At 71.8% G+C, this 57,671-nt stretch carries 40 protein-coding genes; 21 read left to right on the forward strand and 19 right to left on the reverse strand.

Translation table 11 applies throughout. The annotated features are described in order from the left end of the window. The first annotated feature begins 162 nt into the window (after positions 1–162). From ABEA15_RS15280 to ABEA15_RS15290, 3 genes are all read left to right on the forward strand, one after another. Positions 163–10,011, forward strand: a complete 9,849-nt coding sequence (locus tag ABEA15_RS15280; protein WP_345557144.1) for a hypothetical protein — start codon at positions 163–165, stop codon at positions 10,009–10,011. Positions 10,012–10,061: 50 nt separating this feature from the next. Next, the gene (locus tag ABEA15_RS15285; protein ID WP_345557145.1) at positions 10,062–10,223 is read left to right on the forward strand and encodes a hypothetical protein; all 162 of its coding nucleotides are present in this window, start codon (positions 10,062–10,064) and stop codon (positions 10,221–10,223) included. Positions 10,224–10,336: 113 nt separating this feature from the next. Next, positions 10,337–11,662 (forward strand): S8 family serine peptidase, encoded by a 1,326-nt coding sequence (locus ABEA15_RS15290; RefSeq protein ID WP_345557146.1) that lies wholly within the window; start codon positions 10,337–10,339, stop codon positions 11,660–11,662. Here ABEA15_RS15290 and ABEA15_RS15295 read toward each other — a convergent pair. Both ABEA15_RS15295 and eccCa read right to left on the reverse strand, forming a co-directional pair. Then, entirely contained in the window at positions 11,659–11,949 is a 291-nt protein-coding gene (locus ABEA15_RS15295; protein ID WP_345557147.1) for an ATP-binding protein, read from the reverse strand. The genes ABEA15_RS15290 and ABEA15_RS15295 overlap by 4 nt on opposite strands. After that, positions 11,946–15,944 carry a type VII secretion protein EccCa gene (gene eccCa, locus ABEA15_RS15300; protein ID WP_345557148.1) on the reverse strand — a complete coding sequence of 1,333 codons (3,999 nt, stop codon included), beginning with the start codon at positions 15,942–15,944 and terminating at the stop codon, positions 11,946–11,948. Before eccCa ends, ABEA15_RS15295 begins: the two co-directional genes overlap by 4 nt. Before the next feature lie 414 nt (positions 15,945–16,358). Between eccCa and eccD the strand changes: the two genes are divergently transcribed. The 11 genes from eccD to ABEA15_RS15355 all read left to right on the forward strand — a co-directional run bounded on the left by eccD (position 16,359) and on the right by ABEA15_RS15355 (position 33,320). Further along, positions 16,359–17,759 (forward strand): type VII secretion integral membrane protein EccD, encoded by a 1,401-nt coding sequence (gene eccD, locus ABEA15_RS15305; protein WP_344146886.1) that lies wholly within the window; start codon positions 16,359–16,361, stop codon positions 17,757–17,759. Position 17,760: 1 nt separating this feature from the next. Further along, the gene (eccB, locus tag ABEA15_RS15310) at positions 17,761–19,212 is read left to right on the forward strand and encodes a type VII secretion protein EccB (RefSeq protein ID WP_345557149.1); all 1,452 of its coding nucleotides are present in this window, start codon (positions 17,761–17,763) and stop codon (positions 19,210–19,212) included. Positions 19,213–19,301: 89 nt separating this feature from the next. Next, positions 19,302–19,625, forward strand: a complete 324-nt coding sequence (locus tag ABEA15_RS15315; protein ID WP_344146879.1) for a WXG100 family type VII secretion target — start codon at positions 19,302–19,304, stop codon at positions 19,623–19,625. A 69-nt stretch (positions 19,626–19,694) separates the two neighbouring features. Next, positions 19,695–19,991 carry a WXG100 family type VII secretion target gene (locus ABEA15_RS15320; protein WP_344146875.1) on the forward strand — a complete coding sequence of 99 codons (297 nt, stop codon included), beginning with the start codon at positions 19,695–19,697 and terminating at the stop codon, positions 19,989–19,991. Between the two features lie 511 nt (positions 19,992–20,502). Further along, positions 20,503–23,268, forward strand: a complete 2,766-nt coding sequence (locus ABEA15_RS15325) for an ICP22 family protein (protein WP_345557150.1) — start codon at positions 20,503–20,505, stop codon at positions 23,266–23,268. A gap of 62 nt (positions 23,269–23,330) precedes the next feature. Continuing rightward, positions 23,331–26,138, forward strand: a complete 2,808-nt coding sequence (locus tag ABEA15_RS15330) for a hypothetical protein (protein ID WP_345557151.1) — start codon at positions 23,331–23,333, stop codon at positions 26,136–26,138. Then, positions 26,047–26,379 (forward strand): YbaB/EbfC family nucleoid-associated protein, encoded by a 333-nt coding sequence (locus tag ABEA15_RS15335; protein WP_345557152.1) that lies wholly within the window; start codon positions 26,047–26,049, stop codon positions 26,377–26,379. The genes ABEA15_RS15330 and ABEA15_RS15335 overlap by 92 nt, the downstream gene beginning before the upstream one ends. A gap of 75 nt (positions 26,380–26,454) precedes the next feature. Continuing rightward, on the forward strand, positions 26,455–26,853 hold the full coding sequence (locus ABEA15_RS15340) for a hypothetical protein (protein ID WP_345557153.1): 399 nt from the start codon (positions 26,455–26,457) through the stop codon (positions 26,851–26,853). A gap of 166 nt (positions 26,854–27,019) precedes the next feature. After that, positions 27,020–28,543, forward strand: coding sequence for a hypothetical protein (locus ABEA15_RS15345; protein WP_345557154.1), 1,524 nt, complete (start codon positions 27,020–27,022; stop codon positions 28,541–28,543). Between the two features lie 92 nt (positions 28,544–28,635). Continuing rightward, entirely contained in the window at positions 28,636–31,965 is a 3,330-nt protein-coding gene (locus ABEA15_RS15350; protein WP_345557155.1) for a right-handed parallel beta-helix repeat-containing protein, read from the forward strand. A gap of 413 nt (positions 31,966–32,378) precedes the next feature. Next, positions 32,379–33,320 (forward strand): 1-phosphofructokinase family hexose kinase, encoded by a 942-nt coding sequence (locus ABEA15_RS15355; RefSeq protein WP_345557156.1) that lies wholly within the window; start codon positions 32,379–32,381, stop codon positions 33,318–33,320. Between the two features lie 368 nt (positions 33,321–33,688). Here ABEA15_RS15355 and ABEA15_RS15360 read toward each other — a convergent pair whose 3' ends face one another. Continuing rightward, positions 33,689–34,345: a LysM peptidoglycan-binding domain-containing protein gene (locus ABEA15_RS15360; protein ID WP_345557157.1), complete on the reverse strand. Its 657-nt coding sequence runs from the start codon at positions 34,343–34,345 to the stop codon at positions 33,689–33,691. Positions 34,346–34,680: 335 nt separating this feature from the next. Between ABEA15_RS15360 and lexA the strand changes: the two genes are divergently transcribed. Together lexA and ABEA15_RS15370 are read left to right on the forward strand one after the other, a co-directional pair. Beyond that, complete coding sequence (gene lexA, locus ABEA15_RS15365; RefSeq protein WP_345557158.1) at positions 34,681–35,448, forward strand: transcriptional repressor LexA; 768 nt, start codon at positions 34,681–34,683, stop codon at positions 35,446–35,448. Positions 35,449–35,737: 289 nt separating this feature from the next. Further along, the gene (locus tag ABEA15_RS15370; protein ID WP_345557159.1) at positions 35,738–36,814 is read left to right on the forward strand and encodes an alpha/beta hydrolase family protein; all 1,077 of its coding nucleotides are present in this window, start codon (positions 35,738–35,740) and stop codon (positions 36,812–36,814) included. 95 nt (positions 36,815–36,909) lie between these two features. Here ABEA15_RS15370 and ABEA15_RS15375 read toward each other — a convergent pair whose 3' ends face one another. The 4 genes from ABEA15_RS15375 to ABEA15_RS15390 form a co-directional block, all read right to left on the reverse strand. After that, entirely contained in the window at positions 36,910–37,680 is a 771-nt protein-coding gene (locus ABEA15_RS15375) for a hypothetical protein (RefSeq protein ID WP_345557160.1), read from the reverse strand. A gap of 201 nt (positions 37,681–37,881) precedes the next feature. Beyond that, the gene (locus ABEA15_RS15380; RefSeq protein WP_345557161.1) at positions 37,882–38,535 is read right to left on the reverse strand and encodes a hypothetical protein; all 654 of its coding nucleotides are present in this window, start codon (positions 38,533–38,535) and stop codon (positions 37,882–37,884) included. 3 nt (positions 38,536–38,538) lie between these two features. Continuing rightward, complete coding sequence (gene leuS, locus ABEA15_RS15385; RefSeq protein ID WP_345557162.1) at positions 38,539–41,034, reverse strand: leucine--tRNA ligase; 2,496 nt, start codon at positions 41,032–41,034, stop codon at positions 38,539–38,541. A gap of 226 nt (positions 41,035–41,260) precedes the next feature. Continuing rightward, positions 41,261–41,842 (reverse strand): hypothetical protein, encoded by a 582-nt coding sequence (locus ABEA15_RS15390; RefSeq protein WP_345557163.1) that lies wholly within the window; start codon positions 41,840–41,842, stop codon positions 41,261–41,263. Between the two features lie 227 nt (positions 41,843–42,069). Between ABEA15_RS15390 and ABEA15_RS15395 the strand changes: the two genes are divergently transcribed. Together ABEA15_RS15395 and ABEA15_RS15400 are read left to right on the forward strand one after the other, a co-directional pair. Then, positions 42,070–42,492 (forward strand): DUF6406 domain-containing protein, encoded by a 423-nt coding sequence (locus ABEA15_RS15395; protein ID WP_344146832.1) that lies wholly within the window; start codon positions 42,070–42,072, stop codon positions 42,490–42,492. Between the two features lie 101 nt (positions 42,493–42,593). Continuing rightward, entirely contained in the window at positions 42,594–44,135 is a 1,542-nt protein-coding gene (locus ABEA15_RS15400) for a long-chain-fatty-acid--CoA ligase (RefSeq protein ID WP_344146829.1), read from the forward strand. Between the two features lie 90 nt (positions 44,136–44,225). On the opposite strand, the gene ABEA15_RS15405 is transcribed toward ABEA15_RS15400, so the two are convergent. The 8 genes from ABEA15_RS15405 to ABEA15_RS15440 all read right to left on the reverse strand — a co-directional run bounded on the left by ABEA15_RS15405 (position 44,226) and on the right by ABEA15_RS15440 (position 51,439). Continuing rightward, entirely contained in the window at positions 44,226–44,462 is a 237-nt protein-coding gene (locus ABEA15_RS15405) for a hypothetical protein (RefSeq protein ID WP_344146826.1), read from the reverse strand. 67 nt (positions 44,463–44,529) lie between these two features. After that, on the reverse strand, positions 44,530–45,603 hold the full coding sequence (locus tag ABEA15_RS15410) for a glycoside hydrolase family 3 N-terminal domain-containing protein (protein ID WP_345557164.1): 1,074 nt from the start codon (positions 45,601–45,603) through the stop codon (positions 44,530–44,532). Continuing rightward, positions 45,600–46,340 (reverse strand): carbohydrate ABC transporter permease, encoded by a 741-nt coding sequence (locus ABEA15_RS15415; RefSeq protein ID WP_386699716.1) that lies wholly within the window; start codon positions 46,338–46,340, stop codon positions 45,600–45,602. Before ABEA15_RS15415 ends, ABEA15_RS15410 begins: the two co-directional genes overlap by 4 nt. Positions 46,341–46,441: 101 nt before the next feature. Continuing rightward, positions 46,442–47,410: a carbohydrate ABC transporter permease gene (locus ABEA15_RS15420; protein WP_425579402.1), complete on the reverse strand. Its 969-nt coding sequence runs from the start codon at positions 47,408–47,410 to the stop codon at positions 46,442–46,444. 58 nt (positions 47,411–47,468) lie between these two features. Next, positions 47,469–48,749 carry a sugar ABC transporter substrate-binding protein gene (locus tag ABEA15_RS15425; RefSeq protein ID WP_345557166.1) on the reverse strand — a complete coding sequence of 427 codons (1,281 nt, stop codon included), beginning with the start codon at positions 48,747–48,749 and terminating at the stop codon, positions 47,469–47,471. 231 nt (positions 48,750–48,980) lie between these two features. After that, positions 48,981–50,246 (reverse strand): cytochrome P450, encoded by a 1,266-nt coding sequence (locus ABEA15_RS15430; RefSeq protein WP_345557167.1) that lies wholly within the window; start codon positions 50,244–50,246, stop codon positions 48,981–48,983. 201 nt (positions 50,247–50,447) lie between these two features. Next, positions 50,448–50,627, reverse strand: coding sequence for a DUF397 domain-containing protein (locus ABEA15_RS15435; protein ID WP_344146811.1), 180 nt, complete (start codon positions 50,625–50,627; stop codon positions 50,448–50,450). Further along, the gene (locus tag ABEA15_RS15440; RefSeq protein ID WP_345557168.1) at positions 50,624–51,439 is read right to left on the reverse strand and encodes a helix-turn-helix domain-containing protein; all 816 of its coding nucleotides are present in this window, start codon (positions 51,437–51,439) and stop codon (positions 50,624–50,626) included. The genes ABEA15_RS15435 and ABEA15_RS15440 overlap by 4 nt, the downstream gene beginning before the upstream one ends. Before the next feature lie 180 nt (positions 51,440–51,619). Here ABEA15_RS15440 and ABEA15_RS15445 point away from each other — a divergent pair, with 180 nt between their 5' ends. Genes ABEA15_RS15445 through ABEA15_RS15455 form a run of 3 tightly spaced genes read left to right on the forward strand, consistent with a single transcriptional unit; the run spans position 51,620 to position 52,361 of the window. Next, a complete protein-coding gene (locus tag ABEA15_RS15445) occupies positions 51,620–51,763 on the forward strand; it encodes a hypothetical protein (protein ID WP_345557169.1) in 144 nt (47 codons plus the stop codon). Continuing rightward, entirely contained in the window at positions 51,760–52,047 is a 288-nt protein-coding gene (locus tag ABEA15_RS15450; protein WP_345557170.1) for a hypothetical protein, read from the forward strand. The genes ABEA15_RS15445 and ABEA15_RS15450 overlap by 4 nt, the downstream gene beginning before the upstream one ends. Continuing rightward, positions 52,044–52,361, forward strand: coding sequence for a hypothetical protein (locus ABEA15_RS15455; RefSeq protein WP_345557171.1), 318 nt, complete (start codon positions 52,044–52,046; stop codon positions 52,359–52,361). Before ABEA15_RS15450 ends, ABEA15_RS15455 begins: the two co-directional genes overlap by 4 nt. 150 nt (positions 52,362–52,511) lie before the next feature. Here the strand turns inward: ABEA15_RS15455 and ABEA15_RS15460 are convergent, their stop codons facing one another. From ABEA15_RS15460 to ABEA15_RS15475, 4 genes are all read right to left on the reverse strand, one after another. Continuing rightward, positions 52,512–53,585: a methyltransferase domain-containing protein gene (locus ABEA15_RS15460; RefSeq protein WP_345557172.1), complete on the reverse strand. Its 1,074-nt coding sequence runs from the start codon at positions 53,583–53,585 to the stop codon at positions 52,512–52,514. A gap of 328 nt (positions 53,586–53,913) precedes the next feature. Then, positions 53,914–54,363, reverse strand: coding sequence for a hypothetical protein (locus ABEA15_RS15465; protein WP_344146808.1), 450 nt, complete (start codon positions 54,361–54,363; stop codon positions 53,914–53,916). Between the two features lie 117 nt (positions 54,364–54,480). Then, positions 54,481–55,740, reverse strand: coding sequence for a class I SAM-dependent methyltransferase (locus ABEA15_RS15470; RefSeq protein WP_344146805.1), 1,260 nt, complete (start codon positions 55,738–55,740; stop codon positions 54,481–54,483). A 52-nt stretch (positions 55,741–55,792) separates the two neighbouring features. Then, the gene (locus ABEA15_RS15475; protein WP_345557173.1) at positions 55,793–57,217 is read right to left on the reverse strand and encodes an FAD-binding oxidoreductase; all 1,425 of its coding nucleotides are present in this window, start codon (positions 57,215–57,217) and stop codon (positions 55,793–55,795) included. Positions 57,218–57,671: the final 454 nt, after the last annotated feature.

The raw sequence follows: 57,671 nt of genomic DNA on the forward strand, positions 1-57,671 counted from the left end.
GACACTTCAGACGGCGAGGAGTCCGAAACCCCCGCCGACCCCGCCCACGTCCCGCTACCCGCCTCCGACACCTCCTCCACGCACTCCGCACCACCCGCCGACCCGCCCACTCCGGACACGCCCGTCCGCGAGGCGGACCTCGGCTACCTGCTGACCTCGAACATGTTCCGCCCGAACCTCATCGAAACCGGCGATGTGGACCGGCAGCTGGTCCAGCGGCTGGCGCAAGGCAACATCGGCGACCACGGAATGCGCCGGGCGTTCGGCGACGCCGTTCGCCGCCAGGCCCAGGACGACGTGCGGCCGTTCTTCCGGCCCGGCGGGTTCTCCACCCGGGTGCAGGGTCCGGGCGGCACCTGGGGCGCCAAGGTGCGCGTCAACCCCAGCGGCACCTACCGGCTCGGCGACCATCCCGCGCCACCCCCCGCGTCCTCGGACTCCCGCGCGCCGCGGGCCGACCGCGCATCCCGCCCCCGGGTCACCTCTGCGGCGGGCGCGGCGGTCAGCCGGGGCGCGGGCGGCAGCCACGGCGGGAGCAAGAGCTTCTCCCTGGGCATCCTGATCACGCCCTTCTACATCGCGCCCGCCGAAGTGGGCAGCTTCGGTTGGCGCGGCACCTTCCGCGCCACGTTCTCCTACCGGGCCCGCTCGACGGGGCACTCCACGAGCACGTCCAGCGGCTCCAGCACCATCGTGGAGGTCAAGGGCGAACCGCACGTCTACGGCGCCGACCTGGACATGGACATCGAGCTGGTCCCACCCCGGCAGCCGGGCCACGATGCTCCCGACCCGATCACCGACCGCAGCAGGCTGCACGTGGACCTCAGTGTGCCCGGCGGCATCGCCCGCAACGAGCACGAGGCCCCGCAGGAGATCACCCTGCGCGACCCGCTGATGCGCAACCGGTTCGGCGGCCGGACCGGAGGCCGGTTCCCCGGTCCCGGCTCCCGCCGCATCGGGCAGAGCCACCCGATCGACGCGGGCGAGGTCGTCCGCGTCCCGCAGCCGGGCGAGCGCGACCAGGACGCGAAGGTGCGGCTCGCCGACTTCGTCTTCGACACGCTGATGGCCGAGGACTACCCGCGGCGCATCACCCGGTCCGTGCCGAAGCTCGACGAGCGGCTCACCCGGCTGCGGGAGGAGTACCGGCAGACCATCCGCACGATGTTCTCGCCGGAGAACCTGCCGGAGACCCTCAGCGCGATGACCAATGACGCGCTGCGTCCGGTGTTCAAGGACGCCAAGGGCAAGCCGCGGGCCGTGGAGATCCGGTCCTTCCCCACGCGCTACCGGCTCCTGCCCTCGCCCCCCAAGCTCAACGACATCAGCACGATGACCGGTTCGGCCAAGAGCGCCGCCACGACGAAGTCGCAGACCTCGACCGCCAAGGTGTCGGTCGGCTCCGGGCTGGACATCACGCCCAGCCTCACTGACATCGTCGCGGGCCGGATCGCGCCGCTCTACGCCGACGTGACCGGGGGCAGAAGCTGGACCGCGGGTGGCGGCAAGGCCACCACCGGCTCGGTCACCCCCATGTTCTGGGGCGCACCGGGCACCGGCGCCTACGACGTCGAGCGCAACTTCCACCTCCGCTTCTACGAGGACGGCGCCGACCACCTGTTCACCGGGAGCACCGTCGAACTCCTCACCTTCGAGGACGCCAAGCTGATCGCGCAGTCCTCGACGGACCAGCAGGGCCTGCGGACACGGCCCGGCGACGGGCGCGCCACCACCGTCGAGCCGGGCCGCCGCCCTCCGTTCGCCAACCTCGCGCTGGACCAGCCGACCAACCTGAGCTGGACCATGCCCGTCTCCTTCGCCTGGAGCGGCGGCGAGGTGTTCCACCCGACGCCGACCCCGCGGCCGGCGGGAACCGCGGCCCCGACCCCCGAAGAGCTGGAGATGCTGGGGCGGACGGTCACCGACTGGATCACCCAGAACCTGCTGAACGAGATCTCCCGGCACCGGCCCGGACTGGTGGTCACCGACCTGTCGAGGAGCCGCGGCGACTTCGCCGCCCGGCCGGGCAACCAGGACAAGGGCTACCGCGAACTCTCGCCGCGGGAGAAGCCGCCGCTGCGGCGCTCCTTCGACGTCGCCCTGGAGAACACGCTCAAGGTCGCTCGGGAGATCTCGGACGCGACGCTCAAGGGCGGGCACGTGGACCTGCCGCACGACGGACTGCCGGTCGTCCTGCGGGACACGGCGATCGAGCACCCGTCCACGGTCGCGGTGCGTCTGTTCGCCACCTTCGGGCCACTGCAGCACGCCGGTACCACCGAGCGCAGCACCGGGGTGGAGGTGTCGGGCGGCTCGCAGAGCAACACGAGCAAGGGCTCGTCGTGGAACTGGAGCCTGGGCGCCCGGATGTTCGGCAACGTCCGCGCGGGCGAACCCGACGCGCGGGGCACGCGGACGCCCGGAGGCGTCTTCCCGCAGATCAGAACCTCGTTGAGCCGGACCATCGGCGGTTCCCAGGGGCAAAGCGGGGACGCGACGTACACCGCGACGCTGATGTTCGACGGCGCATCGGACCTGTGGGAGTCCGACGCGATCTTCCGCGCGAACTTCTACGAGGACGACGACATCGGCCAGAGCCGCGACACGGCCCCGGTCGGATCGCGCGGAACGCCCTTCCGCCAGTTCGTACCCGCGCAGTTCGAACTGGCCACGCCCCGCCTGCCCACGGCGATCACGCTGGACGACACCGCCGGCACCGGCACCGGGCGCATCCAGGACCTCGGGCAGGACGAGGCCCGCAGCCTCGTCACCGGCCGGGCTCCGCGGACCGAGGGGGACGGCCGGAGGGGGCCCGGTCAGGGGACCGGCCGCGGTGGCAGGCGGCGTATCGATCCGCCCGCGGGCGAAGTGCCCGCTGCCGGCGGAGGGCGCCGCCGGCAGCCGCCCGCGATCGAACTGCCCAGCCGCGGCGGGCAGCGCGACCGGCCGCAGGCCACCGGCCAACCGGTGGACCGCGACGGCCGGCGCGACCGGCAGCCGAGCGTGCACGAACGCCTCCGGCGCGCCGGGGCCTTCGTGGTGGACGTCGAACTCGACTACACGCTCGGCACGGGCGACAACGCCCGCGACATCCACCTGATCGACGCCGCCGGCCGCCTGTTCTCCCGGGACGTCGCCGGCAGGCACTTCTTCGGCACCCACGAGGGCTACAGCCGCAAGATCGACCACCACAGCTCCGCGAGCGAGGGCGGCCGACTGTTCTACCCCGCCTCGTTGTCCAAGCAGAACCTCGCACCCAACATCCTCTTCGGCGTCACGACCGACGTGGACATGAGCGGCGGCTTCTGGTCACCGAACACGCTGCGGGTGGCGATGAACACGTCCGCGCACATCGACTCGGTGGCCTTCAAGCCGGTCAAGGCCTCGGTCATCATCGAAGGCGAGACCCCGGTCGGGCTGAACACCGGCACCGTCCGCACCTGGACCTTCTCAGTCGGGGGGTCGATGCTGCCGGCCCTGGTCACCACCGCCCCGGCGGAGTCGCCGAACACGCCGATGGACTCGACCTACAACCCGACCTTCTTCAGCGGCGCCACGGGCGACCGCACCTGGACCTTGTCGTCGCGGACCGCCGGAGCCGCCGGCTCGTTCTCGGTCAAGCGGTCGTACCTGATCAAGTCCGGCTACTCCTACCTCTTCGCCGGCTCCGGCCGGATCCAGCAGGCTGTGGAGTTCCGGCCGGACTGGAGCATCGGCCCGACGAAGTCGCGCACCCCCCTGTACCACGGCTGGGAGGCCGACAAGCGCAACCTGCTCTCCGGCTTCATGCACGGTCGCGACGCCATGGCCAGCGGGCTGCTGCCGGATCTGGACGTGGTGTCCGACGGGCGGACCCGGCGCCTGTCGGAACTGGAGCGGCAGCCGCACCCGCCGGTGCGGATCCGGCCCGGCTTCCACGGTTCGGGCACCGCCTACCGAGCCCCCGACCCGACGGCGGCACTGGACTCCCTCTCCGCCGGGCTGCGCGGCAACGGCTTCGAAATGACGGCCAACAGCCGCGACGACCTGCGCAACGCGCTCCAGTCCAACCTCGGCCGGCGGGCCGCCGCCCCGGCCCCCGTCCCTGTGAAGATCCGCCGCGCCGACCACTCGCTGCTGGTGGCCGACCTTCCCGCCATCGACGCCGTGGTCGACATCTCCCGCACATGGTCGGACAGGCCGCAGGCGGAGTACACCGGTGGCGAGGCGGAGTTCCGCGAGAAGTTCACCTGGTCCGTCACGCGGTCGGCCTCCGCCTCCAGCGGGCGGCAGGACACCGCGGGGGTCGGCGGCTTCGGTTTCATGCCGTCCCTGCCGCGCAGCGGGGACGACGTACCGGCCGGTGAGGCGCCGGCGGGCGTGACGCCCACGACCCTCGCCCCTGCGCACTCCCACTCGGGGTCCAGCGGACGCAGCCACACCTCCGACACCGCCGAGTCGCAGTCCCACACGGTCGTCCTGGCGATGCCCGCGCCCTACACGAAGCTGACCGGCGAGACGGACCTGCACCTGGACCTGCACATCGAGACCAAGGCCGCACATACCGACACCCTCCAGGTCCCCGCCGGGCTGCGGCGCGACGGGATAAGGGTGACGGCGCCCGGCGGGACGGTGCAGGAGCTGTTCCCCGCCCCCTACCTGGCGTTCGGCGACCAGACGGCCGGGCCGGGCGTGGAGCCCGTTCGCAACGTGCCCGAGAACGTGGCGGCGCTGGACAGGAACTCCCCGCGCGAAGCGCTGCGGAGCTGGAACGGCCACCACCCGGTGCCGCCCGAGGGGCGGGGAGCGCTGATCCTGCCCACGGCCATCGAGAACGACGGCAAGGACATCCGCGACCTCGCGCACGTGGTCTTCGCCCACTCACTGGGCTGGACGCCGGAACCGCGCCACTTCGACGCGGACGGGGACTACACGGCGGAGGCGGTGTCGGCGGCCCGGGACTTCACCACCGACAAACTGAAGCTGACCTCGCGCTTCCAGGGAATCGACCAGCACCTCGGGCCCGAAGCGCTCACCGGGCTGTACCTGGGCGCCGACAGCCCGGGCGGCACGGACCTGCTGGACCTCGGCAAGAGCACGTGGGGGCTGAAGGCCGAACCCGACCTCGACAGCGGCCACATTCTGGACGTCGCCCCCACCGGGACCGTGGACGGGTTCTTGACCGACACGGAGGCGAGCACCGAGACCGCGGCACACACCACGTCGCACGCCAACGCGGGAGGCCCCGCCTTCGGGGACACGAGCAGCGGCACGTTCCACCCGGAGCACATCGGCACCCAGTACACCTCACTGGAGTACAACCAGGGCGCCGGCGAGGGCGGACCGTCGTCGGTCACCACCGCGCCCGGCGCCCCGTCGCACGGCAGCAGGCTGCGGCAGGGGCCGCTGTACCTGGTCGAGTTCGACACGCAGTGGGCGGTGGCCGCGCAGTCGGGCGACAGCACGTACAGGGGCCGCACCGACGTGCGGATGGCCGCCTGGGTGCCGCAGCAGGACGCGCTGCGGCTGGGCATCATCGACCAGGCCAAGATCGACGCCTTCGGCGCGCAGCGCCGGTCGCTGTCGGAGAGCCAGGAGGACCTCGCCCGCGCCGACGACGCGCTGCTGAAAGCACAGCACGACCTCACCTACGCCGCGAACGCGGTGGCCGGCGGAACGGCCCCCGAGGGCGTCGGCCACGCCGACAAGCAGGCGGACCTGCCCCTGAAGCTGCGGGAGTACGACACCAGACTGCGCAGCTGGATCGAGCAGTTGAACAACGCCCGCAGGACGCTGTTCGAGGACTCCGATTCCGAGAGCGCCGAGGGCGGCTCGTCGGGTGGCAGCTCCGACGAGTCCGGTTCCGCTTCCGGCTCCGAAGGGTCCGAATCCGGCTCCGAGAGCGCCGAGGACAGCTCGTCCGGTGATAGCTCCGCCGACTCCGATTCCGACTCAGAAAGCGGCGGGCGCCGGACTCCGGACCCGGCGACCGGGTCGGGTCGCCCCAGCACGGAGTCTGGGCCCGTCCGCGCGCACGGAACCGGAGGGGAGAGCGGCCGGGCCCGGCAGTCCGGTTCCACCGGCGGCCGCGGCCGGAGCACCGGCGCAGGGACCGGTCGGGCTCCCGAACCCGGGACCGGCCGTGCACCCGGCGACCGGCGGTTCCCGCATCCGGAGGCGGAGGAGGACCCGGGCTACGAGTCGGACTCCGAGGACGACCTCTACTCGGCGACGCCGCCCCGGCGCGCCACCCCCGGCCCCGGGCAACCGCGCGTGCCCACCACCGACACCCCGGCGCAGCAGACCGGCACGACCGCACCCGAGACACCCGGCAGCACCCGCGGTCCCGAACCCGCACGGCCGCGACGCGTCGAGTCGGAGTCCGAGCCCGACTCCGAGTCCGGCGGCGAGGACGTTCCCGCGCCGAAGGGGCGGGAACCGGAGGCCAAGGCGAAGGAGCAGGCCGCCGCCGACGAGCGGGGCGGAGACAGCCCGTCACCGCAGGACCTCGCGTCCGTGTTCGCCGCGGAGCTGAACCCCCGGCAGGACCATTCGGGCGGCGGCACCGAGACCGACGGCGAGCAGACCACCGACCGCTTCGAGGCCGACCGGCCGACCGGGTCCCCCGTCATCCCACCCGCCCCGCAGTCGACCCCGGTCTCCTCACCGGAACCGACCCCGCGGCCCGAAACACAGCGGCAACCGCCCGCCGACGCCCGAAGCGACAGCGAGAACACCGGCGACAGCGACGACGATGGGAAAACCCCCGCTCGCACGGAAGCCGACCACCGGGTCACCCAGGTCACCGCACCGGAGCAGCACGCCACGAGCCACCAGGCCCCGACCGGCGGCAGGCGTGCCGAGGGCGTGAACCCCACTGCCGCGCGCGATGAGCGCCCGACCGAACTCACCCCGATCCAGGTGACCGACGTGCGTTCCGAACTGAAGTCTCTTTCCGGCCGCGAGGGGATCCCGGACGAAGAGGTCCAGGCGGCATACCGGAAGTGGCTGAAACTCGGCCGCCCCATACCGAAGTCGACCTCCCTTGCCGTACATGTGGCCTACCTATACGTGACGGGCGAACTGCCGGGGTTGCGCGGAGGCGCGCTGGGGCTCGAGGGCGAACTGCACAGCATCGGCCTCCCGCTGCCGCGCGGGTACAGCTTTGACGACTTCGACGAGGTCGTGGAAGCTCGGGAGTTCTCGATCGTGCTGGACCTCGGCCACCGAGGACCGATCCTGGAAATCGTCAGCAAACCGTTCGCGGTGGTGGACGGAGATGTCGGCCGGCCCTCGGCGGAGGAGGTGCACCGGGCGGTCCAGGACGCAGTGAGCAGGCTGACATCGGCGCGGGACGGCGCCAGGTTGGAGCAGATCTTCGCCGATGACCGTTTCTACGTCGATCCGGTCGCGGGCGACTTCCCGATACGCAAGAACGGCGACGGCGACGCGGACCAGGTGTACGCGCACTACTCGGCGGGGGTCCCGCTGGCGGGCATGCCCCAGTTCATGCGATACGTCGGCGAATCGATGCGCACCGACGGGGCCAACAGCACGGCGCGGTCGCAACTGCGGGACGGAATGAGGCTAGCGCAGGGAATCACCCGCGAGGCGGCCAACACCCACGGATTCTCGAAATTCGAACGCAAAGAACTCGAAGGTTTCCTCGCCCTCACCTACACCCAGTTCGCAGCCATTGCCGAACAGCGCTACGACGGAAGCGGCATGGCCAAGCACTTCGCCGCGCTCAACTCGCGGGTCGATATGTGGGACGCCCGCGACTCTCTGAGCCCGCAGGTCCAGCAGTACCTCCACCAGTCATCAGACAACCTGTCCACCCGGTTCGCGGAGAACTTCCGCAGCCGAAGGCGACGCGATACCAGGCCCGGCGTGGCACTGCTGGAGACGCGCCTTTCGGGCGGGTGGACATTGAGGAACTACCTCGACGGGGCGTTCTCGGACCATGCGACGCGGCGCGTGGGCCAGTACGAGGCGATGACCATCCGGACGACGATGGGCATGGACTACAACTACCACCACGGAGTCCCGATGCTCGATCCGCCCGGGCTGGTGGTGGAACTGCGGGCGCAGGGCGAATCCGAAGAGTCGCCCCACGGGCTCCAGGCGACCGCCGAGGACATCGCCGACGCAGTCAGGGACAGCTACCAGGTGGCGCAGTCCCTCAAACGGGGGGACGGCGGTAACCTCGGCTTCACGGACAACGGCGGTCCCGATGACGATCCCGGCGGCGGCCCCGGCGGCGGCCCCGGCAGTGGTCCCGGCGGCGGTCCGTCCGGCGGCTACGGCGGGTCCGCCGGTGGAAACCCCTACAGCCAGTACCCGCCGCCGAGCGGGGGCGGCTCGTACGGATTCGGGCCCTACGGCGGCCGCTACGTCGGGCAGGACTACACCTACACCGGGCACGGCTACAACAGGGCACCGGAGCCGAGCACGCACCGCCACGACCCGTCCTCCTACCCGCACTCCTACGGCCACGGCGGTGGGAGCAGCAGCCGAGACCACCAGGACGACAACGGTGCACCGGCGCCCGCACCGGCGACCGGTCAGAGCGTCTCTTCGGAGCCGCCCGCGCCCCGGCGAAGCGACGGCGGCGAGGACTCCGCGGACCGCGGGCGGTCCGGTTCGGCACGCTCCGACGCCTCAGCAAGCCCCGACCAGCGGTCGACGGCAGCCGGGGACCAGGGCGACCAGCAGCGCCCCCAGAAGGTCGGCCCGGCCGACGACCTCTTCGACACGCCGCCCCTGCAGTCGCCGAAAACACCCGAACCCGCTGACCCGAACGACCCCTGGGGCGGCAACCCGCCGAAGACGCTCGACGTCAGCGGGCTGATCGACCCCAAGAAGAACCGGAAGCACACCCGCACGATCGACGACATCATCGCCGACCTCACCTACCGCTACGGGCTCGACGACCTCGGCAACCACACAGCGGAGGACGCGGTGACTCAGGTCTTCCTCGCACGCCCTCACGAGGCCGACCCGTCGCTGCAGTACGACGACGGCGGCGACACCTATGAGGGCTACGGCGAGACCGCCGATCCCGAGGATGCGCAGACGCCGTACTCCCAGGTCCAGTACTCGCAGTACCCCACCACCGCCCAGTACTCCCAGTACCCGGCCGGCTCCGGGGCTGAGCCCGCCGCCGGCAGCGCATACGGCCATCCCGCCCAGGACCGGGCCGATGCTCCGGCACAGCATGAGGCTGAGGCCCACGCCCGCTACGGGACCGAGGCGCCCGCGCAGGCTCAGGACGAGGGCGGGGAGGAGTCGGACGCGTGGCAGCTCTCCTATGACGGGGTCGAGGACCTCGTCGCCGCCGCGCAGACCGACGTCGTGGACAGCCATCGGTTCACCGAGGGCGGCTCCGACGGAAGCACCGAGCTCCTGCAGTTCGAAAACGGGGTGAGCGCGGTCTTCAAGGACACCGAGGACGCCACGTTCGCGGTCGACCGCGCCGACGCCGAACAACTGGCCTCGCTTGTCGGCCGGGCGGTCGGCGCAAAGGTGCCCGGTGTCCTGCGGATCGGCCGGTACCAGATCCTCATGCACTACCTGCCCGGCACCTCGGGTTTCACCTACCTGGACCGCCCTCGGCCGATGCTGACCGACAGCAGGTCCGGACACATCCTCGGCCTGCTCGACGTGCTCATCGCCAACGGCGACCGCAACCCCGGCAACTGGCTCGACCAGGGCGACGGCACCGTCGCGGGCATCGACCACGGAAAGGCCTGGTTCAAGTACGAGTTCACCCCCGAGGACCCCACCGACCTGGACGGCATGGCCTTCACCGAGATCATGGGCCCCTACTACGACTTCGACCGGAACGAGTGGATCGACAACCCGCTGACCCGTGCCGACGCGCGGTGGCTGCGGTCCCGGCTCCTCCCGCTGCGCTCCGAGTTCACCAACCTGGGACGCGGCGACTGGTTCGACGAGATGATGGCGCGATTGGACATGCTGGCCGGCCACGCGTCCGGGACCGCCGACCTTGTGACGGGGAACAGCCGATGACCCGCGTGCTCTACGCCCAGGACCGCCGTACGAAGCAGATCCGGCCGATCGTGACATGGCACGACGACGGAACCTTGACCAGCGAGGACGAGCAGATGGCGAACGCGATCGCGCGGCTGCGCGACAAGCGCCGATGGTCCGGCGAGCAGATATTCGACTACTGCGCGGGCCTGTCCAACGCCTACGTACGCTACTTCGAGACATCCGGATAGCACCGGCGGCGGTGCCGTCCTGGCCTCGCCTGAAGCACCCCCTATCACCGGCAGGCAACCACGTCGGGCGCGGCCCCGGCCGCGCCGCCCCAACCCCCGATGCGAAAGGGACCATGACTCGCAGGAGTACCGGGTCGCCCCACGGTGCCGCGCCCGCGCACGGCCGACCCCGACTGCCGGCGCGGGCCGCATGCGCCGCCGTCCTCGCCCTGGTCCTGCCCACCGCTCCGGCCGCCGCGTCGCCCGGCGTTTCGCCCTCAGCGGACTCCTCGGGCGCACCCTCCTCGCCGTCCACCGATCCCCGGGCCCTGCCGCAGATCTCCGCCTTCCCGGGTACCGATGCCGAGTGCGTGCAGAGTTCGGCCACGGTCTCACGCAGGCCGTGGACCGGAGTCTCACTCGGGCTGGAGCAGGCCCGCGAACTCGACGACGGGTCCGGGACGACGGTGGCGGTCCTGGCCCCGCGCATCTCCGCAAGTCCCGAGGCCCTGTCCGACGCCGTGACCGGCACAAGCGGGGAGGATTGCAGCGGTTACGGCACCTTCCTCGCCGGGGTCGTCGGAGCGCGCCCCGTGTCCGGCAGCGGGTTCACGGGGGTCGCGCCCGCCGCCGAGATCGTCGGGATACCCGTCGGCAACCCGCGGTCCGGCGCGGTGACCGCCGGAGAGATCGCCTCCGGGATCGGTGACGCCGTCGACGCGGGCGCCGACGTGGTGCTGGTGGGCACTGCGGCGTGGGAGGGCGCCGGCGCGCTGGACGACGCGGTCGCCGCGGCGGCGTCGGCGGACGCGCTGGTCGTGGCTCCTGCGTCGGTGACCCCGCAAGGCGAGACGCTGCCGGGCCATCCGGCGCAGCATCCGGAGGTGCTCAGCGTCGGCTCCTACGACCCGAAGGGCGAGCCGGTGCTCGTCTCACCGCTGCCGCTGGACGGCGGCGGTGAGACGGCGCGCACCGACGTGACCGCGCCCGGATCGCGGGTGATGGGCGTGGGCCCCGACGGCGGCCACTATGTGGGCGGCGGAGACGGAGTCGCCGCCGCGTTCGCCGCGGGGACCGCGGCTCTGGTGCGTTCCCGCGAGCCCGACCTGTCGGCCGCCGAGGTGCGGGAGAGGCTGATGGCGACGGCGCGCGGCGCCACTCTCGGCGCGAGCGGCGAGGCCGTGGGCCGCGGCCCGATCGATCCGGTGGCGGCCCTGACGAACAGCCCGGAGCGGGGAGAGCCGCCCGCGGGCGGAGGCGCCCGCTTCGTCGCCGCCCCGCCGCCGGAGGGCACCTGGGATGCTCCCGTGACGATCGCGATCGCGGGAGGCGCGGGCCTGGTCGTCGTGTTCTGCGCACTGGGCGCGGTCGTCCTGCGCAGGGGCCGCGCCCGCGCCTGGCGCCCTGCCGCGGCGGACGAGCAGATCTCGCCCGCCCCCGACGACGGCGACGACGGCTAAGCCCGTTCGGCCGCGGCGGGTGGCGTCAGGGCGAGCACGAAATACAACCCGTCGCCATGGGGACGGGCGTCCCAACTGTCGGCGAAGGCCTCGACAAGCGCGAGCCCCCGGCCGTGCTCCTCCTCGCTCCCGGCCACTGCGCGCTCCGGCCGGCGGTCGGGGCTGCCCGCGTCCTCGACCTCGATGGAGAGGGTTTCCCGGCTGCCCCAGGGGCTCGGCCCTTCCGGCCCGCGCCGGCCCGCGGCCCCGTGCCCGACCGTGCCGGTCGCTCCTCCATCGCCGGTCATTCCTCCATGCCCTCGGCGATGGCCACCTGCACCTCGATCGGGTCGCGGCGGGAGATCCACAGCGCGCGGCCCGGCGGCATGCGGCGGGGCCGGATGCTGCCGAACAGCACGCCCTCGGACTGCGGCGCCGAGAACAGCACCGCGGGTGCGTTGCCGTCGATCATGGTGCGGATGACCGGGTCGGAGGCCGCGCGGCTGAACCCGCCGGCCGCGTGCACCAGGATCAGGTGCATGCCGATCTCCGCGCCTTGGGAGAGCATCGGCTGCAGCGGCGCGAGCGGGCTGGGCCCGCTGCCCGACATCATCTCGTAGTCGTCGACCACGAGGAACAGTTCGGGCCCGGTCCACCAGTCGCGGCGGCGCAGCCGCTCGGGGGTGATGTCGGGGCCGGGCAGCCGCTCGCGCATGGCGCCCGCGGCGGCCTGCATCATCTCCTGCATGCTCTCGCCGGTGACCGCGTAGCCGAGCTGCATGTCGCGCGGTACGGCGTCGAAGAGCTGGCGCCGCTGGTCGACCAGCACCACGCGGGCGCTCTGGGCGTCGTAGTGGTCCCGGATGGCGTTGGTGATGTGGCGGACCAGCGTGGTCTTGCCGGTCTCGGTGTCGCCGACGACGATCAGGTGCGGTGTGGCGGAGAAGTCGTGCCAGAACGGCTTCATCCGGCGGCCCTCCACCCCCAGCGACACCTTCAGCCCTCCGGTCTCGGTCAGCTCGGAGGCCGGAAGCTCGCGGGCGTGCAGGACCGGGGGCAGGGTACGCACCGCCGGCGCCTGGGGGCCGTCGCCCCACCCGTCGGTGACGCGCGAGATCAGGTCGCTGACGCCCGCGGACAGGGTCACCGGGTCGGCACTGCCGTCGGCGCGCGGCAGGCCGGTGAGGAAGTGGTACTTGTCCTCGGTGATGCCGCGGCCCGGCGTGCGCGGCACGGTCTGGGCGGCGCGCATGTGCACGATGGAGTCGACCGGGTCGCCGAGCCGCAGCTCGAAGCGGGTGCCCAGCAGGTCCCGCAGGCCGGTGTGGAAGTCGGCCCACCGGGGCGAGGCCACGACGACGTGGATGCCGTAATTCAGGCCGCGCTGGACCAGTTGCAGGATCGAGGAAACGTGGTCGGCGAACTCCTGCCGGATGGTGCCCCAGCCGTCGACGACCAGGAAGACGTCTCCGTAGGGGTCGTCGGCGAACTCGCCCGCCGCCCGTCGGCGCCGGTAGGTGGCCATGGAGTCGATGCCGTGCTCGGCGAACTGCGCCTCGCGGTTGGTGAGCAGTTCGTGCAGCTCCAGGATGGTGCGGACGATGCGCCGCTCCTCGGTCCGCGCGGCGACGCTGCCCACGTGCGGCAGCCCGTTGAGTGTCTGGAGCACGCCGCCGCCGCAGTCGATGCAGTAGAACTGCACCTGCGCGGGGGTGTTGAGTACGGCGAGGCTGAGCATCAGCAGGGCGAGCGCGGTGCTCTTGCCGCTCTGCGGACCTCCGGCGATGCCGACGTGGCCGCCGGCGCCGGTGAGGTCGGCTTTCAGCGGCAGCCGGGTGTGCTCGAAGGGGCGGTCGATGATGCCCAGCGGCACCTCCAGGCGCCCGCTCCCGGTCCAGGCGAGTCCGCCTTCCGGCAGGTGCACTCCGACCATCGCCAGCAGTTCGTCCATGCGCAGCGGTACATCAAGCGGCGGCAGCCAGATCTCGCGGGCGGGCGGCCCGTGGTCCATCAGCCGGTCGAGGGCCGCCGAGATCAGTGTGGGAGCGGAGTCGTCCTCGGGTTCGGGCTCGGGCGCCTCATCCACCGGTTGGGGCTTGGGCACGTAGTCGTCGGAGAACACGACGACGCCCTGCGGCCCGCCCTCCCGGCTCACCGCGCGCGGCTTGGTGCGGTAGGCACCGGACACGTAGGCGGCCTTGAACCGGGTGAGCGTCTCGATGTCGCTCTTCAGGTAGCCGCTTCCCGGAACGGGGGGCAGCTCGTAGGCGTCGGGCACGCCCAGCACGCCGCGGCTTTCCATCGCCGAGAAGGTGCGCAGCCCGATCCGGTAGGAGAGGTGGCCTTCGAGCTGGTGCATGCGGCCCTCGTCCAGGCGCTGGGAGGCCAGCAGCAGGTGCACGCCGAGGCTGCGGCCCAGGCGCCCGATCATCACGAACAGGTCCATGAAGTCGCGGTGGGCGGCCAGCAGCTCGCTGAACTCGTCCACGACCACGAGCAGACTCGGCATGGGGTCCATCCGCGGGTTGGACTCGCGGGCCTTCTCGTACTCGTGGATGGAGGAGAAGTTGCCGGCCGAGCGCAGCAGCTCCTGGCGGCGGATGAGCTCGCCGTGCAGCGCGTCCTGCATGCGGTCGACCAGGATGGCCTCGTCGGCGAGGTTGGTGATCAGCGCGGAGGTGTGGCGCAGCTTGTCGAGCCCGATGAAGGTGGCGCCGCCCTTGAAGTCCACGAGGACGAAGTTGAGGGTCTCGGGAGAGTGGGTGAGGGCCAGCGCCAGCACCAGGGTGCGCAGTAGTTCGCTCTTGCCGGATCCGGTGGCGCCGATGAGCATGCCGTGGGGGCCCATGCCGCCCAGGGCCGACTCCTTGATGTCCAGCTCCAGCGGCCCGCCGTCGGCCGCGATGCCCAGGGGGACGCGCAGCCGGTTCTTGGGGTGCTGCTCGCTCCATGAGCGCTGCACGTCGTGCTCGTACAGGTTGGAGATACCCACGAGCGAGGTCAGCTCGAAGTCTGTGGTCAGCGGCTCGGTGACCTCGGAGGTGAAGCCGATCCGGTAGGGCGCCAGCAGCCGGCCGAGGCCGGCGGCCCGGTTGGGTCCGAGGGAGTCGGGGCGGCCGAGGGACGTGGTGACCTGCCGCCCGTTGTTGTCTCGGGAGAGCATGACCAGCTCGCCCTGCTCGACTTGGAGCGCGAGCGTGTAGGGGTCGTCCTCGGGCGGCATGGGGTCGTCGAGCTCGATGACGACGCCGTTGCGGTAGCCGCCGCCGAGGAACCGCGAACCGGCGGGGACCTTGCCGCCGTCGAGCACGATGACGGTGAAGGGCTCGTCGCGGTTGGGGGACGCGTCGGGGTCGAAGCGCGGGCGGTCGGCGAGGTCGGGCCCGATGAGGGATTCCAGGTCGACGGCGTCGGCGGCCATCAGCCGCGTGGAGCCGACACCGTCGGTGTCCGTGGCGTGCTGGTTGTGCGGCAGCCACTTCAGCCACGCCCAGGCCGGTCGCATCTCGTCGGAGACGCAGGCGGCCACCCGCAGCTCGTCGTGCGGATGGGCGACGGCGAGCTGGCCGACGAGGGCGCGCACCATGGCACGGGATGCCTCGGGGTCGCCGCGCAGCGAGATGCGGGCGTAGCCGCGCAGGTAGACCAGCACCGGCTGGTCCTGGACCGTGGTGTAGGCGCGGACGAAGCGGCGCAGCGCGTGAGCGCTCAGCGGTTCCAGGTCTTCGACGGGCTTGGACGACAGCGGCGCGATGGTCATCGCCATGGCCTGCTCGCCGACTCCGATCCGCACCTCGGCGAAGTCGTCGTCCTCGGCCCGGCGCTCCCACAGCCGGGAGGTGCGCACGATGGACCACAGCGCGTCGGGGTGCGGCGCCCGCCACAGCATCGCGTCGCGCTGCTCGGTGACGACCTCGCGCAGCCTGGTACGCATCTGCTTGAGGTAGCGCAGATAGTCCTGCCGGTCGCCGTTGAGCTTGTTGCGGCGCTCCAGCTGGGCGCGCACGTACTGGCCGCCGAGCATCACCACCGCGCCGACGAGCATCATGCCTCCGGCGAGGTAGACCATGAGGTCGCCGCCCCCGCCGCCCCCGCCGCCACCGCCGCCGCCCCTGCCGATGTAGCGCGGAACGATCAGCAGCATCATCGACATGGAGGTCATGGCCATCGGCATGTACATCAGCACCGAGGACATGGTCGATTCGGGTTCGGACAGCTCCGGCGGCTCCTGGAGCGAGACCGTGCCGGACGGCATGTCGGGGCCGGGCCGGCGCGGCGGTCGGCGGACCAGGATCGTGCTCACGGGGTCCTCACCCTCACCAGACGTTTCCTTCGTCGTCGACGACGTTTCCCGCACACGCCGCGGCCGCGTTCGTGGCCGAAGGCACTGCCGGGCCGGTCGGGGGCGGGCTCGGCCCTCGTGCGGACGCGCCGTACCCGAACATCGCGAAAACGCCGCGGCAACCGTCCGGTACCTGATCGGTAAGCCCGCCACAACGCCGCCGTTGGGACGGGATGCGGTGTTGGTTACCACGGCGCTACCCTCTAAACACTAGCGTTGCCATGTGGTATCAAGTATTCGCAACAAATATCCAACATACTGCCAAACAGGCCGCGCCTCCCCTCAGCCGCAGCTCTCCTCCCCAGCCGCAGCCCACAACTCGGCCGTGCCGCCTGTCGCCGCTTCCGCCCCCCGAGAACCGCACCTGGGTAGGCCATGAACGACACCACCGCTTCGGACCTCTGCCGCCTGCAGATCCGCGCACCGAACCGGTCGTTCGAGATAGCCGCGCCCACTGCCGTCCCCGTCGCCGAGCTCCTGCCCACACTGGTCCTCTACGCCGAAGGCGACGAGGGCGAGGACCTGGACGAGAGCGGCCTCGAACACGACGGCTGGGTGCTCCAGCAGCTGGGCGACGATCCGCTGGACGAGGACGAGACCCTGGACTCGCTGGGCCTGTGCCACGGCGAGACCCTGTACCTGCGGCCGCGCCGCGACCAGCTCCCGCCCATCCACTTCGACGACCTCATCGACGGCATCGCCACCGGCATGGCCGAGCGGCCGGACAAGTGGCGCCCGGCGTTCACCCGGGTGCTGCTCCAGTCGCTGGCGCTGACCGGGCTGCTGCTCGGCTTGGCGGTACCGGCCGTGGCCGGACTGACCCTGCTGACGGCGGTGACCTGCGCCGCCTCGGCCGTGGTCATGCTGATCTCCGCGTGGGCGGCCTCGCGGGCCATGGGCGATCTGCCCGCCGCGTCCGGGCTCGCCGCGACCGCGGCGCTGTACATGGGCACCGCGGGCGCGGCCATGCCGACCGGGGACCCCGGGACCGCGCTGCTGGGCGCCCAGCTCGTGACCGGGGCCATGACCGCAGCGGGGGCCACCGTCCTCGGCGTCGCCGCCGTCGCCGGCGCGGTCCCGTTCTTCTCCGGTCTGATCACCGCCGAAGCCCTGATCGTGCTGGGCGCCCTGGGCCTGATGCTGCTGCCCAACGGCACGCCGCCCGCCGTCGCCGCCGCGCTCGGGCTGCTCACCCTTCTCGTGGGCACCTATTCGCCCCAGCTCGCCTTCCGGCTCTCCGGCCTGAGGCTGCCGCCCCTGCCGTCCAACCCCCAGCAGCTCCAACAGGGCATCGACCCCTTCCCCGCACGCGGCGTCCTGGACCGCTCCGCGCTCGCCGACCGGTTCCAGAGCGCGCTGCTGGCCGCCACCGGTGCCGTGCTCACCGCGTGCCTGATCGTCCTCGCCCTCGCCGAGGGCTGGGTGGCCACCACGCTGTGCATCCTCGTGTCGCTGGTAATGCTGCTCCAGACACGCGGTCTGGCCGGCGCCTGGCAGCGGGCGTTCATGACCGCGCCGCCCTGCCTCGGCCTGGCGACACTCGTCGTGTCCTTCGCAGCCTCCACGGGGGCGGTGGGACGCTCGTTGACGCTGCTCGGGGTCTTCGCGGTGGTCACCGTGCTGGGCGTGCTGTCCTGGAGCCTGCCGGGCACCCGCCCGCTGCCGCACTGGGGACGCGCCGCCGAGATCATCCAGTCGCTGATCACCATCGCGGTCTTCCCGCTCGTCCTCGCCTCCTTCGGCGTTTTTTCGGTGATCCGGGCGATCGGCGGCTGACATGCAGACGCGACGCGACCGGGTACAGGCCTACAACTTCACGGTCGGGCGGCTGGGCACGGCCATGCTGGAGGCCGATCCCGACGCCGCCGACCAGCCCATGCGCCGGACCCGCACCGGCAACTACCTCGGCGTCGCCATCGGCGCACTGATCTGCGTCGGCTTCCTCGTCTGGGGGCTGATCTTCCCGGGAGGCGCGACGTCCTGGCAGCAGGAGGGCCGTCTCGTCGTCGAGAAGAACTCCGGCGCCACCTACCTCTACGGCAGCGGGGAGCTGCGGCCGGTCGCCAACTACGCCTCGGCCCGCCTCGCCTCCCAAGGCGAACCCCAGGTCAGCCGGGTGACCGCGGAATCGCTCGACGGCGTCCGCGTCGGCAGCCGCATCGGTATCCCCGGCGCGCCCGACGCGCTGCCCAACGCCGAGACGGCCGCGGACAACCTGTGGCGGCTGTGCGCCCTGCCTCCGGGCGAGGACGGCAAGGGCCGCAGCGCCCTGACCGTGGGCCCCGACCCCGGTCCGGGCATCCCGCTCAGGGACAAGGCCCTCCTCGTCGCCGGGCCCGACGGAGACCGCCACCTGCTGTGGGACGGCCGACGCCTGCGCATCGACGCCGAGGGCGGCGCCCTGCAAGCCCTCGGCTACGGCACGGCGCCCGCCACCGCGGTGCCCGAGGAGTTCCTGGAGGCGGTTCCGGCGGCTCCCGACCTCTCCGCGCCCGACGTCGCCGGAGCCGGCGAGCAGGGGCCCGCCATCGCCGGGGCGCCCAGCCGGGTCGGCCAGGTGTTCGCGGTCGCCGCACCGGAGGGGCGCGAGGACCAGCATTACCTGCTCACCCGGGACGGGCTGGTACCGCTCACCCTGACCGACGCCCTGCTGCTGCTGGCCGACCTCGACGTGACCGCCGCCGCCTACCCCGGCGGCGACCCCGCGGCCGTCGCTATCCCGGCAGGCGAAGCCAACGCCAACCTGGCGTCCGGCGCCGAACCGGCGCGCCCGCCCGACAGCGGCATACCCGCCTCCCCGCCCGAGACGGCTCCCCTGGACGCGGGCGTTGCGCCGTGCCTGGTGCCCTCGTCCGGCGACCTGGCGCTTGCGGTGTACGCCGTCGGCTCCATCACCGCGTGGACGGTGCCGGAGTCGACCGGCGTCGCCCCCGGCTGCCCCACCCCCGACCGGATCGGCATCCCCACCGGCGCGGGCGGCGTCGCCACCGCCTCCCCGGTCGGCGGAACCGCCGACGCCTCATCCGCCTACCTGGTGACCGACACCCCTGCCAAGTACCGCATACCGAGCGAGGAGGCGCTGACCGCACTGGGCTATCAGGCGAGCGACGCTCAGCAGGTACCGACCTCGCTGCTGCGGCTGCTGCCGACGGGCCCCGTGCTGTCCCCCGCCCAGGCCGCCCGGCCCGTCGCCGAGGCGGAGGGCGGCGGAGAAGGAGGATGCCCGTAACCGCCTCCGGACCGGCCGCCGAGACCGCCCGCGACCGACCATCCGACCGCAATGAAGAGCAGCCCGCCCGCTAACCGAGGAGGACCGCAATGGCCGGACAGACCAGGAGTACCGAGGAGGCCAACAGGCTCGCCCTGGAGGCCATGACCGACGCGCACACCACCTGCAACAACGTCTACAGCAGGGTCGACTCCGCTCGCGACAGCCTGCGTCCCTCGTGGAAAGGCGACGCCTCCACCGTCTACCAGGAGGCGCTCGTGCAGTGGCTGGAGGAGCTGCGGCTCATCGTCAACGACATGGGCCGGAAGATGGAGCAGTGGGGCGGTACCAGCACCAAGATGCGTGACACCGAGGACACCAACCTCGTCACCAGCAGCCGCTGGATGAACGACCTCAACCCGAACCAGGGCTGACCGGAGCCGCAACGGGCCCGTGCCCGGAATCGATCGAATCGACCGACCCTCCACGCGAAGGAGAGAACCATGAGCGGCTTCGAGATCACCTACGGCCGGGTCGCGGACGTGACCGGCCAATTGAGGACCGAGACCAACAACGTCTCCAACGCGCTCGACAAGCTCGCCGGCGAAATGGCGTCGGTGCGCTCGGAGCTCGAAGGCGACACCGCCTCCAGCTACGACGAGGCGATGGCGATGTGGCGCAAGAACGTCGACGACATGCGTTTCCTGCTCAACAAGGCCGAGCAGGCGCTCCAGCAGGTCGCTCAGAACTACAACGAGACCGACCTGCGCGAAGGCGCCCTGTGGGACGCCCTTAAGTAGGGCGCGACCAGAGCGGCGGAGTGCCCGTCGGCGCGGTACCGTCCGCCGCGCCGGCGGCACACGGCCGACCTCGGGGAGGTTGCGGCCTGCCCCGGTGCGCTCGCCGCCCCGGCCGGTCCTCCGCCCTCGCGCTCCTCTCTCCCTTCTGCCTCCCGGCGGCAACGACTCCGCACTCCCCCGACGACCAGCCTGACGGCGCACCGGAGACCTAGGAGACACAGCCGTGTCCATTCCCCCTCGCGACAATTCCGGCGACGAGACCCCGGCCGCAGAGGACGAGCAGCCGCTCATCATCAGCGCCGATGCGCCGACCCCGTCGCCCTCGGACATCGAGGAGACGACGTGGGCGGACGGCAGCGGGTCCGGGCGTGTCACCCACGACCCCGAAACGGGGCGGATCACGATCGAGCAGGGCGACCGCGTCTTCACCGTCGACCGGTCGGACAAGGGCGCGGTCATCGACCCCGGAGGCGGCGGTGTCACCGTCGACCCGGATACCGGTCTGATCCGCATGAACATGGGGCAAGGCGGCGGAGGCGCTCGCGGCGGCGAGCAGCCCGCCCCCCACGACGCCTCCTCCCCCGAGTTCCTCAAGAGCGTTCACGTCCGCCCGGCTGAGAGCGACGACCTGTCCCGCCCTCCGCAGAACCGCTCCGATGACCGGCCCGCCGACGCCCTTGATCACGGGGAACCCCTCCAGCTCGCTGACACCCGGCGGCTCGAACCCGTCGAGCCCGCTCGCCCCGCCGAACCTGTGGAGCCGGCGCGCCCCGCCGAACCCGTGGTCGACCGCGAGGCCGAGTTCCGCGCGGCACTGTCGCCCATGGTGGGGCGGGAGGGCGTTCCGGTACAGGAAGCGGTGCCGCTGGAGCCCGCATCGAGCACCAAGCTGGTCGAAGCGGTCGAAGCCGAACCCGCTCAGGCCGTCGAGAGGCGGCTGGTGGCGCTGAAGGACGACGGCTCCGCGGGCGGCGACCAGGAGGGCTCGCACGACGAGGGCGGTGAAGGCGGCGAGGGGTCGCCGATCTCGCTGGGCGAGGACGGGCGGACCATCACCGTCACCTTGGACGGCCTGCACATCACGATCGATCCCGCGGCCGACACCATCGCGATCGACCCGGGCGACGAGACCATCAGCATCGATCCCGACACCGGGAAGTTGACCGTCGGCGACTCGGAGGGCGAGACGACCGACGGAGACGCCGACGAGGGTGAAGGCGGGGAACCCGGACAGGTCACCGAGATCGGCTTCGACAGCGGCGGCGGCGAGGACGCCGCGGACGGCGAAGACGCGGACGAGGACGGCTCCGACCAGAACGGCGGAGACGGTGACGGCGCGGATGCGGACGCGGAGGTGGGCGAGGTAAGCCTCGACCCCGATACCGGAGAGATCAGCATCGACTACGGCGCCGACCCCATCACCGTGGAACCCGGCGAGAACGGGGCCGTGGGCACGGTCATCGACCCCGGCGGCGCACCGGTGTCCATCGACCCGGAAACCGGCCTACTGACCATCGGCACGCCACCCGAGGAGGGGGTGCGGAACGACGGCGGCGACCGCGAAGGCGGCGGCGGGGACGGCGAGGGCACGCCCGAGGATCCCAAGATCAGCATTGATCCCGAGACCGGGGCCACCTCGATCGACGCGGGCGAGCTCGGCGTCGACGTCGACCCGGAGTCGGACACGGTGACCATCGATCCGGGCGACGGCGAGTTCTTCATCGATCCTGAGACCGGGAAGATCTCCATCGTGCCCGCCGGCGAAGGCGACTCCGGCAACGGCTCAGAGAATCCAGGCGGAGACCAGGGCACAGGGGACAAGGGCGGCCCTTCCGAGGAGAAGGGTCACGGCGACCACGGTGCCCAGGACGACCAGGACGGTCAGGGCGGTCAGCACGACCAGGACGGTCAGGGCGGTCAGGGCGGTCAGGGCGGCGAAACAGGCGATACGGGCCAAGACCACCGGGACAGCCGGGACGACCAGCAGGGGCACGACGGCGACGACGGGCGTGGCCAGCCGGATCAGGACCGCCAGGAAGAACCGGACAGCCGGCCGGAGCACGGACTGGGACAGGCACAGGGGCAGGGGAAAGGCGACAGCGGCCCCGGCTCCGATGGCTCCGGGGACAACCCGCCGTCCGAAGGCGCCCCTGCACAGCAGGAAGGCCCCGGAGGCGACGGGGGTGACACCCAGCACCAGGCGCAGCCGATGGAGAGCCACGAGAACGACGTCCTGAAAAAGCTCTCGGACGAGCAACCCGGCCTTGACGGGAACGGCGCGTTCATCCCCGAAACCGAGACGGTCGACGGAAACGATTCGCCTCCGCAAGCGGACCCGGAATACGAGGCGAAGCGAACAGCACGTACCCCCGTCGCCGATACCGAGTCGACACCGTCCGAGAAGCCGGAAGGCAAGGGCGGTAAGCAGGGCGACGGCAATGGCGGTCAAGGCGCCGTCCCCGCTTCCCCCGCGACATCGTTCCAGCCCGTGACCACAACTGTCCCCGAGGACAGTGAAGACGAGGAGCAGGGCGAAGGCGGCGGTCAACCGGAGGGCCAAGACGACAACGGCAACGACGGCAACGGCGACGACGAGAAGGGCGGCCAGGATGACGAGGGGGACGACGGCAAAGGCGGTGACGAAGGCGGCGAGGACGGCGAAGGCGGCGACGACACGGGCGGCGAAGAGGACGAGAAAGGCGGTGGCGAGGACGAAAAGGGTGGCGACGACGACGGCAACGGTGACGGCGGCAAGGGCGGCGAAGAGGACGACCAGGGCGGTGACGACGGCAAAGGCGGCGACGGAGAGGGCGAGGGCGGAAAAGGCGACGTAACGGCCATCAACTACCGGATGGTCAGAGACTTCAACACGATTCTCAAGACTTTCCTCGCAGACCATCTGGAGGGCCACGAGGCGACGTTCCGGCGCTACCAGTCGACCGGCGACGGGGGCGGAGGAGATTTTCTCCGAATCGGGGACCCGAATTCGTTTTCTCCGGCCAAGGACGTGAAGTCCGTGGTCGACCCGTCGCTTCCGTTGATATTCACGGCCGTTAGTGACCTCCGCAAGGAACTGGAGCTCATCACCGAGCAGCTCGACAAGAACGTGATCACCTTCGAAACCCATGAAGACGACGAAGAACTCAGTCTCCAGGAACTGGTCGGCATCATCGGCGAGCCGCCGCAATCCGGCGGTTCCGGCGGCTACGGGGGATCGGACCAGGGGAACGGCCCTCCCGACGAAACGACGGGGGACCCCGGGGGGCAGAATGAGTGACGGGCCCGCCTGCACCGCTATCCGCTACCGCACGGCAGCCGACGTATGGAGGATGAGAATCCATGCCGCGTGAGGTCAGTGAGATCATGAACATCTTCGCCGACAAGGACGCAAAGGTCGGCACGAACCATCATGACCGGATGGCGGACAAGGGTGTGATCGTCAATGAGCCCTGGCTTATCAACGGAAAATACTATCCGCCGTACAACTATTTCAACCAGCCGGACGACATCGAGCTGTGGTGGTCGTACAACTATTGGGAAGACCCCGTATGGAGCGGCGGCTACACCTGGTCCTACGACCGCAACGTCGGAACGCACTATGCCGGCTACCAGCTGAACGAGGCCATGTGGAACGACCACGAGCCGAAGTTCCGCGAGGGCCTCAAGCGGCTGACGGACGTGGCTCTCGATCGGGGGACCTGGTCCACCTCGTACGAGAAGGGGACGCTGACGAAGATCGCCCGCGAAGTGAACAACCTGGAGGTGGATCTTCGCGGTTTCGTCAGCGGCCCGGACGGAAAAGGCGGACTGGTAAAGCAGTTCGAGAATCTGAACCTCTCGGAGGACGGAGGGTTCAAGGGGACCGCCGCCGGCGCGTTCGGAAACCGGATCTACGAGCTGGCCACCCGGCTCCAGGACATGTACGAGCAGCTCAACAATATCGATGCACCGTTGAGCGAGATACCGGACAAACTCGCGAAGGAGCTCAGCGCCCTCGAAGAAGCGGTGAACGACTGGTATTACGACAAAAACACAAAAGTTTACAACATACTCTACGATTGGTACCACCATACCACTTCCGGAACCCAGGAGTGGAACCCGGAACGCGGGCAGTTCCATATAACCTACACTGACGGCGGCACTACGGGGATCGTTTCCGATCAGGATGAGAAAGAGGGCGACGGGCCCACGACGACGGGCATCCTCAACGAGCTCAACCGGAGATGGGAAGAGAAGTTCAAAGGCGTCGACGAGGCCGCCAACGCCCTTTATGAAGCGATGACCGACGTCTACAACACCGCCTACGGAAAAATCAAGCCGTTCGAGACGCCTATAGGCGAACAGCTTTCTCCCTACGAGACCACCGGAAACCAGGGCGGTGGCGGTGGTGGCGGCGGCGGTATTCCGGAGGACCTCTTCGAGGACGTCTTTCCGGAGGACATGTTCGACAATGTCTTTCCGGACGACATGTTCGAGAACGTCTTCCCGGACAACATGTTCGACGACACGTTCCCCGACGACATGTTCGACAACATGTTCCCGGACGACATGTTCGACAACCTCGGCGGACCCGACGGCGGCGGGTTGGACGGGCCTCCCGGCGGCGGGAACTACACTCCGCCTCCCATTCCCGAGGGCTACTCCGGCCCCGGCGGCGACGGACTCGGCGGACCCGACAACAACCCCGGCAACTACACCCCACCCCCCATGCCCCAGGGCTACTCCGGCCCCGGCGGCGACGGACTCGGCGGACCCGACAACAACCCCGGCAACTACACCCCACCCCCCATGCCCCAGGGCTACTCCGGCCCCGGCGGCGACGGACTCGGCGGACCCAGCAACAACCCGGGCAGCAACAGCTACGCGCCCTACCCCCCGCCCTTCGGTCCGGGTGGTTTCCCCAACGGCCAGAGCGGCCCCAACGGCGGCGGATTGGGCGGTCCCGGCGCGAACTCCGGGCGCGAGCGCCAGGTTCTGGAGACCGATCCGGAGACCGGGCTGCCGATCAACCCCGAAACCGGAGAGCCCTTCCCCGTCGATCCCGAGTCCGGCCTTCCCATCGACCCTGAGACCAGGCTGCCGATCGTCACCGACCCGGAGACCGGCGAGGTCCAGCCGATCAATCCGCTGACGGGCGAGCCTTACGCTCCGAACGCGGAGCCCCCCACGCTGGAGACCGATCCCGAGACCGGGCTGCCGATCAACCCCGAAACCGGAGAGCCCTTCCCCATCAGCTCCGAATCCGGCCTCCCCTACAACCCCGAAACCGGGCTTCCGGTCGTCACCGACCCGGAGACCGGCGAGGTCCAGCCGATCGACCCGCTGACGGGCTACCCCGAGGGCTACGAGCAGGGCGGCGGCAACGCCCCGATACCCGAAAGCCCGGATTTCGACGTTCCCGGTCCCGACCAGGCGGATATCCCGCAACCGGAAACGCCGGAGATCCCCGATCCGGACCAGGCCGACCTCACTCCGCCGCCGACGCAAAGCACGCCCGACATTCCCGAATACCAGGGCGGTCCGCAGAACGGCGGCCAGGGACCCCAGAGTTCGGACCGCTCCACGTTGTTCTCCGGCCCGCCGTCCGGTTCCAACGCGCTGCCCGAGAACTCGACGGGCAATCAGAACAGCGGCCCGTCCGGCGGCGGCTTCGGCAGCACTCCGGGGAGTTCGCAGGACGGACCGGGGTCAGGCGGACTCGGACAGGGGACCGGCAACGGGATCGGTAATGGGGCCGGAAACGGGATCGGTAGCGAGACCGGCAACGGAGCCGGTGCGGGCAACGGCATGGGCCGCGGCATGATGCCGCCGATGATGCCCCCCATGGGCGGCATGGGCGGCATGGGCGGCGGCCAGAACAACCGCGAACGCGAACGCACCACGTGGTTGTCGGAGGACGAGCGCGTCTGGGGCACGGCGGCCAACCGCAACAGCACGGTTCTGGGCCGCCCCACGCCCGGCGCCGACAGCAAGAGGAGCACACAGCGCAATGACTTCATGGATGCCGGAGGAGAGCGAACGAGAACTGGAACGTCTGCAGAAGACGCTCCGCGAGGTGGAGGGCGCAAACGAAAGCCTGGAGTCGGCAACCGAGGAGGCCGTCGCCAAGAACAGACTGGTGGCGGCGAAGGTGAACGGGAGAGGTGAACTGGTGGAGCTGAGGTTCCACACCCAGGCCTACCGGGACATGGCGCCAGCCGAACTGGCCGACACCATCCTGGACACCATCAAGCAGGCGCACGCCAAGATGGGCGAGCGCGTGGCCGAGCTCTATAAGCCGCTCGCACCCGAAGGGGTCGACATGCAAGCGGTGATGGAAGGCAGGTTCGACCCCGCGGAGATGTTCCGCCGGCTCGGCGGCACCATGCCTCGCGGCCCGTTCTCCTGACGACGGGGGCGGTCGCACCGCCCGCTCCGCCGTCCCCCGAAACGACCGCTGCGCACAGCAGGAAGGCAGGAGGCCGTGAACGCCTCGAACCAGGATTCCTCCGACTACTCCCATTCCAAAGCGCTGTTCGCCCTGCCGGAGGAACTCGCGCGGAGCGGGTCCGAGCTCTACGCCCCCGCGAACGCCGTCGACGAGATCAAGCGCCGCTACCAGACCTTCCGCCAAGGGCTCGATCCGCTTTGGGGCGAGGACGAGATGTCCCAGAAGCTGGAGAAGAACACCGACCCGCTGGAAGAGAACCTGATGCTCTACCTCGACCACCTCGGCGAGGGCCTGCGGACGTGCGCCGACTACACCATGCAGACGGGCCGCAGCATGGAGGTCGTCGACGAGTCCGCCGCTGACACCGGCAAGTCGCTCAAGTCCGACATGGGTGACGTCGATGGCGGCGGCGGCAAGGGAGGCCGCTGGTGACATCGGTCGCCCGGGCGCGATCGGCGCAAACGCGGTCGCGCCGGACCGCGGTGGCCGTCGAGCCGGCCGGGCCGGCTCGACGGCCGCCGCGCAGCGCAGACCGCGGCGTTGTTCCATCCCGCGACGGTGTTCCGCCCCGGCGCGGAGGCGTGCAAGGAGGACCACGATGACCGAACCGTTCGCCGCCCGACCGGGCGCGGCGGGCCGGCGCGCGCCCGGTCCCTCGGGGCTGCTGCACTGGCCCTCCCGGATTCCGCTGAACCAGCGCGCCGACGCGCGCCCCGGGCCCCTTCGGGGAACCGGGGACTCCCTCGACGGGCAGCCGGGCGGCCTGCCCGACGTGGTACCGCAGGCGCATACCCCCCGAAGCGATGCGGCGGATGCCGCAGCCCCCGCCCGCCGCGGCATCTCCGTCCCCGACACCCGGCAGGAACCCGTGGCGAAGCCCGCCACCGCTCCCGAGGGCCGGCCCCTCGGGCGGCCGGGCCCGCCCGCCCTCGCCGGGGCGGCCATCGCCGGACTGCTGCTCGTGGTGGCGCCCTTGGCGATGTCGGCGCTGCAGCGCCCGGAGACCCTCGCGACCGTTCCGGTTACCGCGGGCGTGGGCCTGCGCGCCGAGGGACCCGAATCCGGCGGAGGCGGCGCGGGTGCCGGGCAGCAGGAGTCCGATACCACCGCGGGCACCGAATCGCTGAGCGGCGGCGCGCCGGCCGACTCCCCACCGGACCGCGGCTATGTCCCCGAAGCCGTTCCGCAGGAGGAGTCCGGCACATCCGCAATCGGCGAGCAGGCCCAGAGCCGGTCGCAAGGGGAGGGCACCGACAGCGGGCACACCGATGCCGCAGGGGCCGGCGGCGGCGTCGAGGCCGACGGCGCGCCGCAGATCACCCCCGAGGCGGACTCGGGCGACCAGGACGGCGAAGGTGGCGGGGGTGACGGTGGCGGCGGCGAGCCCGGGCCGGACAGCGGCGACGCTCCTGCCGGTTCCGAGAACGAGAGTCGCGGCGACGACGGCGACGACGGCGGGAACGATGCCCCCGGCCCCGGGGACGAGCCCGCCGGCGACTCCGGCGACGCCCAGGCGGCGCCGATGATGGCGGGCCCCTCCGCCGGCGGCGAGCCCTCGCCCGAGGGCGAGGAGGCCGCCCCCTCCCCCTCGGCCTCCTCCTCCGGTCCGGAGTTCACCGCCCTCGCGGGTCCGGGCTGCCCCGGCGGTGCAGGCGCCTCCTATGGAGCCGCCGGGCGCGGCGGCGACGCCCCCCGCTGGGCGACCCGGGACGGCGGTTACGCCCTGGACGGCTGCGACGGCACCTATGACGCGATCCCGGTCTCGGGCACCGCGGAGTACGGCGACGGCCGGTACGCCTACTGGTCGTTCACCCCCGGCTTCGCCGACGCCCAGTGCGACGTCTACGTCTACATACCCGAGGACGCGAGCCCGCAGTGGGTCACCGACCGCGAGGCGATGTACCAGATCTTCCCCGGTCCCGAGCCCTCGGGCAGCGCCGCGGCGGTCTTCGGGGTGCGGCAGGCCGAGTCCAAAGGCGGCTGGGTGAAGGTGACGGGGTTCGTCTCGCCCACCGAGCGGTTCACCGTCCAGCTCACCAACATCGGCGAGGACGCGGTCGCGGGCCAGGGCGGTGCGACCTCGCACGTCGCGGCTTCGGCGGTCCGGGCGAGCTGCACCTGACGACGCCCGCACCGGGCGGGGCGGCCCGCAGCCGCCACCCGCGCAGAGCACGGGGCCGCGCAGCGGCGGCCCGCTAGTAGAGGAGAACGAACGTGGCCAGGCAGGTCCTTACCGTCGACCCGGACGCGGCGGACGGCTATCCGACGATCGGCGCCGCCCTCGCCGCAGCCGACAGCGGCGCCCTGATCAGCATCGCCCGCGGCCGCTACGAGGAGACCCTCGTGCTGCGCAACGTGGTCACCCTGGTGGCGCGCGACGGCCGCGGCAGCGTGGAGCTGCTCGCCGACTCGCGCAGCGCCGTGGCCTCGGCGGCCGAGGCGGTGAAGCTCTCGGGGCTGGTCCTCAGCGGCCGTTCGACCGACCACCCCACCGTGGACATCGCCGCCGGCCAGGTGGAGATGGCCGACTGCGAGGTGAGCGCGGAGGCGTGGGCGGCGGTCTCGGTGCGGGGCTCGGGCGCGCTGGCGATGCGGGAGAGCCGGGTGACCTGCTCGGGCGGCGCCGGCGTGGTCATCACCGCGGCGGAACCCAGCGCGGTGGAGGACTGCGTCATCGAGGAGGTGAACACCAGCGCCCTGGTCATCGGTGAGCGCGGGCGCCCCTCGGTGCGCTCCTGCGTGCTGCGCGACACCGGCGGCAACGGCCTGTTCGCCAGCGGCCAGGCCGCCGGAACCGTCGAGGACTGCGAGATCTCCCGCACCGCCAAGCCCGCTATCGCGCTGGAGGAGGACGCCTCGACCAGCGTGCGCGGCACACGCGTGCACGGCGTGTCGGGCGACGGCCTGATGATCTCCAGTCGTGCCCGGCCGGTGATCGAGGACTGCGTCATCGAGGACACCGGCGACCGGGGTGTCGGCGTGCACAGCGGCGCCGACCCGCAGCTCTCGCGTGTCGCGGTGAACCGGGCGGGCGGTGTCGGCATCCACCTGTGGGGCAAGGCGCGGGGCCTGTTCGCCGACTGCGACGTGGCGGAGTCCGCCGGGGACGGAGTGCGGGCCGAGGACCGGGCGGCGACGTCGTTCATCGGCCTGACCGTGCGCGGCGGCACCGGCATCAGCCTGAGCGGCGGCAGCACCGTCGAGTTCGACCGGGGCATCGTCACCGGCACGTCGGGACCGGGCTTCGTGATCGAGGACTGCGCCCCGTTCCTGCGCGGGGTGGCGATCACCGAGACGCGGGGGCAGGGCGTCTTCTTCCGCAAGGAGGGCCACGGCCGCTTGGAGGACGCCACACTGGAGCGGACCGGCAAGGCCGCCATCGCCGTCAGCGAGGGGTCCCGGCCGCTGCTGAGCGGTGTGCAGATCAACGACAGCGCCGACAACGGCGTCAGCGTCGGCGCGAAGGCGAAGGCGGACCTGCGCGACTGCGACATCACCGGCTGTGCGGGCGAGGGCATCGCCGTGCACAACCGCGGCGAGGTGTCGGTGCTGCGCTCGCGGGTCTACAACGGGCGGCGCAACGGGGTGCTGGTGGCCGCGGGGGCGACGGCCTCGCTGCGCCGCTGCGAGATCTTCGCAAACAGCAGCGACGGTGTGCTGGTGCACTCCGCTGAGGACGTCGTGCTGGAGGACTGCTCGGTGCGCGAGAACGCCCGCTCGGGGCTGCGCCAGACCGTGACCAGCGACCGGGTCCGCGCCGAGGACCTGCTCAGCCGCGACAACGGCGCGCCCGACGCCTACGGGGAGGGCGCGGACACGTCGATGCCGGTGCCCTCGCCCGCACCCGGCCCGGACCAGGGCGACGGCGAGCAGGTCGGCGACGACGGCGAGGCGCAGGGACCGCTGGCCGATCTGGAGGCCCTGGTCGGGCTGGCCAACGTCAAGCACGAGGTCAAGACGCTGATCACGCGCACTCAGATGAACCGGCGCCGGGCGGAGATGGGGCTGCCGACACCGACGACGGGCAGGCACCTGGTATTCGGCGGCCCGCCCGGTACCGGCAAGACGACCGTGGCGCGGCTCTACGGCCAAATCCTCGCCGAGCTGGACGTGCTGCGCTACGGCCACGTGGTCGAGGTGGCGCGCGCGGACCTGGTCTCGCAGTACGTCGGCGGGACCGCGATCAAGACGACCGAGGTGTTCGAGCGCGCCAAGGGCGGGGTGCTGTTCGTCGACGAGGCCTACACGCTCTCCGAGGGCAGCGAAGGCGGCAGCGGGCCCGACTTCGGCCGCGAGGCCATCGACACCCTGGTCAAGCTGATGGAGGACCACCGCGACGACGCGGTGGTCATCGTGGCCGGATACACCGACAACATGCAGCGGTTCCTGTCCGCCAACCCCGGGCTGGCCTCGCGCTTCAGCAGGACCATCGAGTTCCCCAACTACGAGGTCGGCGAGCTGGTCCAGATCATGCGCAACATGTGCGAGGCCAACCACTACACCATGGACGACAGCACCGTGCAGGCGCTGGCCGAGTACTTCGAGCGGGTGCCGAAGGGGCCGGCCTTCGGCAACGGGCGCGATGCGCGCAAGCTGTTCGAGGGGATGGTCGACCGGCAGGCCTACCGGCTGGGCGGTGAGGCGCCGGACAACCCGGCGGAGCTGGCACGGCTGGTGCCCGAGGACCTCGGGCCAGAGGTGCTGGAGAGCGCGTCGGCGGGCGCGGCCTCAGAGGACGACTTGGCGAGCCTGAGGGCGGAGCTGGACGGGATGATCGGGCTCCATGAGGTCAAGGACACGGTCAACGACCTGACCAACCTCGTCGTCATGGCCCGGCGGCGGTCGGACATGGGACTGCCGGTGGCGCCGATGAGCCACCACCTCGTCTTCGCCGGGCCGCCCGGCACCGGCAAGACGACGATCGCACGGCTCTACGGGCGGCTGCTGCACACGCTGGGCGTGCTACCGGGCGGTCACGTCGTCGAGACCGCCCGCTCCGACCTGGTCGGCCGCTACGTGGGCCACACCGCGCAGATGACGGCGGAGGTCTTCGAGCGCGCCAAGGGCGGGGTGCTGTTCGTCGACGAGGCCTACACTCTGGCGCCCAAGGCCGGCGGCGGCAACGACTTCGGCCAGGAGGCCATCGACACGCTGGTCAAGCTGATGGAGGACCACCGCGACGAGGTCGTGGTCATCGTCGCGGGCTACACCGACGAGATGCAGCGGTTCCTCGACTCCAACCCCGGGTTGGCGTCGCGGTTCAACCACCGGGTGGAGTTCGCGTCCTACAGCGACGACGAGCTGGTGACCATCGTCGAGCACATCGCGCGCGGGTCGGGCTACGAGTGCACCGAGCCGACGCTGGAGGCGCTGCGCGCGCACTTCTCCCAGGTGCCGCGCGACTCCTCGTTCGGCAACGGGCGCTACGCCCGCCAGGTGCTGGAGCGCATGGTCACCCGGCAGGCGGGCCGCCTGGTGCACGCCGAGAACGCGGGCCGCGACGACTTCAACACGCTGCTGCCCGAGGACATCCCGGCGCTCTGAGCGCGGTCTGCGGCACGACGGAAGCCGCGGCGGTCACCGGTGACCGCCGCGGCTTCCGTCGTTTCGGGCGGGAGCCACGACCACCGGTTCGCCGAGTCCGGCGTGGCCGGTATCGGACGTCGCCACACCCCCGGACCTGTGCTCATTTGAGCGAAACCGATTGACTGTCGAGGGCAAACGGACATAATCAAAGAGGGCAACAATCAAACGGATCGGCAAATGCGGGCTCACACACATTGCGCCGGGTGCAGCGCCCCGGATCCAGCGCGCTTCCGACTGATCGCCGGCCCGTCCGTCCCCGATGCGGTCGCTGCGGATTCCGCGGCCCCGGCGGCCGCCACCGGGCGCCGCCCGCGGTTCGCCGCCGCGGCGGCCCCGACCGCCACCGCCGTTGAAGCACGGAGCAGGCCCGCATGATCCTGACCTGTACGCCCAACCCCAGCGTCGACCACACGCTCGAAGTGCCCGAGCTGCGCCTCGGCGGCATCCTGCGCATCAGGTCGCCTACCACAGAGGCGGGCGGCAAGGGGGTCAACGTCTCCCGCGCGCTGCGCGCGATGGGGCATGCGACCACCGCCGTGCTGCCGGTCGGCGGCGCGACGGGTGCCGAGCTCACCTCCCTGCTGGGCGACCTGCACCACGTCGCGGTGCCGATCGCCGGCACCACGCGCAAGAACTTCACGCTGGCCGAGGGCGACGGCACCACGACCAAGCTCAACAGCTCCGGCCCCGAACTGGCGCCGGAGGAGATCGACGGCCTGCTGGAGACGGTCGAGGCCGAGCTGGCGCGCGGCCCGGAGTGGCTCGTGGCCAGCGGAAGCCTGCCCATCGGTGCGCCGGTCGACTTCTACGCGCGCCTGGCCAAGCTGGCCGGCTCCCGCGGCGTGCCGCTCGCGCTGGACACCTCGGGCGAACCGCTGGAGGCCGCTGTCGCGGCGGGCGGCAACGCACTGCTCAAGCCCAACCGCGAGGAGCTGAGCGCGCTCGCGGGCCGGGATATGGAGACCGTCGGCGACGTCGCCCGCGCAGCAGGCACGGCCGTGGCCCGGGGCAACCGCGCGGTCCTGGTCACCCTGGGGCCGCACGGAGCCGTGCTCGCCGAGGCCGACGGCACCTGGTGGGGCCAGGGCCCGTCGGTCGTGCCGCGCAGCACCGTGGGCGCGGGCGACTGCGCGCTGGCGGGCTACCTCTCGGCCGACGGCTCGCCGGAGGGGCGCCTGCGCCGCGCCGTGGCCTGGGGCGCGGCGGCCGTCGCACTCCCCGGAACCACGGTGCCCGGCCCCGAGGACCTCCGTGCCGAGTCGGTGCGGGTGGTGGCCGACCCGCCCGCGTCCTGGCGCCTGGACGACCTGTAGCGACGCCGCGGGACGCGTCAGGCCGGCGTCCTCCCGGCGCGCCGGGCAGGGCACGTCGGCCGCCGGGGGCCGCGGCCCCCGGGGCGTTGCCACGGGCGCTCGGCCCGCGCCGACGCCGGTGCGGGCCGCCGACGGCGCCGTTCTGTCGCAACCCCCTGCCATGATCATTCCGTCATCGGGCAGTGGCCGCGACCGGGAGGAGGCCGAGCAGTGGACGCCGAGCAGGAACGCGGTCCCGCCGCCGCGCACCCCTTCCATCGCGCCGGGCCTGTCGCCCCCGCCCCGAACCGCGGACGGTGAGGGCGACGGTGGCTGCAGCGGCGGCGGAGGGCGCTCGGGCCGGTGCGGTGCCGCGGCCGCGGCACCGGCTAGAACTCGGGCATCACGAGTTCCTGGCCGGGCTCGATCTCGGACTCGCTGAGGCCGTTCGCCTTCACGATCTCGTGCACGGTGCTGCGCGGATCGTCGCCGGGACGCACACGTTCGGCGATCGACCACAGGGTGTCACCGTCGCGGACGACCACGGTGGGAGGCGCCTCCTCGTGCAGCGCCGACTCCGCGGGCGCCGGGCCCGTGGCGGAGGCTCCGGCGGTGCCCACGGCCAGCAGCAGGCCGGCCAGAAGGGCGGTCGCCAGCGCCGAGACCGCCGCGCCCACCACGACGCGCCCTCGGCGCGTGAGGCGCTCGTTCCACAGTTTGGCTGCGGCGCCGAGCACCGGAGCGGGGCGCGGTGCCGGGACGGCGGCCGGGCGCAGAGCCCGCGCCGGGGCCGGTGCCGCCTGCCGCGGACGCCGGGCCGCCCTCGGCGGGGCCGCCGCGGCGGCGCTCCACTCGGGCAGCTGCCGCGCCCAGTCGAACAGCGCGCCGTCGTGCGCTCCCGGGAACGGGTCGGCGCCGGAAGCGCCTTCGCGTTCGGCCTCCTCGGCCGGCGGCGCCTGCGGCGGGACCACGGACAGCCGCGCGCGCCGCGGCAGCCGGACGGCGGGCCCGCCGTCATCGGGTCGTGGGATGTCGGGCCAGGTCAAGGGGGATTCGAACGCAGTGGCGGATTGAGACGCTGACATAGTCATGGCCGCACAGTCCTCACCTTCGTACGCCAGTTCGTTAGAACTAACGTTCGATTCCTACCGCATTCGAGCGAATTTTTCAGCACCATCTCGAACGTTTGTTTGATATTGCCGTGTGCACGCAGTAACGTTGGACATGTTTCGCTGCGGTATCGGCGACGCCACGTTCAGTGGCTGAACACGCGCTACCGCTGCCGAACACTGATCGACCGGCTGGTCCCTCGAGTCGGGGGATCCGCCTGACGCCCGCCGATAGCCGCACCCAGAACAACCGACCGCCGAGGAGGCCGGCCGTGCCGGAGGAGAACCACGGAACCCAGGAACCTCACACGGGCGGGGGGTCCGTCACCGCGCTCCGGTCCGCTGCCGCTCCACCCGCCGATTCTCAGGACTCCGCTGACAGCGCCGAGGGGGCGCCGCAGCTCACCGCACGCCAGCAGAGCGTGCTGAACTGCATCCACCGCTATGTGCGGCAGCGCGGATATCCACCGTCCATCCGGGAGATCGGCGACGCGGTGGGGCTATCGAGCCCGTCCAGTGTGGCGCACCAACTGAAGGTCTTGCAACGCAAGGGCTACCTCTACCGCGACCAGAACCGCCCACGAGCGGTCGAAATCCGCATTCCGGGCCAGCCGCCGGTGCGCTCCTGGGACCAGCTGGAGGAGACCCCCGAGGCCGACGAGTCCCGCGCGACCGCGGTCCCGGTGGTCGGGCGCATCGCGGCGGGCGGCCCCATCCTGGCCGAGGAGTCCATCGAGGACGTCCTCACGCTGCCCAAGCAGCTCGTGGGCGAGGGCCGGCTGTTCATGCTCAACGTCGTCGGCGACTCGATGGTCGACGCCGCCATCACCGACGGTGACCTGGTCGTCGTCCGCCAGCAGCCCGAGGCCAACAGCGGCGACATCGTCGCGGCGATGCTCGACGACGAGGCCACGGTCAAGGCGTTCAAGCGCGACTCCGACCACGTGTGGCTACTGCCGCGCAACGACGAATACGAGCCCATCCTCGGCGACGACGCCACCATCCTGGGCAAGGTGGTGGCCGTGCTCCGGCGCGTGTGAGCCGCCGCCGCGTCGGCATAACGAGTTCGCCTCGCTTTGGCACGGGTTCGTGATCTTCGCTGTAGATCACGAACCCGTCGCCTTTTCGGAACCCAACGGTTATCCCTGACCCCGCCCGGCACCGGTTCCCGATCCCCCGCCCTACGCCGCGACGGCGGCTCCGCGCCAGGGACCAAAGGCCGAATCCTCGCGTGCCGCCCGCCGCTCAGGGCCGCCCGGCGCGCCGCACGCCGCCGATCCCCCGGCACACCCCGCACCCGCGGGCGCGGCGGGCACTACGGTAGGGACCATGCCCGTCCGCTCGCCCTTGCGCGCCGCCGCCGTCGCCGCGCTCCTGGCGGCCCTCCTGGCCACCGGCTGCAGCCCCGAAACCGACGACTCCGGGCCCGTCGAGCCGCCCGGCATCCGGCCGCAGCAGAGCGAGGTCACCTTCCGCAGCGGCCCCGACACCCTGCACGGCACCTTCGCCCTGCCACCCGGCGGCGGTGGCGACCTGCCCGCGGCGCTGATCGTCTCCGGCAGCGGCCCCACCGACCGCGACGGCAACAGCCCGGGGCGGCCCGACGCCGGCACGAACAAGAACTTCGCGCGCCTGCTGGCCGACATGGGGGTCGCCTCCCTGCGCTACGACAAGCTCGGCAGCGGCGAGACCGGCATGGCCTCGCGCGAGAAGGACGCCGCCGTCGGCTACGGCGTCTTCGCCCAGGAGGTCGCCGACGCCTACGCGCACCTGGCGTCGCGGCCCGAGGTCGACCCCTCGCGGCTCATCGTGCTGGGCCACAGCGAGGGCGCCCTGTTCGCGCTGCGCGCCCACGAGATCGTCGAGGAGCATCCGCCGCGCGCACTCGTCCTCGCCGCCCCGCCGGGCCGCCGCTACCTCGACGTCGTCGACCGGCAGATCACCGAGCAGGTCCGCAGGGCCGAGGCCGCCGGCTCCATGGACTACGCCGCGGCCGACCAGGCGCTCTCGGACGTGCGGACCGCCGTCGCCGGAATCCGCGACGGCGACGAACTGGAGGAGGCCGACCTCCCGCAGGGCTTCGGGGGCCTCTTCGCTCCCCGGTACCAGGACTTCCTGCGCCGCATCGACGCGATGGACCCCGTGCGCCTGGCGCGCGACCTGCCCGCCGGCACCGCAACGCTCGTCCTGTGGGGCACCGCCGACTCGCAGATCGCGCGCGGCGACGTCGACCGCCTGATGACCGGGCTGCCCGACGGCGAGCGGGCCGACATCCCCGGCGCCGACCACGTGTTCCGCAGGTACAGCGACGCGCCCGGGGCGGAGGCGCTCGACTCCCGGCGCCGCTTCTCCCCCGACGTGGCCCCCGCCCTGCGCACCTTCCTGGAGTCCGAGACCGGCCTCTAGCCGGGGTGTGTTCGATGATTGGCGGTTCAGCCGGAACACGGCGCCCGACCGGCACCGCGTACGCCCGGCAGTGGCGGGCGTGTGCGGCCACGGCCTCAGTAGTCGCCCTTTTCGATCTCGGCGGTGACGGCCCGGGCCAGGGACTCGGCGTTGGCCAGCGCCACGTCGGCGGGCATCGACTCACTGGCCTGGTAGTCGACCGCGGCGGTGTGGCAGGCCATCGTGTACAGGTTCGACAGCCGCACCGCGGTGCAGCCCCAGTCGAAGCCCTGCACCGACTCGCTCCAGCCCTTGGCCTCGTCGCCGAGCCCGGACAGCTTGTGCGGAGACGCCTTTCCCCGCGCAGCCGCCTCCAGCGCCGTAGACGCGGCCTCGGTCCCCGGCCTGCCGGTGCGGTCGGCGTAGCGGACGATCACCACGCGCGCGGCCGCGGGCACCTCGGAGGCGGTCTGCGGCGTCTCCCAGCGGCACTCGTAGCCTTCGCGGCGCTCCGGGTCGAAGTCGGCGATCCTGCGGCTGAGCTCGGTGTCGCGCGCGGGGACCAGGCCGTCGAGGACGCCGCCGGGCACCACCGAGCAGTCGGGCGCCGACTCGTACTCGCCGCCCGCCGCAGAGGTGAGCGAGACGATCGCCCACACGCCGGCGGCGGCGAGCACCAGCACGACGACCGCCAGTGTGGCCACGACCGCGGTGGCGCATCCGCGGCTCTGCGCCGGTGCCGAGGAGATGGGCTCGGGCGGGGCGGCGGCGCCGAACGGTGCGGGAGGGCCGGGCGGCGCGGGCGGCCCGTGGCGTTCCGGCGGGCCGGGCGGCCCGGGCACTCCGCCCGGCCCGTGCCCGGGACCGCCCGAAGGTGGCTGGGCCATGCATGCCTCCCTGCTGCCGTCCTCGTGGTGCTCGGCGCGCGCGGCGCAACCCGGCGGCACTGCGGCGCCCAGTCACGCTACTACCCGCGCGGGGGCGGACTCCCCCGCCCGCCCGGCAGGCGAAAACGCGCTCCCGCCGACGGCGGGCATGCGACCGGCAGCACATGCGGCCGCCCGCGGGACCGGACCCGGCGGGGCGTCCTACAAGGAGCCGGCCACCCGCTCTGCGGCGGTCACGGCGCCCTCGCGGGCGGCGGCGTAGTCCATGCCGCCGTCTCCGGCATCGCCGCCGTAGAAGACCTGGATGAGCATGTTGTCGCGGCGGAAGACGACCTCGGCGGAGGCGGCGTCGGCGGTACCCGGCCAGACCAGCGCGCCCTCGCCCAGCTCGGAGACCGGATCGGCGCCCTCCAGGTCGCCGATGGGCGCCAACTGCTCCAGCCGCCGGCCGGCGGCGCGGGCGCCGCTGACCTCGCCGGCCTTGTCGGTGAAGTGGGCGGTGAAGTCCAGATGGAGCGAGCGCGGCGGGGCGTCGTCGGCGCCCACCGAAGTCCACACGCAGGTGGAGCTGTCCGCGTTCTCCATGGGGCCCTGCCGGCTGGTCTCCAGCTCGGCGCCGGGCACCAGCTCGGTCACCGCCTCCTGGGGCACCGCCGAGCAGGCCGGCGCGGAGGCGTAGGTGTCGGCCTCGTCGGCCTGTTCGGCCGGCTCGCCGCGCCCCACCAGCAGTCCGGCGGTGACCGCGACGGCCACGACCAGGACGGTTCCGGCCCCCGCCGCGATCCACAGCCGCCGCGCAGAGCCGTGCCGCTCGCCGCGGCCCCGCTGGTCCGGCGCGCGCCCGTTCCCCGCCATCGGTCAGGCCACGACGACGTTGACGAGCTTGGGTGCCTTGACCACGACCCTGCGGACCTCCTTGCCGCCGATGAAGCCCTGCACCTTCTCGGAGGCGAGCGCGAGCCGCTCCAGCTCATCGGGTTCGATGTCGGGGGCGACCTCCAGCTTGTCACGGACCTTGCTGGAAACCTGGACGACACACGTGACCGACTCCTGTGTCAGCAGTTCGGGCACCGGGGTGCGCCAGTTGCCGACGGCGACGGGGCCGGTGTGGCCCAAGCGCTCCCAGCCCTCTTCGGCGGCGTAGGGCGCGAACAGCGACAGGGTGGTCGCGACGACCTCGGCGGCCTCCCGCACGGCGGGGTCCTTGGCGCCGGGGCCGGAGTCGATCGCCTTGCGGGCCGCGGTGACCAGCTCCATCAGCCGTGCGACCGCGACGTTGAACCGGTGGGCTTCGACGGCCGCGGTGATCCTGTCCAGCGCCTGGTGGGTGGCCTTGCGCAGCGCCGCGTCGCCCTGGGCGGGGTCGGCGCCCGGCGCGGAGGCCGCCCCGGCCTCGGCCATCACCTTGAAGGCCCGGTTCAAGAACTTCAGCGAAGCGGCCGGCGAGACGTCGGCCCAGTCGATGTCGTCCTCCGGCGGGCCGGAGAAGATCACGGTCAGCCGCACGGCGTCGACGCCGTACCTCTCGATCTCCTCGCCCAGGTCAACACCGTTGCCCAGGGACTTGGACATGGCCTTGCCCTGGTTGATGACCTGGCCCTGGTTCAGCAGGCGGCGGAAGGGCTCGGTGAAGGACACCATGCCCATGTCGTAGAGGACCTTGGTGAAGAAGCGGCTGTAGAGCAGGTGCAGGATGGCGTGCTCCACGCCGCCCACGTACTGGTCGATCGGCCCCCACTCGGCGACCTTGTCGACGTCGAACGGCGCGTCGTCGACCTGCGGGGAGCAGTAGCGCAGGTAGTACCACGACGAGTCGACGAAGGTGTCCATCGTGTCGGTGTCGCGCTGGGCTGCGCCGCCGCACGAGGGGCAGGCGGTCTCGACCCAGTCGGAGGCGGCCGCCAGCGGCGAGACGCCCTTGGGGGCCAGGTCGGCGCCCTTGAGGTTGTCGGGCAGGCGTACCGGAAGCTCGTCGTCGGGAACGGGGACCTCGCCGCAGGCGGGGCAGTGCACGATCGGGATGGGTGTGCCCCAGAACCGCTGCCGCGACAGCAGCCAGTCGCGCAGGCGGTAGTTGACCGCGGCGGAGCCGGTGCCGCGCTCGCCGAGGATCGCGGTGATGCGCTCGATCGCCTCGCCCTTGGACATCCCGTCCAGCGGGCCGGAGTTCATCAGCCGGCCTTCGCCCGCGGTGGCGACACCGGTCTCGGCGGGGTCGCCCTCGCCGGTCTCGACGACCTCGCGCACCGGCAGCCCGAATGTGAGCGCGAAGTCGAGGTCGCGCTGGTCGTGGGCGGGGACGGCCATGATGGCGCCGTGGCCGTAGTCGGCCAGGACGTAGTCGGCGGCCCATACGGGGATGCGCTCGCCGTTGACCGGGTTGACGGCGTAGCGGCCCAGGAAGACACCGGTCTTCTCGCGCTCGGTCGACTGGCGCTCGATGTCGGTCAGGCGCGAGACCTGGGCGCGGTAGGCCTCGAAGTCGGCCCGGTGCTCAGTCGCGCACAGCTCGTCGGCCAGTTCGGCGTCGGCGGCGACGACGAAGAAAGTGGCGCCGTAGAGGGTGTCGGGCCGGGTGGTGAAGACGGTGACGGGCTCGTCGCGGCCCTCGATGCGGAACTCCACGTCGGCTCCGGTGGAGCGCCCGATCCAGTTGCGCTGCATCAGCAGCACGCGCTCGGGCCACTTGCCTTCGAGCTGCTCCATGTCTTCGAGCAGGCGGTCGGCGTAGGAGGTGATGCGGAAGTACCACTGGTTCAGGCTGCGGCGCACGACCTCGGTGCCGCACCGCTCGCAGCGGCCCTGCACGACCTGCTCGTTGGCGAGCACGGTCTGGTCCTTGGGGCACCAGTTGACCAGGCCCTCGTTGCGGTAGGCCAGGCCGCGCTCGAAGAAGCGCAGGAACAGCCACTGGTTCCACCGGTAGTACTCGGGGTCGCTGGTGTGCAGCCGGCGCGACCAGTCCAGGGCGACGCCGTAGCGCTTGAAGGACTCCGCCTGGGTCTCGATGTTGGCGTAGGTCCACTCGGCCGGGTGGGTGCCGTTCTTGATGGCGGCGTTCTCGGCGGGCAGGCCGAAGGAGTCCCAGCCGATGGGGTGCAGAACGTTCTCGCCGAGCTGGAAGCGGTAGCGCGCGACCACGTCGCCGATGGCGAAGGCCTCGGCGTGGCCCATGTGCAGGTCGCCGGAGGGGTAGGGGAACATGTCGAGGACATAGGAGCGCGGGCGGTGGTCGGCCGGGTCCTCACTTGCCGTGAAGGGGTTCTCCTTGGCCCATCGCGCCTGCCACTTGTCCTGGAGTGCGCGGGCGTCGTAGGAGTCGCTCGCCACCTGGTCTCCGTCTACCGCTGTCATCGCTGGATCGTCCTCTAACCGGTCGCACTTGAGGGCACGGGGCGGCTGGGAGGTCGCGACCTCGTCGCCGCGCGCCCTCGGGGTCGGCTCCGCCGCGGCGGGCTGCCAGCCGGGCCTTTGCACCAAGGTTAGCGCGGTTCGCGGCGGCTCCCGGACGCGGCGGCGGCCGGCCGGGCCGCCGTGCGCGGACCCCGGACCGGCCGGACGGACGATATGCGCGGCGCGGCTACCGGCGGCGGGAGCGGCGCAGGCCCCGGCGGGTCCTGCCCTCGGCCGGCTCGTCGGCGGGGGCGCCCCCGCGTTCGCGGGCACCGGCCGCCCGGCGGTACTCCATCGCGGCGCGCTCGTGCTCCTCGGCGGCGAGGCGGCGCTGGCGGACGGGTTCGGGTTCCAGCTCGGCCTCCTCCTCGGGCGCCGGCCGGTGGATCTCGGCGTCGCGCTCCATCACGGGGCGGCCGGCGACCTCCTCGTCGAGCAGGTGGCGGGTCTCTCGGTCGATGTCGGTGGTGATGGGGGTGGTCTCGTGCCGCTCGCCCTCGATTATCGCGGCGGCCTCGTGGTCGATTCCGGTGTCCATGGCCCCGCGGTCGGCGTTCTCCTCGACCACCGTCTGCGGCGCGAACCGGCCCCGCTGCCACCGGGGGAAGCGGCGGCGCTGCGGATCGGCCAGGCCCGCGCGGAAGTAGGTGCGCGGCTGCCGGGTCCACTGAACCAGCCACCAGGTCGCGAAAACCGCGACCGCGAGGAACAGGATTCCCGTGCTCCATATCCACGCCGGCATGTCGGTCTCCTCGGGGTGTGTGTCCACTGTCCCTTCTCCGGTCCCACTGCCCGAGAAAGGGCCGCGGGAACGGCTTCGGGCGTTCGGATCGCCGCGGCGATGGGAGAATGGCACCCGGGCGGCCTCCCCGCTTCCGCCCCCTTCCCGCGGCCGTGCCTGCACAGCGACCGGCCGCGCCCCTCCCGCCGTCCCGCCTGCCGGTGCGCTCGCCGCGTACCGGACACACCCTCCTAGCCTGTGGAGATCCTCCGAAGATGACCGTGTTCGCCTCCCCCCGCCGCGCCCGCCGGATGCTGATCGCCGCCACGGCGGTACTCGGCCTGCTGATAGGCGCCGGGGCCTGCGCCCAGGGCGAGCCGGAGCCGGCGCCGAGCAGCTCCGCGCCGGTTCTGGGTACCGACAACGACCGCGTCCAGCTGATGGAGGGCGCCCCCGCCTCTGTCGAGGGCACCGCGAAGACCGGTCCGGTCGAGCTCCAGCTGAGCGGCTACCGCGACGGCTCGGAGCCGACCGTGGTCATCACCGCCCGCCCCGAGAACGGCGAGACCACCGAGCACACGCTGACGCTGGGCGAGCACCTGGAGGCGGGCGGCGCCTCCTGGCGGGTCTCCGAGATCGGCATCAGCGAGTCGGAGGCCCAACCCGCGAGCGTGACGCTGATGCGCGAGGCCGAGTGAGGCGGGCGGACACACGGACCCGTGCCGTCCCCTCCCAGGCGGAACCAAGTTACTCTGCGGTAGAAAGGTGACCGGACCCACCTAGCACTGCAGGAGGCGCGATGCTCAACCTCGCCGCACTACTCGAAGACGGCGCCCGAACGACCCCCGAACGCGACTGCCTGGTGTTCGGCGACCTGCGGATCGACTACGCCACGACCAACATGATCGCCAACCAGGTGGCCGAGATGCTCACCGCGCGCGGCATCGGGCGCGGCGACCGCGTCGCCCTGGCGAGCCCCAACACGCCCTACTTCCCGTTCGTCTACTTCGGCGCGCTCAAGGCCGGGGCGGTGGTGGTCCCGCTCAACGTGCTGCTGACCTCCCGCGAGATCGCCTTCCACCTGGAGGATTCGGGCGCGAAGGCGCTGTTCGCCTTCACCGGCACACCCGAACTCCCCCTCGGCGAGCGGGCGTTCGCCGCGTTCAACGACACCGCCTCCTGCGAGCTCTACATCGACCTGCCGGCGACGCCCGGTGCGGTGGAGTCCCAGATCGAGGGCGCCGAGACCATCTGGGCGGCGCTGGCCGGCACCGGCGGGACCTTCTCCACGGTGCAGACCGACGCCGACGAGACCGCCGTCGTCATCTACACCAGCGGCACCACCGGACGCCCCAAGGGCGCCCAGCTGAGCCACATGAACCTGATGTTCAACGCCGTCGCCTCCGACGCGCTGTTCGACAGGTCCGAGCACGACGTCTATCTGACGGTGCTGCCGCTGTTCCACATCTTCGGCCAGACGACGATGATGAACTGCGGCCTGTACCGGCACGCCACGCTGGTGCTGCAGGCCCGCTTCGACCCGGACGAGGCGCTGTCGCTGATGGAGCGCGAGGGGGTGACCGTGTTCGCCGGTGTGCCGACGATGTACTGGGGCCTGCTCGGCGCCAAGGGCGAGCACGACATGGCCGCCGTCGCGGCCAACCTCAGCACCGCGGTCTCCGGGGGCAGCGCGCTGCCGGGCGAGGTCGCGCGCAACGTGAAGGACCGCTTCGGCGTGGAGATCCTGGAGGGCTACGGGCTCTCGGAGACCTCGCCGGTGGTCTCCTTCAACAACCCCAAGGTCAAGGCGAAGACGGGGTCGATCGGCCGCCCGATCTGGGGTGTGGAGATGAAGCTGGTCGACAGCGAGTTCGAGGACGTCGAGGGCGAGGGCCCCGGCGAGATCGCGGTGCGCGGACACTGCGTGATGCAGGGGTACCACAACCGCCCCGACGCCGACGCGCAGGTCTTCAAGGACGGCTGGTTCCGCACCGGCGACATCGCGCGCCGCGACGACGAGGGGTTCTTCTTCATCGTCGACCGCTCCAAGGACATGATCATCCGCGGCGGCTACAACGTCTACCCGCGTGAGCTGGAAGAGGAGCTGATGACTCACCCCGAGGTCAGCCTGGCCGCGGTGGTGGGCGTCGAGCACGAGCGCCACGGCGAGGAGATCAAGGCGTTCGTGATCCGCGAGGAGGGATCGGCGCTGACCGAGGAGCAGCTCGTCGAGTGGTCCAAGGAGCGGCTGGCCGCCTACAAGTACCCGCGGCTGGTGGAGTTCCGCGACTCCCTGCCGATGACGGCGACCGGCAAGATCCTCAAGCGCGAACTGCGCTGAGCACCGCCTCCAGGGGCCGTGCGCGTGCGGTGGGGACGGGGGACGGGCGCCGCTCCCCCGCTGTGGCGGACCGCCCCCGCGGGTGCCGGCTCACAGCGGCCGCCACTGGGCGCCGCAGGCCGCGCAGCGGAACTCGACCGGCTTTCCGCAGGTCTTGCAGTGCGGACCGGGACTGTACTCGCCCCGGTGGTCGGCGTGGCGGTCGGCGAAGTAGCGCAGCTGCATGCAGGCGTTGCAGCGGAGCTGCACGGTGGTGGGGCTTCTGGGCCAGGGGGCCTCAGGCTCGATGGGGTGGTCCGTCGACTCGGCGTCTGACTCGGTGTCCATCTCGACCCTTCGCGCGGCGCGGTTGTGGTGTCATCAGCCGCCACCCTTGCGAACACGGGCCGGGCGGTCAAGGCGGGGGCGGGCGCTCCGCGAGCAGCCGCTCGACCCGCCCCGCCGCCTCGGCGAGGCGCTCGGCGGGCAGACTCCCCCGGTCGAGGGCGGCCAGGACCGCGTCGCGGGCGGCCGTAAACAGCGCCTCGTCGGCGACGTGCGCGGCCGCGGAGGCATCGACCGCACCCGCCGCGATCCCGGCCGCCTCCGCCGGGTTGCCCAGGCACAACAGGTCGGCGCCCGCCGCGAGCGCCGCCGCCGCGCCGCGCGCCACCCCCTCGATGCGCTCGACCGCGCCGGTGTGTGCCGACAGGCCGCGCATGTCCAGCGCGTCGGTCACCGCCACGCCCTCGAAGCCCAGTTCGTCCCGCAGCAGCTCGTAGCAGCGGGCGGAGACGCTGGCCGGCGCGGTGTCCAATGCGGGGACGGCGAGGTGGCCGGCCATCACCATGTCCGTCCCGGCCGCCACGGCCCCGGCGAAGGGGACCAGCTCGCGGCTGCGCAGGGTGTCGGCGTCGGCCGCCACCACCGGAAGGTCGAGGTGGGAGTCGGTGGCGGTGTCGCCGTGGCCGGGGAAGTGCTTGGCGGCGGCGGCGACCCCCGCGGCGTGCAGCCCGTCGACGAACGCGGCGGTGTGGGCCGCGACCCGCTGGGGGTCGGCGCCGAACGACCGGTCGCCGATCACCGGGTTGCGCGGGTCGGAGCCGAGGTCGGCGACCGGCGCCAGCGCCGCGCCGATCCCGGCTGCGGCCAGCTCGCGCCCCATCGCGGCGGCGGCCCGGCGGGTCCGCTCGGGCGAGCCGCGGCCCAGCTCGCCGTGGCCGGGGTGGGGCGAGGTTCCGGCGGCGTACAGCCGGCTCACGCGCCCGCCCTCCTCGTCGGAGGCGGTCAGCAGGTCGGGCCGCAGCCCGCGCAGTTCGGCGGAGAGCCGTGCGGGATCGTCGGCGAGGTTGTGCGCGAAGTAGAGGACGGCACCCACGCCGTCGTCGACGGCGCGCGCCAGCCACGGCGGTACCGCGGTGCCCGCGAACCCGGGCATGAGAACGGTGTGGGCCAGGCGGCGCAGGGCCGGATCGCCGGCCGCGCTCACTGCTTCACCGCGCCCTGGGTGAGCCCCGAGACGAGGCCGCGCTGCACGAGCAGGAAGAACGCCATCACCGGCAGGGTGATGACGGTCGAGGCGGCCATGACCTGACCCCAGTCGGTGGTGTACTGGCCGAAGAACTGCCGCAGGCCCACGGCCACCGTGTACTTCTCCGACTGGTTCATGAACGTCAGGGCGAGGATGAACTCGTTCCAGGCGGTGATGAAGGAGAAGACGGCGGTGGCCACCAGGCCGGGCGCCACCAGCGGGAACAGCACCGACCAGAACATCCGGGGCCACGAGCAGCCGTCGATGTAGGCGGCCTCCTCCACCTCGGCCGGGACGGCGGCGGCGAAACCGCGCAGCATCCACACCGCGAACGGCAGCGCCAGGGCGATGTAGACCACCGACAGCCCGATCAGCGAGTTGAGCATCCGCAGGTCGCGCACCTGCAGGAACAGCGGAATGACCAGCGCCTCCAGCGGCACCATCTGCACGGTCAGCACCAGCACCAGCACGGTGGTGCGCAGCCGGAAGCGGAACCGGGCGACCGCCACGGCGGCCAGCAGTGCCAGCAGGCTGCTGCCGGCCACCGTCAGCGCGGCGACCGCAAGCGAGTTGCCCAGGTAGCGCAGGAAGCCCGCCTCGGCCAGGACGAACCGGAAGTTCTCCAGGGTGACCGACGCGGGCAGCAGCGCCTCGGTGCCCGAGGCCGGGCGCGCCGAGAGCGCGCTGACGAGCATGAAGTAGGCGGGGAACAGGGTGAACGCCAGCACGCCTGCCACCGCCAGGACGCGCGCGAGGGTGCGCGCGTTCCGGCGCGCCCCCCGGCGCCCGCGGGGGGTCACCGCAGCTCCTCGTCGCGGAAGAGCGTGCGCAGGTAGACCACGGTGATCGCGAGCAGCATCAGCGTGAGCAGCACGGCGATCGCCGAGCCGAGCCCGTAGGACTGGTTGGCGAAGGAGCGCACGTAGGACCACACCCCCAGGTTGAGCACGTCGCGGTTGCCGCCCGAGCCGCCGGGCATCAAATAGACCTGCGCGAACACCTTGAAGTCCCAGATGGTGGAGAGGATGGTGACCACGGCGAACACCGGCCGGATCGTGGGCACGGTGACGTTGCGGAACCGCTGCCAGGCGCCCGCGCCGTCCAGCAGCGCGGACTCGTGCAGCTCGCGCGGGATGGTCATCAGCCCGGCGAGCACGGTCACCGCGACGAACGGGAAGCCGTGGTGGATGACGTTGAGCGCGGCGATGGCGTAGAAGGCCGTCCGATCGGCGAACCAGTTGTACCCCTCGGGCCCGAGCAGGCCCGCTGTCTGGAGCAGGCGGCGCACCAGCCCGTCGTCGACGTCGAAGATCCAGACCCACACGTAGGTCCCCGAGACCGCGGGCATGGCCCAGGCGACCATGATGCAGGCCAGGACCGCGGTGCGCGCGAACCTGCCGAGCGTGTTCAGCAGCAGCGCCACCAGGGTGCCGAAGGCGACGGTGCCGGCGACCGCCACGACCGCGAACACCGCCGTGTTGGGCAGCGCGACGGTCCACAGGTAGCGGTCGCCGAGCAGGCGGGCGTAGTTGTCCAGACCGATGAAGTCGCTGCGCCCGGACACGACGTTGTCGAGGCCGTAGTCCTGGACCGAAAGCCACACCACGCGCCCGATCGGGAACAGCAGCAGGAGCCCGATGACCGCCAGGCCGGGCGCGAGCAGCGCCCAGGGCAGGACGCGGCGGCGGGTGCGCGCGCCCACACGGGGGCGCCTGCCGCGGCGCCCGCCCCCGGTCGGCGCTCCCGCCCCCTTCGCCGCGGGCACGCCGGCCGGGGCACCGGGGTCGTCGGCCTGCCTGGTCGAGAGCGAGTCGGCCACCGCGTCAGGAGTCCTTGTTCAGGATCTGCTCGATCTCCTCGGCGGCGCGGGAGGTGGCCTCCTCCACCGTGGCCTCGTCGGTGAGGATCTCCTGGAGCATGGCCTCCAGCACCTTGTCGCCCTGCACCTTGCCGAAGTTCTCGGTGGCGGGCAGGCCGCGCCCGGCCTCGCTCATCTGTTCGGCGAAGGGCCGCACAAGCGGGTCGTCGGAGGAGGTGTAGGGCTCCAGCTGCTTCTTCTTGCCGGGGAAGTAGGTGGTGGCCTCCGCCCAGCGGTCGGCGTTGGCGTCGTCGGTGAGCAGCTCGATGTAGGACCAGGCCAGGTCCGGGTTGTCGGTCGTGTTGGAGATCGTGAGGTGCGAGCCGCCCAGGAAGGACGGGCTGTAGCCGCCGTCGGGGCCGGGGATCGGGAAGGCGCCGATCTTGCCCTTCAGGCCGGGATCGGCCTCCAGCATCGCGGCGGGCGTCCAGCTGCCGCCGATCATCATGGCGACGTCGCCGGAGATGAAGTTGTCCTGGAGGTCGGTCTCCATCCAGGTGGCGGCTCCGGTGCTGGAGAGCCCGTCCTCGGTCGCCAGGCCGGTGTAGAAGGAGAGCCCTTCGCGCGCCTCGGGCGAGTCGAGCCCGGAGGTCCAGCGCCCGTCGGAACGGGTCGCGATGTCGGCACCGCTTCCCCAGACGAAGGGCAGCGCCTGGTAGACGGCGTCGCCGGGCACCGGGAACGCGGTCATGCCGTCGCGCTCCTCGGCGACGGTGAGGGCGGCCTCGCGCATCGCCTTCCAGGTGGTGGGCTGCTCGATGCCGAGGTCCTCGAAGACGTCGGTCCGGTAGATGACCGAGCGCACGCCCGCGTACCAGGGCACGCCGTAGAGGCCGCCTTCGACGGTGCCCGCCTCGGTCAGGCCCGGCACGTAGGCGTCGGTGGAGCCGACGCGCTCGGAGACGTCCATCAGCGCGCCCGCTCCCGCGAACTCCGGGGTCCAGGTGGTGCCGACCTCGGCGACGTCGGGCAGGGTGTTGCCCGCGATGGCGGTGGTGAACTTGTCGTGGGCGTCGGCCCAGGGCACGAACTCCACGTTCACGCGGGCGCCGGTCTCGTCGCGGAAGTCCTCGGCCACCCTGTCGAAGTAGGCGGTGGCGTCGGGGTGGGTGCCCTCCATGATCCAGACGTCGAGGGTCTCGCCACCGGATCCGCCGCCGGATCCGCCGCCGCATGCGGTGGCGAGGAGGGCCAGGGCGGCGGCCGCCGCTGCGGCCTGCGGTCGTCGGGCGCGGGTGCGTGCCATCGGAGATCTCCCGTCCACTCGCGATCCCCCGGGGTGGTAAGGAACTTACGCAAAATCGCAGCCGGTGTGAAGTAATCGACACACAACGGCCCGGCAACTCGTGCGCGGTCCCGGCCGCCCTCGGGCGTCGGGTCGACACGCTACCGCCTCAGACCGTCACCGTCCGTTCGCCGAACCGTCTGCGCCACATGCCGTGTCCGGTGTTTCCGGCGGCCGCGGGAACGACGCTCGTCAGAAGGTGCAGGGCAGCGACTTGATTCCGTTGACGAAGCTGGACGCCAGCCGCTTCGGGCGCGCGGCGGCCCGGATGCCGGGCACCCGCCGGTGCAGCTCGCGGAACATCACGGTGACCTCGCGCCGCGCCAGGTGGGCGCCGAGGCAGAAATGAGGGCCGGGCCCGCCGAAGCCCAGGTGCGGGTTCGGCTTTCGGGTGATGTCGAAGGCGTCGGGGTCGTCGAAGACGGCCGCGTCGCGGTTGGCCGAGGCGTAGAAGAGCAGCGCCTTGTCGCCGGCGCTCAGGCGGTGCCCGTTCAGCTCGTAGTCGCGGGTGAGCGTGCGGCGCATCCACACGACCGGTGAGGCGTGGCGGACGATCTCCTCGACGGCGCCGGGCGCGTGGGCCTCGAAGTCCGACCACCACAGGCCGCGCTGCTCCGGGTGCTCGGTGATCAGGCGCAGGCCGTGGCTGATGGCGTTGCGGGTGGTCTCGTTGCCGGCCACGGCCAGCAGGGTGAAGAAGGAGCCCAACTCCTGGTCGGTCAGCGCCTCGCCGTCGACGTTGGCGTTGACCAGGGCCGAGGTGAGGTCGGAGGTCGGCTCGGCGCGCCGCTGCGCGGCCAGCTCCGCCAGCAGCCGCGACAGGCTCTCACCCGCCTCCAGCAGGCGCGCCATCGCGGTCCCGGGGTCGCTGCCGAGGTACTCGGGGTCGTTGCCGGCCAGCACCACGTTGGAGCTCTCCAGCACCTCCCGGTGGCGGTCCTCGGGAATGCCCATCATCTCGCAGATGACCACCAGCGGCAGGCGGGCGGCGACCTGGGACACGAAGTCGCACGGGCCGGTCGCGAGGAGGTCGTCGACGATGCGGGCGGCGTGGCGCTGCACGTCCTCCTGCAGCCGGGCGAGCATGCGCGGGGTGAACCCGCGGGAGACGATGCGCCGCAGGCGGGCGTGCCGAGGGTCGTCGAGGTTGATCATGGACCCGAAGTACTCGGCGAAGTCCGCGGGCATGTCCGGGATCGAGACGGCGCTGGGCTCGGAAGCGAAGGCGCCGGGCTCGCGACTGGCCTCGGCCACGTCGGCGTGGGTGACCAGCGCGTGATAGCCGGGGCCGGGCGGCAGCGGGCCCATGTCGGGCTCGGCGTAGAACTGCGGCGGGTGGCTACGCAGGCGGGCGAAGGCGGCGTGCCGGTCTTCCAGGGGCAGCTTCCAGAACTCGTTGTCCGACAGGTCGATGCCGGAGATGTCGGGCAGCGTGCCGGCGGAGGGCGACTGGGCCATGAGGGGTGGGCTCCTTGCGGCTGTTGCCGGAGACGTCCCCCACACTCTTTACACGAGTGGAAGCGGTGTCAAGTTCCGCCGGACCGGGCGGACTCGTCGACAAGCGGACCGCGTCCCGGCGAAGCGCTCAGCGCAGGCGAGCCCTCCACCGGCACCGGTGGAGGGCTCGTCGTGGTTCGGGGGTTGCGGAGGCTCCGCGCGCTAGAGGTCCTCGACGCCCGCGAGGAAGGCCTGCCACTCCTGCGCGGGGAACACCAGATGCCCTTGCTCCCGATGCTGCGTATCGCGAACGAGGGTCTGCGCACCCTCGGCAACCTCCACGCAGTTGTCCGCACCACCGCTGCTGTAGCTACTCTTGTGCCAGGCACTGACGCCGCTCACTTGAACTCCTCCTCGATTTTGCAAACCAGATCCCGTGACGCGCCCGGGGGGAGCGCTATTCCTCGAAGCTCAGCGAAGACCGACATGTAATCTTCGACTGCCCCTTGATCATCCGACGCGTTGCCGTACCTGCGCGACTCGGTGTAAACCACCGGCCCTCGCCCAGGGACCGTGAAGATGTGGAACGCACCATCCGTTCCGGGATGCAGGGTCGAGGTCATGGGCACTATTTGGAGGGACAGACGCGACGAGCGGGACACTTCAGCCAGGTGCTCCAGTTGCGCCTGCATGATGTCATACCCGCCCACGGGTCGGCGAAGAACGTACTCCTCAATCACCACTCGAACCATGGGTCCGTCTGGATCATCTAGGACCGCCTGCCGATCGGACCGGGCCGCGACGCGCTCGTTGAGCTCTGACCGAGTCAATTCCGGGTGCCCTTGACGAGTTATGGCGTGAGCGTAATCCTCCGTTTGGATCAGCCCGGGGACGCTGAGCGGTTGATAGATCCTGATCTCGGACGCCTCACGCTCGATCGAGACCACATCGAGGAACCAGGTGGCGAACCCCCTGCTCTGATCTTCAAGCTCGTGCCACCGTTTAACGAGTTCTCCACCAGCGGTAAGCACGTCATCGATCCTGCGAACCTGGTCCGCACTTGTACCTTTTGATCCGGTCTCGATCGAGCTGAGCTGCGACTGCGATATCCGGGCTGCTCGGGCAAGCTGCGTCTGACTCAGACCTGCGACATCGCGCCATTTCCGCACCACCTGTCCGAAGGAGCGGACGGCAGGGTTTTTAGGTTTGGCCATGAATTCAGTGTCTATCGCCGTTATACCGCTAGCAACCGCTTCCTATAAAAGAATTTCGCTCTTCAGCGGTATTCATAAACGAGTACTAGACGCGCGGTCATGCTGTTGGCCATAGAAAGACCCCCGCGACGCAGCACCGTCCGGGGGCGTGGTCCACAGCTGACAAGGAGCTGGTGAACGTTGTCGATCCTACTGGGCTTGATCGCCCCGATGGCCCTGCTCGCTCGACTCGTGCGTCCCGCACGCGGGCTGCACGCCGCTCCGCGGCGGATCGCCGGGACCTACGCCGACGCCCACCTGCCCATGCGGAGGGCTGCGGCATGATCCTCGCCCGCTTCAGCTCCGCCGGCCCCGCGGCGTCGATCCGCCTCTACGACGCGCTCGTCGTCGAGCGCGACCCCGGCGGCGACCCCCGCGAGGAGTTCACCGCGGGCCGACTCCGCCCGGGTCCGGGCGAGGCGGCACAACCGCCCAGGTTCGCGGCCGACTACACCACCGTCCGCGCGTGGCTGGTCCTGGAAGGGGTTCCCGAGCCGTGGGCCGACCGCGCCCTGTGGAGCCTCCGCGCCGGACACCTCCCCTTCGCCGAGACGGAGGTGCACCTGTGAGCGCAATCCCCCGATCCGGCGTCGTCGAGGCTCCCCGCAGTTGGCGCGACATCCCCGACTGCGGCGCGGTCTACGCGCGCTGCCCCTCCGGCGCGGTGGTGCGCATGGAGTGGCGGCCCGTCAAGACCGGCGGAACCGGCACCGGCGTTCTGCTCAGCATGCGGCGCGTCAGGCAGGACGACCTGAAGCTGACCGGCCGGTTCGTGTGGCACCTCGACCGGGCCGACGCCAAGACCCGGCTGCTCGGCTGGATCCGCGAGCGCTGGGATCCGTGCGTCTACCCGATCGGCTTCCCTTTCGAGGAGGGTTCATGAACTGCCCGGTCCCCCGGCCCTGCGTTCCGTCCCGGCGGCGGTCGGCCCGGGTCCGCCCCTACGTCCGGCGGCTCTTCCCGGCCGCCGCGGCCCCTGATCTCCCCGAAGGCCCGGAGGCCGCCTGCCGCGGCGTTGCGCACACGCCACGCCTCAGCGCACGTTCACTACCGCCCCCGGACCGTCCAACCACACCTCGCGGCCCGCAGCAGTGACGGTCAACCCGAACCGCTCCACGTCGGGGCGCCCCTGGTCGCGCCACCACCGGTAGGCCGCCTCGACCTCGTCCCACAGCCGGCGCGGACCGCTCTGGTGCACGCGGACCCCCGCGCCTTCGGCCGTGGCTGCGGCCCAGGAGCGGTCGCCCAACCCGTACAGCCACGCCGTGCCGTCGTGCACAGTATGGGTGCAGTCGTCCACGAACAGGCCGAGGAGCATGCCGGTGCCGCCGTAGCCGCCGTCGAAGACGTCGCCCAAGTCGGCTTCGGAGTGGGACACGGTGCCGGGCCGGTCCAGGACGTACTCCTCGTGGACCGGCCAGGCGAGCCGCTGGGAGCGGACCTTCATGAACTCCGCCGGACCGGTGAAGCGCCCGGCCGCGCAGGAGCCGTCGGCGGCGACCACCAGCCGGACGATCGCGTCCTGGGGACTGTAGTGCGTACCCCACGGCGCCACGATCACCCCGCCGGGGCGGCACTGAGCGAGCCACGCCATGGGCACGGTGCGGACCCCCGCGGTGGCGATGATGCGGTCGTAGAGTGCGCCCGGCCCGTGGCCGTCCAGCCCGTCGCCGACCACCACCGCGGGACGGTACCCCGCCTCGCTCAGGCGTCCGCGGGCCCGGTCGGCGAGCGCGGGATCGATTTCGACGGTGGTGACCGCCTGCGCCCCGAGGCGCTCGCAGAGCAGGGCCGCGTTCCACCCGGTCCCGGTGCCGACCTCCAGCACGCTCATGCCGGGGCGGGCGTCGAGGTCGCGCAGCATGGAGGCGACGATGCTGGGCGTGGAGGAGCTTGAGGTGTAGACGCCGGGGCCGGTGGAGGCGCCGTCATCGTGCTGAACGGTGATAGGCAGGTTCTCCTCGGCCCACCTCAGCCACGTCTCGGGCGTGGCGCGTCGGTCGACGGGCGCACTCGTCTCCCCGTCCCCGGTGAAGGGCCAGATGATGTCGGGGAGGAAGGCCGCGCGTGGCACGGCGCGGAAGGTGCCGCGCCACGCGGGGCTCATGCGGCCCGATTCGAGGAGCAGCTGCTCCAGCTCGGGAGTCACTTCTGGTGCCGCCCGGGAGGGGCGTCGCCGTCCGGGCTCGGCGGCGGAGGAGGCGGCGGGGGCTTCGGCGCGGGCTGCGGAGGTCCTTCGTGGCGTGCCATGGCGGCTCCCTTCGGCGTGGCCGGTCGCCGCCACGCTAACCCGGACATCACCCGCGGTCACCGGATGTGACCGGGAGTGGACACGCCCAGGTCCGGCGGCCCGGCGATCCCGTCGGGCTGTGCGGCGGGCGGACCACGGCGGGGGTCGCCGGCCGCGGCGCCGCCGCGGCCGGCGGACGCTCGAGCTAGTCCGCGCCCCCCGTGGCGATGCGCAGCGTCGAGATCAGCTCCGCGGGCTTGTAGACGGCCTGCCCGATGGCCGCCGAGAACGCGGCGAGCATGTGCAGGTAGATGGCGGGATCGCCGTTGGTGAAGCGTTCGGCCGCCTCCTCTTCGCCCACCGAGTAGGCCTCCCACACCGTGATCACGGCGAACTCGACCTCGGGAGGGAGCATGTCGGCGACGGTCGAGGCGACGGCCTCGCGCGAGTCGGCCGGCTTCCAGACCACGCCGGTCTCCTGCACGCGCCGGGAGAGGAAGGAGCCGAAGACCTTGAGCTCGGAAACGGTGGTGTCGGTGTCGTCGCCGATGTCGGCCAGGGTGCTGTCCAACAGGTCGCGGTCCTTGCGGACGTAGGCGTCGACCAGCGTGATAGCGAGCTGCTTCGTGCGGTCCGTGTCGTCTGTGCCAGGCATACTCCCATGATGCCCGCACCCGTGCCTTGGATGGGCATCAGCCCGGCTCCGCGCGCCGCCGCGGCCGGGCCCGGCCCCGCGTCAGCGGGGGGACCCGGCCGCCGGCCGGTGCCGCGGCTACTCGAAGCGCGGCCGCAGCGGCATGTGCGCGGCGGTGCCGTCGAGCTTGACGCCGAGGATCTGGTGCAGCTGGACGACGTTGCGCTCGAAGCCGAGGATGCAGCCGTTCATGTACAGCCGCCACACGCGGGCCGTGCCCTCACCGACCTCGCGGACCGCTGCGTCCCAGTTGCGGTCCAGGTTGTCGGCCCAGTGCCGCAGCGTCAGCGCGTAGTGCTCGCGCAGGTTCTCCTGGTGGCGGATCTCGAAGCCGGCGTCGTTCATCCGCATCTGGATCTCGGCCGGGCCCTCCAGCTCCCCGTCCGGGAAGACGTAGCGGTTGATCACGCCGCCGGGCTTCATCGCCGGAAGGTCGTTGCGCGGGCGGGTGATGCAGTGGTTGAGCAGCCGCCCGCCCGGCTTGAGCTTGTCGTTGAGCCCGGCGAAGTAGTCCGGCAGGTTCTTCTTGCCGATGTGCTCGGTCAGGCCGATGGAGCTGATCCGGTCGTAGATCCCGTCGGGCACGTCGCGGTAGTCCATGTGCCTGACCTCGGCCAGATCCGTCAGGCCCTCCTGGGCGATGCGCTTGCTCGCCCACTCGGCCTGCTCCTTCGACAGCGTCACGCCCAGCGCCTTGACGCCGTACTCGCGGGCGGCGTGCATCACCATGCCGCCCCACCCGCAGCCGACGTCGAGCAGCCGCATGCCCTCCTCCAGGCCGAGCTTGCGCGCCACGAGGTCGTGCTTGTCGTACTGGGCCTGCTCCAGCGACGCGTCGCCGCTGCCGAAGACCGCGCACGTGTAGGTCATCGACGGACCCAGCACCAGCTCGTAGAAGGCGTTGGAGACGTCGTAGTGGTGGTGGATCACCTCGGCGTCGCGGTCCTTCGCGTGCCGGGTGCCCAGCCAGGACAGCCGCCCGCGGCGCATCTCCTGCGGCGGCGGCGGGATGCGGTTGACGAATTTCACCCAGCCGATGCCGCGCACGATCCGCGCCATCTCCCCCGGCGGAATCCGCATGCCGTCGTTGAAGGCGACGCCGGCCATCCGGTCCAGGGCGGTGTACATGTCGCCCTCAAGGTCGATGTGGCCGGCCACGTAGGCCCGTGTGAGCCCCATCGCCCCCGGCGACTGGGCAAGGTAGTTCAGCGCCGCCGGATTGCGCACGACCAGTGTCGTGTCGCTCTCGGGGTCGCCGGCCGTGCTGCCGTCATAGGCGCGGAAGCGAACAGGCGCGTCCTTGCCGACGACGCGTTCGAAGATCTCCGCTAGCCGCATGATTGTTCCCTTCTCACCCGCGTCAGCCCACACCGCGCCGTGGGCCGGCGCCTCACTTGTTACCGACGCACTTGGCGTAGAGGTCGAGGAGACGCTCGTCGGGGTCGTAGGCCCGCTTGAGGCCCCGGTACCCCTCGCCGTTGTACAACCCCCAGAACTCGTCCTCGGAGTAGAACGCGTCCGAGTACAGCGACTTGTGGCCGCCCAATCGGGAGACCTCCTCCTCGACCGCCCGGTTGTGATGGGCGCGCCGCTGCCCAGGGCGCATGGGGACCATGCCCCAGAACCCGAAGTTGACGTAGAGCCGCTCCCGCTCCAGCGGGTACAGCGGCCACACATGCGAGCGTCCCGCTGCCGGCGGCGCGGTCTCGCGCAGCCGGAGCGGGCACATCCACACCGGGGACATGCCGATCTCGGCGTGGAAGAAGTCGAGGAACTCGGCGCCGCGCTCGACGCCGACCTCGATGTCCTGGATGACCGGCTCCTGCTGCGGACGGCCGCGGTAGCGGTTGAGCAGCCGGCTGAAGTCGGTGCGCCGGTCCAGCGCCACCAGCCTGCGGTACACGTCCGAGCGCTTCAGCGAGCGCGGCCAAAGCCGGCGCACGGCGGGGCTGCCCAGCCCGAACGCGCCCGAGCACCAGAACCAGTCGGTGTCCCAGCGCCACAGGTAGTCGTGGACCGTGAGGTAGTCGCCGGGGCCGGGGCCGGCGAAGCGCGGGATGGACCGGTAGTAGATGTCGGTGCCGGTGTAGTCGCTGGTCCAGGGCGCGTGGTCGACGAAGGACGCCACGGTCAGGTACAGCTCACCGGGGCCGAAGGCGACCCCGTCGACGAAGTCGACCCGCTCCCCCGCGTGCTCGGCGTCGGCGCAGATCCGCGAGAAGGCCTCCATCGCCTCCTTCGCGCCGCTGAAGCGCAGGTGCCGCAGGTGAACGTACGGCTTGACCGGCTCCAGCTCGATGCGCAGCCGCAGACTGTAGCCCAGCGTGCCGTAGGAGTTGGGGAAGCCGTAGAACAGCTCGCTGTGCTCGTTGTCGCGGCGGGCGGTGACGACGTCGCCGGAGCCGGTGAGGATCTCGATCTCCTCGACCGACTCGTGCGGAAGGCCGTTGCGGAATGAGGAGGCCTCGATGCCCAGGCCGGTGACCGCGCCGCCGAGGGTGATGGTGCGCAGCTGCGGCACGACCAGCGGCATCAGCCCGTGCGGGAGGGTCGCCGCGACCAGGTCCTCGTAGGTGGTCATGCCGCCGACCTCGGCTACCCGCTCGACGGGGTCCACGGCCAGCACGGAGTCGAACGCGGAGACGTCCAGGCGCGCGGCGTCGGTGTCGTCGCGGAACCGGAACAGGTTCGACGTGGGCTTGGCCAGCCGGACCGGGGCGTCCTCGGGCAGGCGCGCGTAGTCGCGCTGGAGCCGCTGCACTGCCTCGACGTGGTCGGCGAAGTCCCGCTGCGATGACTGACGAATCGCTCTCACCCGCTTCTCAACCCGCTCGGCGCGTCGCCGCGCCGCTGCCGTCGTGCCGTACCGCCGGCGATGGCGGCAGGCCGTGGAACACCCTATTCCCCTCCTACCGGCCGGTAGCCCAATGGGGCCTGTGACCAGTGCAACCCGCACACCTGGGAATCCCCGCCAGGCGCGCAGCCCCCCGCAGCCGCACCCGGTCACACGCGCTGCACCTCTTGTTCCCCGCTGCCCGCCGGGCGATGCCTCACCCGAGCCGGGGCGGCCGAATGCGGCCGCCGAGCCGTGTCCCCGCCGAACCAGCCAAGCGGACGCGAGCCGTGCCGCGGGCCCCGACACGCGGACGGACGGGCACGGGGGGACTGCGCGGGCGTGCGGGAGCGGGCGGCGGACGCGGTGAGGGCGCGCGGGCGGCGCGGGCGCGGCTGGGCACGCGGCATGGGGGCATGGGGGCATGAGGTGGGCA

This window comes from Streptomonospora halophila (genome assembly GCF_039542725.1).
Lineage (GTDB): Bacteria > Actinomycetota > Actinomycetes > Streptosporangiales > Streptosporangiaceae > Streptomonospora > Streptomonospora halophila.

Excerpts from the sequence above, each read along its gene's own strand:
- ABEA15_RS15315 (WP_344146879.1), top strand. The coding sequence starts at position 19,302 with ATGGCCGGACAGACCAGGAGTACCGAGGAGGCCAACAGGCTCGCCCTG.
- ABEA15_RS15470 (WP_344146805.1), bottom strand. The coding sequence starts at position 55,740 with ATGCGGCTAGCGGAGATCTTCGAACGCGTCGTCGGCAAGGACGCGCCT.
- eccD (WP_344146886.1), top strand. The coding sequence starts at position 16,359 with ATGAACGACACCACCGCTTCGGACCTCTGCCGCCTGCAGATCCGCGCA.
- ABEA15_RS15280 (WP_345557144.1), top strand. The coding sequence starts at position 163 with ATGTTCCGCCCGAACCTCATCGAAACCGGCGATGTGGACCGGCAGCTG.
- ABEA15_RS15415 (WP_386699716.1), bottom strand. The coding sequence starts at position 46,340 with ATGCTCGTCAGCGCGCTCTCGGCGCGCCCGGCCTCGGGCACCGAGGCG.
- ABEA15_RS15320 (WP_344146875.1), top strand. The coding sequence starts at position 19,695 with ATGAGCGGCTTCGAGATCACCTACGGCCGGGTCGCGGACGTGACCGGC.
- ABEA15_RS15375 (WP_345557160.1), bottom strand. The coding sequence starts at position 37,680 with ATGGCCCAGCCACCTTCGGGCGGTCCCGGGCACGGGCCGGGCGGAGTG.
- ABEA15_RS15430 (WP_345557167.1), bottom strand. The coding sequence starts at position 50,246 with ATGGCCCAGTCGCCCTCCGCCGGCACGCTGCCCGACATCTCCGGCATC.
- ABEA15_RS15400 (WP_344146829.1), top strand. The coding sequence starts at position 42,594 with ATGCTCAACCTCGCCGCACTACTCGAAGACGGCGCCCGAACGACCCCC.
- ABEA15_RS15450 (WP_345557170.1), top strand. The coding sequence starts at position 51,760 with ATGATCCTCGCCCGCTTCAGCTCCGCCGGCCCCGCGGCGTCGATCCGC.
- ABEA15_RS15290 (WP_345557146.1), top strand. The coding sequence starts at position 10,337 with ATGACTCGCAGGAGTACCGGGTCGCCCCACGGTGCCGCGCCCGCGCAC.
- ABEA15_RS15380 (WP_345557161.1), bottom strand. The coding sequence starts at position 38,535 with ATGGCGGGGAACGGGCGCGCGCCGGACCAGCGGGGCCGCGGCGAGCGG.
- ABEA15_RS15425 (WP_345557166.1), bottom strand. The coding sequence starts at position 48,749 with ATGGCACGCACCCGCGCCCGACGACCGCAGGCCGCAGCGGCGGCCGCC.
- ABEA15_RS15330 (WP_345557151.1), top strand. The coding sequence starts at position 23,331 with ATGCCGCGTGAGGTCAGTGAGATCATGAACATCTTCGCCGACAAGGAC.
- ABEA15_RS15405 (WP_344146826.1), bottom strand. The coding sequence starts at position 44,462 with ATGGACACCGAGTCAGACGCCGAGTCGACGGACCACCCCATCGAGCCT.
- ABEA15_RS15355 (WP_345557156.1), top strand. The coding sequence starts at position 32,379 with ATGATCCTGACCTGTACGCCCAACCCCAGCGTCGACCACACGCTCGAA.
- ABEA15_RS15460 (WP_345557172.1), bottom strand. The coding sequence starts at position 53,585 with ATGAGCCCCGCGTGGCGCGGCACCTTCCGCGCCGTGCCACGCGCGGCC.
- ABEA15_RS15295 (WP_345557147.1), bottom strand. The coding sequence starts at position 11,949 with ATGACCGGCGATGGAGGAGCGACCGGCACGGTCGGGCACGGGGCCGCG.
- ABEA15_RS15325 (WP_345557150.1), top strand. The coding sequence starts at position 20,503 with ATGAACATGGGGCAAGGCGGCGGAGGCGCTCGCGGCGGCGAGCAGCCC.
- ABEA15_RS15465 (WP_344146808.1), bottom strand. The coding sequence starts at position 54,363 with ATGCCTGGCACAGACGACACGGACCGCACGAAGCAGCTCGCTATCACG.
- leuS (WP_345557162.1), bottom strand. The coding sequence starts at position 41,034 with ATGACAGCGGTAGACGGAGACCAGGTGGCGAGCGACTCCTACGACGCC.
- eccB (WP_345557149.1), top strand. The coding sequence starts at position 17,761 with ATGCAGACGCGACGCGACCGGGTACAGGCCTACAACTTCACGGTCGGG.
- ABEA15_RS15440 (WP_345557168.1), bottom strand. The coding sequence starts at position 51,439 with ATGGCCAAACCTAAAAACCCTGCCGTCCGCTCCTTCGGACAGGTGGTG.
- ABEA15_RS15345 (WP_345557154.1), top strand. The coding sequence starts at position 27,020 with ATGACCGAACCGTTCGCCGCCCGACCGGGCGCGGCGGGCCGGCGCGCG.
- ABEA15_RS15395 (WP_344146832.1), top strand. The coding sequence starts at position 42,070 with ATGACCGTGTTCGCCTCCCCCCGCCGCGCCCGCCGGATGCTGATCGCC.
- ABEA15_RS15370 (WP_345557159.1), top strand. The coding sequence starts at position 35,738 with ATGCCCGTCCGCTCGCCCTTGCGCGCCGCCGCCGTCGCCGCGCTCCTG.